Source organism: Geminicoccus harenae, assembly GCF_019800005.1.
In the GTDB taxonomy this organism is placed as follows: domain Bacteria; phylum Pseudomonadota; class Alphaproteobacteria; order Geminicoccales; family Geminicoccaceae; genus Geminicoccus; species Geminicoccus harenae.
In genome coordinates this window covers 1-47,891 of sequence record NZ_JABGCL010000033.1, presented here as the reverse complement: position 1 = coordinate 47,891, position 47,891 = coordinate 1, and the positions used below count along the sequence as shown (strand labels likewise).

General features: G+C 65.7%; 39 protein-coding genes, 2 tRNA genes and 6 pseudogenes. 21 read left to right on the top strand and 26 right to left on the bottom strand.

Annotated elements, in window-relative coordinates; all coding sequences use genetic code 11:
* The 7 genes and pseudogenes from HLA95_RS22675 to HLA95_RS22645 all read left to right on the top strand — a co-directional run.
* Nucleotides 1-111 (top strand): annotated as a pseudogene (locus HLA95_RS22675) (IS5/IS1182 family transposase); the annotation flags it as partial.
* Between the two features lie 574 nt (nucleotides 112-685).
* Nucleotides 686-2,032 (top strand): site-specific integrase, encoded by a 1,347-nt coding sequence (locus HLA95_RS22670; RefSeq protein ID WP_191057874.1) that lies wholly within the window; start codon nucleotides 686-688, stop codon nucleotides 2,030-2,032.
* Entirely contained in the window at nucleotides 2,029-2,652 is a 624-nt protein-coding gene (locus HLA95_RS22665) for a hypothetical protein (protein ID WP_191057875.1), read from the top strand. Before HLA95_RS22670 ends, HLA95_RS22665 begins: the two co-directional genes overlap by 4 nt.
* A 75-nt stretch (nucleotides 2,653-2,727) precedes the next feature.
* On the top strand, nucleotides 2,728-2,976 hold the full coding sequence (locus HLA95_RS22660; protein WP_222184611.1) for a hypothetical protein: 249 nt from the start codon (nucleotides 2,728-2,730) through the stop codon (nucleotides 2,974-2,976).
* A gap of 226 nt (nucleotides 2,977-3,202) precedes the next feature.
* A complete protein-coding gene (locus HLA95_RS22655; protein WP_191057877.1) occupies nucleotides 3,203-5,899 on the top strand; it encodes a DUF3631 domain-containing protein in 2,697 nt (898 codons plus the stop codon).
* A gap of 378 nt (nucleotides 5,900-6,277) precedes the next feature.
* On the top strand, nucleotides 6,278-6,748 hold the full coding sequence (locus tag HLA95_RS22650) for a hypothetical protein (RefSeq protein ID WP_191057878.1): 471 nt from the start codon (nucleotides 6,278-6,280) through the stop codon (nucleotides 6,746-6,748).
* Nucleotides 6,745-7,335: a hypothetical protein gene (locus HLA95_RS22645; protein WP_191057879.1), complete on the top strand. Its 591-nt coding sequence runs from the start codon at nucleotides 6,745-6,747 to the stop codon at nucleotides 7,333-7,335. Before HLA95_RS22650 ends, HLA95_RS22645 begins: the two co-directional genes overlap by 4 nt.
* Before the next feature lie 215 nt (nucleotides 7,336-7,550).
* Here HLA95_RS22645 and HLA95_RS22640 read toward each other — a convergent pair whose 3' ends face one another.
* The 8 genes from HLA95_RS22640 to HLA95_RS22605 all read right to left on the bottom strand — a co-directional run bounded on the left by HLA95_RS22640 (nucleotide 7,551) and on the right by HLA95_RS22605 (nucleotide 16,976).
* Nucleotides 7,551-8,294 (bottom strand): hypothetical protein, encoded by a 744-nt coding sequence (locus tag HLA95_RS22640; RefSeq protein WP_191057880.1) that lies wholly within the window; start codon nucleotides 8,292-8,294, stop codon nucleotides 7,551-7,553.
* The gene (locus tag HLA95_RS22635) at nucleotides 8,209-9,072 is read right to left on the bottom strand and encodes a terminase large subunit domain-containing protein (RefSeq protein WP_191057881.1); all 864 of its coding nucleotides are present in this window, start codon (nucleotides 9,070-9,072) and stop codon (nucleotides 8,209-8,211) included. Before HLA95_RS22635 ends, HLA95_RS22640 begins: the two co-directional genes overlap by 86 nt.
* Nucleotides 9,072-9,650, bottom strand: coding sequence for a hypothetical protein (locus HLA95_RS22630; RefSeq protein ID WP_191057882.1), 579 nt, complete (start codon nucleotides 9,648-9,650; stop codon nucleotides 9,072-9,074). Before HLA95_RS22630 ends, HLA95_RS22635 begins: the two co-directional genes overlap by 1 nt.
* A 315-nt stretch (nucleotides 9,651-9,965) precedes the next feature.
* On the bottom strand, nucleotides 9,966-11,177 hold the full coding sequence (locus tag HLA95_RS22625) for a GIY-YIG nuclease family protein (protein WP_191057883.1): 1,212 nt from the start codon (nucleotides 11,175-11,177) through the stop codon (nucleotides 9,966-9,968).
* Nucleotides 11,170-13,233 (bottom strand): DEAD/DEAH box helicase family protein, encoded by a 2,064-nt coding sequence (locus HLA95_RS22620; protein ID WP_191057884.1) that lies wholly within the window; start codon nucleotides 13,231-13,233, stop codon nucleotides 11,170-11,172. Before HLA95_RS22620 ends, HLA95_RS22625 begins: the two co-directional genes overlap by 8 nt.
* Nucleotides 13,230-15,992, bottom strand: coding sequence for a class I SAM-dependent DNA methyltransferase (locus tag HLA95_RS22615; protein WP_191057885.1), 2,763 nt, complete (start codon nucleotides 15,990-15,992; stop codon nucleotides 13,230-13,232). Before HLA95_RS22615 ends, HLA95_RS22620 begins: the two co-directional genes overlap by 4 nt.
* A gap of 313 nt (nucleotides 15,993-16,305) precedes the next feature.
* Complete coding sequence (locus HLA95_RS22610; RefSeq protein WP_191057886.1) at nucleotides 16,306-16,680, bottom strand: hypothetical protein; 375 nt, start codon at nucleotides 16,678-16,680, stop codon at nucleotides 16,306-16,308.
* A gap of 220 nt (nucleotides 16,681-16,900) precedes the next feature.
* A tRNA-Ala gene (locus HLA95_RS22605) sits at nucleotides 16,901-16,976 on the bottom strand.
* Nucleotides 16,977-17,144: 168 nt separating this feature from the next.
* Here HLA95_RS22605 and HLA95_RS22600 point away from each other — a divergent pair.
* The 5 genes from HLA95_RS22600 to HLA95_RS22580 all read left to right on the top strand — a co-directional run bounded on the left by HLA95_RS22600 (nucleotide 17,145) and on the right by HLA95_RS22580 (nucleotide 20,448).
* Entirely contained in the window at nucleotides 17,145-17,468 is a 324-nt protein-coding gene (locus tag HLA95_RS22600) for a YggT family protein (protein WP_191057887.1), read from the top strand.
* 3 nt (nucleotides 17,469-17,471) lie between these two features.
* A complete protein-coding gene (locus tag HLA95_RS22595; RefSeq protein ID WP_222184609.1) occupies nucleotides 17,472-17,789 on the top strand; it encodes an ACR/YggU family protein in 318 nt (105 codons plus the stop codon).
* A 64-nt stretch (nucleotides 17,790-17,853) separates the two neighbouring features.
* A complete protein-coding gene (locus HLA95_RS22590; RefSeq protein WP_191061182.1) occupies nucleotides 17,854-18,750 on the top strand; it encodes a bifunctional 5,10-methylenetetrahydrofolate dehydrogenase/5,10-methenyltetrahydrofolate cyclohydrolase in 897 nt (298 codons plus the stop codon).
* A 109-nt stretch (nucleotides 18,751-18,859) separates the two neighbouring features.
* A complete protein-coding gene (locus HLA95_RS22585) occupies nucleotides 18,860-19,528 on the top strand; it encodes an MBL fold metallo-hydrolase (protein ID WP_191061183.1) in 669 nt (222 codons plus the stop codon).
* 107 nt (nucleotides 19,529-19,635) lie between these two features.
* On the top strand, nucleotides 19,636-20,448 hold the full coding sequence (locus HLA95_RS22580) for a DUF1194 domain-containing protein (RefSeq protein ID WP_191061184.1): 813 nt from the start codon (nucleotides 19,636-19,638) through the stop codon (nucleotides 20,446-20,448).
* Nucleotides 20,449-20,471: 23 nt separating this feature from the next.
* On the opposite strand, the gene efp is transcribed toward HLA95_RS22580, so the two are convergent.
* The gene (efp, locus tag HLA95_RS22575) at nucleotides 20,472-21,041 is read right to left on the bottom strand and encodes an elongation factor P (RefSeq protein ID WP_159716180.1); all 570 of its coding nucleotides are present in this window, start codon (nucleotides 21,039-21,041) and stop codon (nucleotides 20,472-20,474) included.
* Nucleotides 21,042-21,174: 133 nt separating this feature from the next.
* On the opposite strand from efp, the gene epmA reads away from it, so the two are divergent.
* Complete coding sequence (epmA, locus tag HLA95_RS22570) at nucleotides 21,175-22,257, top strand: EF-P lysine aminoacylase EpmA (RefSeq protein ID WP_222184607.1); 1,083 nt, start codon at nucleotides 21,175-21,177, stop codon at nucleotides 22,255-22,257.
* Here the strand turns inward: epmA and HLA95_RS22565 are convergent.
* Both HLA95_RS22565 and HLA95_RS22560 read right to left on the bottom strand, forming a co-directional pair.
* A complete protein-coding gene (locus HLA95_RS22565) occupies nucleotides 22,243-23,256 on the bottom strand; it encodes a DMT family transporter (protein WP_222184605.1) in 1,014 nt (337 codons plus the stop codon). The two genes, epmA and HLA95_RS22565, sit on opposite strands and share 15 nt — an antisense overlap.
* Before the next feature lie 247 nt (nucleotides 23,257-23,503).
* Entirely contained in the window at nucleotides 23,504-25,390 is a 1,887-nt protein-coding gene (locus HLA95_RS22560; RefSeq protein WP_191061110.1) for an ABCB family ABC transporter ATP-binding protein/permease, read from the bottom strand.
* A gap of 39 nt (nucleotides 25,391-25,429) precedes the next feature.
* Here HLA95_RS22560 and HLA95_RS22555 point away from each other — a divergent pair, with 39 nt between their 5' ends.
* The gene (locus tag HLA95_RS22555; protein ID WP_222184604.1) at nucleotides 25,430-26,638 is read left to right on the top strand and encodes a YbfB/YjiJ family MFS transporter; all 1,209 of its coding nucleotides are present in this window, start codon (nucleotides 25,430-25,432) and stop codon (nucleotides 26,636-26,638) included.
* Between the two features lie 42 nt (nucleotides 26,639-26,680).
* Here the strand turns inward: HLA95_RS22555 and HLA95_RS22550 are convergent, their stop codons facing one another.
* Nucleotides 26,681-26,857 (bottom strand): DUF1328 domain-containing protein, encoded by a 177-nt coding sequence (locus HLA95_RS22550; protein ID WP_159716184.1) that lies wholly within the window; start codon nucleotides 26,855-26,857, stop codon nucleotides 26,681-26,683.
* A gap of 155 nt (nucleotides 26,858-27,012) precedes the next feature.
* On the opposite strand from HLA95_RS22550, the gene HLA95_RS22545 reads away from it, so the two are divergent.
* The gene (locus tag HLA95_RS22545; RefSeq protein WP_191057648.1) at nucleotides 27,013-27,348 is read left to right on the top strand and encodes a Lin0512 family protein; all 336 of its coding nucleotides are present in this window, start codon (nucleotides 27,013-27,015) and stop codon (nucleotides 27,346-27,348) included.
* A 62-nt stretch (nucleotides 27,349-27,410) separates the two neighbouring features.
* On the opposite strand, the gene HLA95_RS22540 is transcribed toward HLA95_RS22545, so the two are convergent.
* The 4 genes from HLA95_RS22540 to HLA95_RS22525 all read right to left on the bottom strand — a co-directional run bounded on the left by HLA95_RS22540 (nucleotide 27,411) and on the right by HLA95_RS22525 (nucleotide 30,359).
* Nucleotides 27,411-28,982 (bottom strand): GMC family oxidoreductase, encoded by a 1,572-nt coding sequence (locus HLA95_RS22540; protein WP_191057647.1) that lies wholly within the window; start codon nucleotides 28,980-28,982, stop codon nucleotides 27,411-27,413.
* 17 nt (nucleotides 28,983-28,999) lie between these two features.
* A complete protein-coding gene (locus tag HLA95_RS22535) occupies nucleotides 29,000-29,566 on the bottom strand; it encodes a gluconate 2-dehydrogenase subunit 3 family protein (RefSeq protein ID WP_191057646.1) in 567 nt (188 codons plus the stop codon).
* A gap of 31 nt (nucleotides 29,567-29,597) precedes the next feature.
* Entirely contained in the window at nucleotides 29,598-29,993 is a 396-nt protein-coding gene (locus tag HLA95_RS22530; protein ID WP_191057645.1) for a VOC family protein, read from the bottom strand.
* Between the two features lie 69 nt (nucleotides 29,994-30,062).
* Entirely contained in the window at nucleotides 30,063-30,359 is a 297-nt protein-coding gene (locus tag HLA95_RS22525; protein ID WP_191057644.1) for a ribbon-helix-helix domain-containing protein, read from the bottom strand.
* Nucleotides 30,360-30,724: 365 nt separating this feature from the next.
* Between HLA95_RS22525 and HLA95_RS22520 the strand changes: the two genes are divergently transcribed.
* Complete coding sequence (locus tag HLA95_RS22520) at nucleotides 30,725-31,141, top strand: response regulator (RefSeq protein ID WP_222184602.1); 417 nt, start codon at nucleotides 30,725-30,727, stop codon at nucleotides 31,139-31,141.
* A 15-nt stretch (nucleotides 31,142-31,156) separates the two neighbouring features.
* Here HLA95_RS22520 and HLA95_RS22515 read toward each other — a convergent pair whose 3' ends face one another.
* Genes HLA95_RS22515 through HLA95_RS22505 form a run of 3 tightly spaced genes read right to left on the bottom strand, consistent with a single transcriptional unit; the run spans nucleotide 31,157 to nucleotide 34,563 of the window.
* The gene (locus tag HLA95_RS22515) at nucleotides 31,157-31,828 is read right to left on the bottom strand and encodes a potassium channel family protein (protein WP_191057643.1); all 672 of its coding nucleotides are present in this window, start codon (nucleotides 31,826-31,828) and stop codon (nucleotides 31,157-31,159) included.
* Nucleotides 31,821-33,152, bottom strand: a complete 1,332-nt coding sequence (locus HLA95_RS22510; protein ID WP_191057642.1) for a TrkH family potassium uptake protein — start codon at nucleotides 33,150-33,152, stop codon at nucleotides 31,821-31,823. Before HLA95_RS22510 ends, HLA95_RS22515 begins: the two co-directional genes overlap by 8 nt.
* A 22-nt stretch (nucleotides 33,153-33,174) precedes the next feature.
* Nucleotides 33,175-34,563, bottom strand: coding sequence for an aldehyde dehydrogenase family protein (locus HLA95_RS22505; protein WP_191057641.1), 1,389 nt, complete (start codon nucleotides 34,561-34,563; stop codon nucleotides 33,175-33,177).
* A 133-nt stretch (nucleotides 34,564-34,696) separates the two neighbouring features.
* On the opposite strand from HLA95_RS22505, the gene HLA95_RS22500 reads away from it, so the two are divergent.
* Nucleotides 34,697-34,772: transfer RNA gene (locus HLA95_RS22500), tRNA-Arg, on the top strand.
* A 74-nt stretch (nucleotides 34,773-34,846) separates the two neighbouring features.
* Here HLA95_RS22500 and HLA95_RS22495 read toward each other — a convergent pair.
* The 4 genes and pseudogenes from HLA95_RS22495 to HLA95_RS29225 all read right to left on the bottom strand — a co-directional run bounded on the left by HLA95_RS22495 (nucleotide 34,847) and on the right by HLA95_RS29225 (nucleotide 37,920).
* Nucleotides 34,847-35,221 (bottom strand): c-type cytochrome, encoded by a 375-nt coding sequence (locus tag HLA95_RS22495; RefSeq protein ID WP_191057640.1) that lies wholly within the window; start codon nucleotides 35,219-35,221, stop codon nucleotides 34,847-34,849.
* Nucleotides 35,214-35,755, bottom strand: a pseudogene (locus tag HLA95_RS28525) (cytochrome c oxidase assembly protein). The gene HLA95_RS22495 and the pseudogene HLA95_RS28525 overlap by 8 nt, the downstream one beginning before the upstream one ends.
* 14 nt (nucleotides 35,756-35,769) lie before the next feature.
* Nucleotides 35,770-36,138 carry a hypothetical protein gene (locus HLA95_RS28520; protein WP_255592173.1) on the bottom strand — a complete coding sequence of 123 codons (369 nt, stop codon included), beginning with the start codon at nucleotides 36,136-36,138 and terminating at the stop codon, nucleotides 35,770-35,772.
* Nucleotides 36,119-37,920, bottom strand: a pseudogene (locus HLA95_RS29225) (methanol/ethanol family PQQ-dependent dehydrogenase). The gene HLA95_RS28520 and the pseudogene HLA95_RS29225 overlap by 20 nt, the downstream one beginning before the upstream one ends.
* A 287-nt stretch (nucleotides 37,921-38,207) precedes the next feature.
* Between HLA95_RS29225 and HLA95_RS22465 the strand changes: the two are divergent.
* The gene (locus HLA95_RS22465; protein ID WP_191057637.1) at nucleotides 38,208-38,729 is read left to right on the top strand and encodes a ferritin-like domain-containing protein; all 522 of its coding nucleotides are present in this window, start codon (nucleotides 38,208-38,210) and stop codon (nucleotides 38,727-38,729) included.
* 86 nt (nucleotides 38,730-38,815) lie between these two features.
* Here the strand turns inward: HLA95_RS22465 and HLA95_RS22460 are convergent, their stop codons facing one another.
* The 3 genes from HLA95_RS22460 to HLA95_RS22450 all read right to left on the bottom strand — a co-directional run bounded on the left by HLA95_RS22460 (nucleotide 38,816) and on the right by HLA95_RS22450 (nucleotide 43,078).
* The gene (locus HLA95_RS22460; protein WP_191057636.1) at nucleotides 38,816-39,208 is read right to left on the bottom strand and encodes a response regulator; all 393 of its coding nucleotides are present in this window, start codon (nucleotides 39,206-39,208) and stop codon (nucleotides 38,816-38,818) included.
* Between the two features lie 187 nt (nucleotides 39,209-39,395).
* A complete protein-coding gene (locus tag HLA95_RS22455; protein ID WP_191057635.1) occupies nucleotides 39,396-42,728 on the bottom strand; it encodes a beta-phosphoglucomutase family hydrolase in 3,333 nt (1,110 codons plus the stop codon).
* A 188-nt stretch (nucleotides 42,729-42,916) separates the two neighbouring features.
* A complete protein-coding gene (locus HLA95_RS22450; protein WP_191057634.1) occupies nucleotides 42,917-43,078 on the bottom strand; it encodes a hypothetical protein in 162 nt (53 codons plus the stop codon).
* 45 nt (nucleotides 43,079-43,123) lie between these two features.
* Between HLA95_RS22450 and HLA95_RS29220 the strand changes: the two are divergent.
* The 3 pseudogenes from HLA95_RS29220 to HLA95_RS22435 all read left to right on the top strand — a co-directional run.
* Nucleotides 43,124-43,965 (top strand): annotated as a pseudogene (locus tag HLA95_RS29220) (HlyD family secretion protein); the annotation flags it as partial.
* Nucleotides 43,962-46,544: pseudogene (gene rbbA / locus HLA95_RS22440) on the top strand (ribosome-associated ATPase/putative transporter RbbA). The pseudogenes HLA95_RS29220 and rbbA, both read left to right, overlap by 4 nt.
* A 3-nt stretch (nucleotides 46,545-46,547) precedes the next feature.
* A pseudogene (locus HLA95_RS22435) lies at nucleotides 46,548-47,668 on the top strand (ABC transporter permease).
* Nucleotides 47,669-47,891: the final 223 nt, after the last annotated feature.

The window sequence follows — 47,891 nt, the reverse complement described above, 5'->3', positions numbered from 1 at the left end:
CTGTTTTGCCGGCTCAAGAACTGGCGGCGCATCGCCACCCGCTACGACCGCCTCGCCCGGAACTACCTGGCCGCCCTCGCACTCGTCGCCGTCGCCTCAGCATGGACCTGAATGGGTTCCCTACCTAGTACGCCTGGAGATGATGAGACTGCGTTGGCGGCTTCTGTCGCTTGCGGCTGAGTGCGGCGGCAGCACCCAACATAACGGAACGGGAAGAAGCCGAGCCAATGCCTTGGCGTGCTGGTGAGCCTAGCTCATGCTGACCGCAGCGATGGGCCTGTGAGCAGACAGAGACAGTCTTGTCTCTTGTTGACGACACAGCCCGTCAGCGCCTCGACCAATGGCTTCAGCACACCTGACTTTCCGCCTGGGGCTGCCTTGGGGCTGCCTTAGAAGTTGAAAGCCCCGCTTAGAGATAAAGGCGGTTCATTAACCTATTGATATCTCAAGAGAAGGTGGTGGAGCCGATCGGGATCGAACCGACGACCTCTAGAGTGCGATTACAGAAGTAGATGTGTCACTCGGCTTTCTCAAACTTGCTTGAGCTTGCGTAAGCTTCTGCACAGACGTGACAAACTGAGTTGGGTAATCTAGGGGTGGCAACAGAAATTGCCTCGTATTGCCGCCTGGGGCTTCCACGGGGCTTCCACGGCTTTGAGTGGGTGGCTCAGAAAGTGAGGAAGCTGTGCCGAAGCTGGGTCAGAAGCTGGTCGAGAATCTTCGGGCTCGGCCGACGGAATATTTTGCCTGGGACGATGATCTGAAAGGGTTGGGGGTTCGGGTCCGGCCGAGCGGTCGCAAGTTCTGGATCTTCCAAGGCCGGCTTCGTGGCCAGCGCGGCGGCGCTACCCGGCGGATCGTCTTAGGCGAAACTGCCGTGATGAAGGCCGAAGAGGCACGTGTCGCGGCGCGGAAGTACATCGCCGCTCTGGATCGAGGAGAGGACCCGGCAGCCGAGCGTGATGCGGCTAAGGCAGACCTTACAGTGGCACAACTGATCGACCGGTGGATCGAGGCTGGTTGCCCACGCGCGAAGCCCGGGCGTATCGGCGGTGCCTTCCTGAAGGAAGCGACGGCCCAGACCTATCGGAGCGGGCTGCGCCACCACGTCGTACCGCTGATCGGGAAGGTGAAGCTCGGTAAGCTGACCAGGGCCGACATCGAGCGGATGCAGCGCATGATCGCCCGTGGCGAGACGGCCGCCGACCCGATAGCGAGCGGCAAGGCGCGCGGGCGCATCGTGCTTTCCGGTGGTGAAGGCATCGCAGGACGAATCACGGCCTACTTCGCGGCTGTACTGACCTGGGGGGTGCGCGAAGGGCTGCTGCCACACAACCCGGCGGAGAAGGTGCACGTCATCCCGGCAAAGCGCCGAGAGCGCTACCTGTCGACGGAGGAAGTCGAGCGGCTGGGCGACGCGCTGGTCGCCGCCGAGGCACAAGGCATGTCGCCGACCTTTGCCCGCGCCATCCGCCTGATCGCACTGACTGGCTGCCGGAAGTCAGAGGCGCTGACGCTGCGGTGGCATGATGTGGATCTGGCGGCTGGCTGCCTGCGTCTGCCGGACAGTAAGACTGGAGCGAAGGTGATCCCGCTCACTACGGCCGCGCGTGCCTTTCTGGCGAGTCTGCCACGGCAGGTAGACGAGCACGACCAGCCGGTGCCGTGGGTATTTCCTGCTGCATGGGGCGGTGGGCATGCGGTGGGGATCACCAAGGCGTTCGACCATGTACGCAAACTGGCGGGCTTCGACACCGACGTGACCTTGCACGTGCTCCGTCATTCGTTCGCCAGCGCGGCGGTGGCGGCCGGAGCGTCGCTGTTCCTGGTCGGGAAGGTGCTAGGGCATAGCAACGCCGCGACCACGGAGCGCTACAGCCATGTGGCACTTGACCCGGTACACGCGGTTGCCGAGCTGGGTGGCCAAAAGATCGCGGCGGCACTCGCTGCTGGGGAAGCCAGGAGGGCCGGGAAGGGCGGGGCTGCCGTGGTCGAATTGGTTGGAGCCAAGCGGCGGCGGCCACATCGATGACCGAAGAAGACTTGTTGGCTTCCTGCTGGGCAGTCCGCGCATTCGACACGCTTCGCGCCATGGCAGCGGCTAGACGCGACCAACGTCATCTAGCGACCCTCAACGAGATCGTGACGAGGTGGAAACAGCGGAAGCCGGGCAGGAACGATCGCGCCGTCATCAACAGGCAGATACGAATGACGGCTCGCTACTGTGACATGATCGAAGCGGAGGAAGAGGCACAGCTGGATCAGTTGCTCGACCGCGTACTCGATCGAGGGGCGGATCCGAAGGCTCGCCTTACCTATGCGTCGAAGGAAGTAGCGGTCGCTATCGTTGATGCTCAGGAGCAGAAGCGGGAGCAGGCGAAGCGACGTGCGGAGATCATCGCTTCGGCGCGGACTGTCGGCGCCGGAAATCGAGCTAATCTTGCCACCCTGGCGACGATCCTGAACTTGACGGACCACAAACTGTTAGCCCCCGGGCCAACGGCTGTGACCGTGGCTGAGGATGGTCGGTTCGTAGAACTGGTCAGTGACGCCCTAGCCGAAATCTCCGGTCGGCAACCGCACCCGCCAACCGTACGTTCTGCAATCAACCGTGCGTTGCAAAAGCGGAAGAATGCACAACCGAAACCCTGAATATCGGACCTCCTTCAGATCAACGGCAAACCACTAACAGTCCTCCCGAGCAATCTCTGGAGAGGACAATCCACTATGCTCAACGAGAACGCATCCGTAGGGGATAGCCGCACCGACAGGCCCCGCTACATGCGCCGCGACGCAGCCTCCGACTACCTGTTCCGGGTGTGGGGCATCCGGCGCGTGCCCACGACGCTCGCCAAGCTCGCCTGCCTTGGTGGCGGACCAAGATTCGTAAAGGCCGGTCGTTGGCCGATGTACCGGGAAGAATGGCTCGATGCGTGGGCGCGGACGCTGCTGGGTGAGAGCGACCGAGCGGCCTGAACCAAGACCAGCCCAAGCGCTGGCTCTCAAACAGAAAGAACACCCGATCCGCTAAGATCGGGCGTCCCGAAAGAACAAAGACAGTGACCATGAGCATAGCTACCTGCATGGGCGCGGGCAATCCCACGCGCTCGCCGTCGTCTTCGGACGGCACCAAAGAGCCCCTGAACCGCATCTCGCTCGTTCCGGTAGGCCGTTCCGGCCGTGGCTGGGCCGGAGGGCGGCCATGACTCGGGACGACGAAGTGAAGTGCAATCGGTTCCTGTCCAGGATTGTTCCCTTGGACAGTCCAGGCAGCGGTTTTGGGTGCGTGCAGCGGGCGGGCGACGACCAGAAGGACTCTCGTAAGATCCGCATGGGGTCGGTTCGCGCGTTCGACACGATTAGCGGCATGTCCGACAGAGCGTCGCGGTGGGAACACGCCACGGGCGACGCCGCCGCTCGGTCGGTCTACTTCGCCCCGGCGACTTTCGACCATGCCGAGCCAGTCACGGACAGCACGGGCAAGCCATACCTGAAAGGTCACCGGGTCCAAGAGCACTTCAAGGCGATCAAGTCGATGTGGCTCGACATCGATCTGAAAGCCCCTGACAAGCCCGCAAACCGTTACGAGACGGCCGAGGAAGCGGTCCAGGCGGTCGATCGGTTCGTGTCGGACACGGACCTGCCGAGCCCGTCCTACATCGTCCACACCGGCAACGGCATCCATGTATATTGGGTCCTGAATGACCCAATCACCGATGCAGCACAGTGGCGGGACATGAATAGCCAACTCCTGGCCGCCGCCGATGCGTCCGACTTGGCCTATGATCCCGCTCCCAGTTCCAACTTGGTCGGCCTAATGCGGGTGCCGTTCACAACCAACCGCAAGGACAAAGGTCAGCCCAAGCCAGTCACTATCGTTCGGGAAGACCCGAACGATATCGTTAACGAGGCTATAACTCAGGCATTGTCGAGGTTTGTGCCCCGCCGCCGTGGGCAGCACACACCGGCCAGTAACAAGCTGGCAGGGTGGGACTTCAACCCGAAGTTGGCCGCGCTGGCGATGAACCAATCGGATGAAGCTCGGGAAGCTTTCAGCGCCGATGACAATCTGGCTGCGGAGATCGAGCCCAGGCCAATCCCGACCGACGCCGCATCTATTTTCGCCGGCTGTTCAGCAATGCGGGACAGCCTGAACACCGCCGGGCGCGCGCGCGGGCGTCGGCGGTGGTTGGCTGAACTGTCAGTGCTGGCTTTCGCCGAGAATGGCCAGGAGTACCTGCACCAAGTCTCCGAGCAGCACCCAGACTATGACCCCGAGGAAGTCGATCGGGTTTGGGCATCCACCCAACAGAAGATCGAAGACAAACGGTTGGGACCAGCAACTTGCGTCACGATCCGGCAGGCGCGCGCGGATGCGGGTCAGCCGGACGTGTGTATAGGCTGCCCACATTGGAACCACAACGGCAAGGATGGCCAAAGTTCTCCTAAGGTACTGGGGCACAAGCCGGTGCCTTTCGCGCCCACAGGTAATGCCAGCGCTGCGGCCACAGCTCACATGCCCACGATTATGCCCGATCCCTTGGCAAGACTATCCGAGGAGCATCGAGCCTTGGTCCTGGCGCACATGGACCTGCCGTACATCGAGCGCGAGCAACAGCGGCATGTGCTCGCAGAGAAGCTCAAGGTTCGTGTGTCGGTCATCGACGAACTATCGAAGCAACTGCAGCCGGTATCGCTCAAGGAAGAACCCGAACCCGCTGGACGAGGTCGGGTTCTCGACCTCCCCGAGCCGGAGCCTTGCCCAGAGCCTGTCGATTTGGCCGAGGTGCTGGCTGAGGTCGTGACGATCCTGCACCGGTTCGTGGACATGCCGAACGATAGCCTAGTCTGCGTGGCCTTGTGGATCATGCACACCTATGTGTTCGAGCATGGGCCGATCACGCCCCGGCTACTGATCCGATCACCTGAGAAGCGGTGTGGCAAGAGCACTCTGCTCGACCTGATCGGCATGCTGGCGCGGAAGGCGCTGACGACCACTAACATCACACCTGCTGCGCTGGCCCGCGTGGTTGAGGCCTGTCGTCCAACCCTTCTATTGGACGAAGGTGACACCTTCATCAAAGGCGACAACGAGGAACTGCGCGGGGTCATCAACTCCGGCCATAAGTTCAATGGCTCGATCACGCGGGTAGTCACAGTCGGCGATGATTTCGAGGTGCGCTGTTTCAGCACCTTCTGCCCGACCGCAATCGCCATGATCGGCAGCCCGCCTGGCACCATCGTCGATCGCTCCGTGATCGTCGACCTGCAGCGGTCTGGCAGGAAGCTCGACCGGCTGCGCGGCGATCGAGAGCGCCAATTCGACACGATACGGCGTAAGCTCGCTCGCGCAGCACTACAGCTCATTCCCACCCTCCGAGACGCGGACCCTCCGATGCCGGCAGAACTTCATGCCCGCGCCTGCGACAACGCCCGCCCGCTCCTGGTGATTGCCGAGGCCATGGGCGATGGCGTCCTGAAATTGGCTTGCGATGCGCTAGTGCAGGCAGCGAAGCGCTCAGGTGAGGAGGACGACAACTCGTTGCGGATCGCGCTGCTGACCGATCTGCATGAGATCTTCGATGAGCATCGCGCGAAGGTGCTGGCAGCCCCGTCCAATAGCAGCAAGGCCCGGACCACTATGGCCAAAGCAGCCAAGGCCAAGGACATCGACGACCCCGACTTCGTGCAGACGTCTGCGATCCTCATGGCGCTGCGAGAGCGCGACGAGCGTCCCTGGGGCGAGGAGAACAGCCGGGACCGCCTAACATCCCACAAGCTGGCACGGATGCTGAAGCACTTCGGCATCCGTGCGACGCGGACGAACTCGTCCCGAGGCTACCGGCGCACAGCGTTCGAGGATGCATGGAAGCGTTATCTGCCGCACGTGCGGGCATGAGCGGCGAGTGATCGCCCCTTTCCCGCGCAGAGAAGCAGAACAGGGTTTCTAAGTGTCACTTCGTCACAAACCCAGTAGTGGTGCAGGTTTCAATGTCTTGCAAGCGTCGCTGAAGATGAGGGTAAGTGGCACTTTGAGAAGACGAGAAACTCAGGGCTGGCGCAAATTTGTGACGGAGTGACGCTTTGAGAGGGGAGCCCCTTTCCGGAGCTGACGAAGGCCCTATCAGTATAGAAGAACAGGTGAAATGAGCGCTTGGCTATCAGTAACCATCACATTCATCGACGTGATTGTGCCCATGGGACCGTTCGGCCGCCTCCCGCTGCTCCTGCCGGGCCGGCAGGCGACACGTGAAAGCCTGTGGCTGCGAGGCTGGTCATGAGCCTGCACGACTTGGCCCGCCTCATCGACCGGCTGCACGAGGCGCGATGCCGCGTGGCCGGCACTGAATACCAAGCGATCGCACGTCGCTACGAACGCGCGATCCACCTCATGCGAGCTGCTGCGGCCGAGGAAGCCGGCCGGATGCATGGTTGGGCCCTGGTGCCTGGGGCCACAGGCCTCCCGGTCGAATCGACTCGTGTGCCACGCGCTGCGCTGGCCGAGGCAGGGATACCGATCGTGGATGTCTATCGTATCGGGCCGAAGGCGATGATCGGCTGGGCGCATCTGCGTAGCCTCGACGAGGGAGCTGCTATCTCCTTGTTCGACAACTTACGGAATCTTGGGCTGGTGATCGCCCCGCCCCTCCTCCCGGGCTGGTACCCGGGTCACCTCCCCTGGCTGATTGGGCAGTCCGAGCTTGTCGGACGGGCGGTCCGGCAGATCATTCATGGAGGCCGCTCATGAAGCGCAGCATGCCACCGCCCGCTGGCCTGCCCTGGCGGATCGATCTGCCGGCCCTCGAAGGTGATCAAGACGGTCATATCCGCTGGGACGGCCGGTGCTGGCGGGGTTGGGACAGTTGTGGGTGCTGGATTATCGAGCCTCCGGGACGCAAGCGCGTTGCGTTTCGCACCCGTCACGATCTTCCGGGCGGGAAGGTGTTCGAGCGAATCTGCTCTACCTTCGAGGAAGCTCTGACGCTGATCCGGCGATACGTCGCCTTCAACGCGTTGACCCTGGACCGCTACGCCTCACATGACCTGGGTGATGCGATCGTGGTCCTGGCGATCTCCAGCAAGCAGGATGCGATCGACCCTATGCAGGACGTGGAGCATGCCCAGCGCGTGATCTTTCCAGCCCACCCAAACGCGCCAATGTGGTTGGAGGCCTTCATCGGCCGTCCGGTACGTTGGGATGATCGCGATCTCAGGGCGGCGCTACGCACCTTCCTAGGCGATCCCACCTACGAAGGAGGCGAGGATTGGAGGCTAACCGAGCGTCGTGAGCTTGTACTGCCTGAATTGCACTTCCATCGAACAGCACCGTGCTGACAGCGCTTAGTAACATGCTGCCATGAACGAGCACCTGCACATCGAGCGCGACCTGACCACAGTCGATCCGCCAAATTTAGAAACTAACACCTGAACCTTGTCCTCGCTCTGGGCTGGCAGCTTGCGGACGGCCTGGCTAGGTTTGCTCTCGACCAGTGCAAACGGCACTTCGTGCTGTCGTTGCCGAGCCGTGTGTACATGAAGCCCGACCGAGGTCAGATCCAGGCCAGCCAGCTCTTAGACGGCTTGAGTAGGCGCCTCGCGTCAAACGGCTCCACTACTGCGCCGAACGTTCGGCCGTGCAGGGTGAGCCAGCAGGCATAGGCAAGCGCCATCGCGAGATCATCGTGCCCGCCACCAACAATTACTTCCTTGCCCGACTGCCTACGCTCGACCGACAGCTCGGTCAGCTCCGCTCGCAGCGCTGCCACCTCGGGCTCGTCCTCTACGGCAGGCAGCACCAGGCGACGCGCTCGTCCCAGAACCCCGATGTCGGCGAGTAAAGGCGTCCGCCCTGCATGCCACACCTTGAACATGGCGCTGCCAATACTGGTCCCAATTGGGACCTCGTGGCGCATCGGGTCATGTGAGGTCGCCGACGTGACCTTCAGGCCGATCAAACCCTCACTCGGCACTACCGAAGTCAGCAGTGCCGCCAGCGAAGCATCGCTCGACACGTCTAGGAGTACCAGTGGGTCACCGCAGCCCGCGCTGCGGTAGGAGCCAGCAAGGCCCGCAGCAAGGTCTAGGATCGCTCCGGGCGCGATCGGCGGCACCAGGGCGCGCACGGCATCCACGACCAGGGCCGGTGCACCGTCCAGGAGCACGAGCCGCGCAGCCACGGCAGCGGCGCGATCTCGCGCAAGCGCTGGATCAATCGCAACCACCGAGCCAAGAAGTGTCGACCAATCGGCGCGCGTGAACGACGTGATCTGATGCAGATCCGAACGGGTCGGCATAGCCGGGCTCCTGACTGAAAAGGCTGTCGATCGTGTTCAGGTCGAACAGGGGCGTGCCCGACTGGCGCGAAAACGTCAGCTCATACTCCCTGGCATAGGCTTCGGACCCGAGGGAGCGGCGTTCGGCAGCCAAGAAATCTGGAGCTAGCACACCCGTGTCATCCGGCCGCAGCCGTACCACCGGCATCGAGCCCATGAGCGGACCCTCGGCAATTTCCCAGAAGAAGCCGGCGGTCATCCACGAGGTCGACAGGAGCACCAGTCGCGAGCGTGGGAAACGGGCCCGCAGCGGCCGGGCCGCTCGATAGAGTTCATCTGAGACGCGCGCCGCTTCGTCGATGATCACCGCGCCATCGACGGAATAGCCACGGATCGAGGCATCGTCAGTGCCCGGTAGACCGACGACCCTGCCGCCACCCTCGATCTCCAAAGAGAAGGCATTGTCCACCGTGATTGTACTGCCCGCCTTCAGGACGTTTTCGCGGGTCCGGCGAATCAGTTCCGCGCTCTGCCGCTGGGTAGGGGCCAGCACAACGCTGGTCGAGCGGCGCTGGACGATCTCGTGGGCAGCAATGATCGCGGCGGTAAAGGTCTTGCCGGCCTGCCGGTGGATCAGCACCGTCAGCTCGCCCCGACGGTCGGCGATGTCCTGCTGCCAGTCCGCCAGATCCAGGTCGAGTACGTCCCTAGCCCAGTCCGACGGCGACAGGCGCCAGAGCAGCGCCTGGGCCGGGTTTCTGGGTTCGGCGGCGACTGCCGCTACAGCACGGCGCCGCATCAGCTACACGTCCTGGGGCGACTGGCGGGCGCGCCAGGGCCGCTTCCGGCCACAGGATCGACGTTGGTTGCCTCCTCGCGCAGCGCTGCTAGAAACGAGGCTCCGGCGCTACCGGTGAGCCGCCCCTCCAGGCGCTCGGCCAGCGCACCGAGGTCCAGGTTCACGCCCACCGCCACGTTCACCTGCGCAGGCTTCGGCGCGCCGACGACACCCGCGATCTTGGCGAGCCGCTCGACGCCATCCGCGAGTTGCTTCAGCGCGCCGAGCTGCAGGTCAAACCGGGGGTTCTCCGCATCCCGCAGGCTATCCAGCACCTCGCGCACCTCGGCCTGAACCTGTCTAAGCTCGCCCACCAACTCGATGCGTGTCGGCAGCTCGATTAGGGCCGCTGCATGGCTGACCGGCTGAGCCGAACCTTTCGCCGCGACCACCACGCCGGCGCCTGGGGCTTGAGGAACGGCTCGGACATCCAGGCGCGGAATTGAGCCATGCGTCATGTGCCGGTGCATCTGGTAGCGGCTGAAGCTGAACTGCTCAGCGACCTTGGCAGGTTTCTGCCCTTCGGCCAGCGCGCGCACGATTTCCGCCAGCCTTGGCGAGTTGCAAACTGCACAGGGTGGACCGCGTCTCATGATCCAATGCTAGCACGTTGATAGCAACTGTGCGAGATGTGCGGATTAATCCACGCGGGTCATGAATACCGCGCAGTACCCCCAATCAGAGGGGGCGGGGCACCCCCGTTGGGCAGATGCCCCCCACCTTCCGTTTTTCAAAGTAGATATCCATCAAGTCCAAGAGCACCGAACTTGGTCCCTCCACCTACTTGGTCAGCCTCTGCGTGTAAGAGCATTGACGACGCAGGATGAGAGGGAAACAAGCTCGTTGCTTTTTAATCATACGTCCGCACGTGCAAGCGAGGCAGTTTTTGTGTCATAGACATAGCTAGTGATTGTACCGTCTCTGATCTTTTCGATAGCTTCGTCAATTACAAAAAGCGGCACGAGAAACCATTCACGCGGAACGATCGGTCGCCCAAAGCGATCCATGATTTTGATATCCAGGCGGGCAGGACCGAAGATCCGGTGAATTAAGTTCTCCAGCCTAGTTCTGTTGATATTGTACAAGTCATAGGTCGCGACGATTTCCACATCTGCCATCAGGAACGTCGGATCAAAGCGGGCATTGCCGATGCGCCGCCTGATATCGCCGCCGGTAACACCGATCTTGTGCAGTAACTCACGATGAGTAGCTACGATGGGATGATCTGATTTGCTTCGAAGTACATAAATGGAACCACTCGTGTCATCGTCTTTCTCGCCCTGATCGGCGAACAGCGGCCCTGCAGAAGGGTCGACTATTCGCCTGCCAGATTCATCTTTGTAGAGGGCACGCTGAAGCGACCGTAAAAGCAAATCACTTTCTGTTCCGTTTGAGTATATTACTCTTAATCGTGCATCATTTTCCCCATTTGGGGCTCGTAACATCTCGCCTACTTCGGCAACATAGACGGTTTGCCCACCGAGTATGAAGAACTGCCCCGCTTTGATTTCTGCTTTGAGAAAACCTGCTTCCTTAACGAACCGTCGGGTTGTGCGCAGGCCGCTCTTGAGGTCGTTCTGCACCTGCTCGAACAGCGACTTGAAGCTGTCGAAATCCTCACATTTCTTGCGGTTGGCGATCTCCTCGGCTGCACGCTTCTCCGCTGCCGACCGGACATGCCGAAGTTCCATGATATCGGCCGGCCCAGCGGCGTCCACTCCCAGCTGCGCCAAGATCTCATCGTCGTCGAGGTCGTCGGGGACGATGGCCGGGACAGGTTCCCGGCCCGTCAGAAGCGCTTGATGGTCGAGCGGCTCCAGTACGTTGCGGCAGTCGGCCAGCGCACGCAGACGATCTAGGCGCACCGCATAAAGGCGCTCGAAAATGTCGCGGTCTTCGCCGTGCTGTGGGGCGCGGCCGTGCAGTTCGACGAAACGCTGAATCTCCTCGAAACCGGCAATGACGCGTTCCTCGCGCGGCGTCTGGGTCGAGTCCTTCTTCGCCTCAACCTCGACGCCAAGCTCTTCAAGAAGCGCGTCATCTTCGTCGGTGAATGCCTTAGCCACGCGCCGCCTCCGCCTTCATGCGTTGAAGGAAGGCCACGCCCTCGGCCATGCGCTTCTCCCAGGCATCGGGCGAGGTGATCGAGGGTAGCCGGCCGCGCTCCTGCTTGAACTTCAAGGCCCGTTTGGCAAGCTCCCGCGCCTCCTCGATCGTGAGATTGACGCGCTTGGCTCCGATCGCGGCAGCGACCTGCTTCAGGCTATCCTCGCTCATGGTCTTGGCGAGGATGGCATAGGCTTCGCCGAACGGATTGATGCGATCGATCAGGTCGATGTCCAACTCGCGTACGTCCATTGCGAACTTGCGGACGCCTTCGACAAAGGCTGTGTTCGCGCTCCTGTCGCTGTCGCCCTCGGCCCCGCTCAAGACAGTTTCCTTGGCCTTCTGCGTGAGGTTCAGCGCAGCGATGGCGTGTTGGCGCACGGCCTCCTGATCTTCCTCGTCCAGCTCGGGAAACTTGTCTTTAACGATCTTGCCCATGCGGAGCTGGGTCAATTCCTCCGGCACTAGCTCGGAGTCGAAAAGCCCGCGCTCGATCGTCGTCTTGTCCTGTACGAAGGCGGCGATGACCTCGTTCAAGTCCTGCTGACAGATGCGCTGCGCCTCCTGGCTCTTTGGCGCAACGAGCCCCTTGATCTCGATCTGGAACTGTCCCGTCTCCTCATTGAAGCCGACATTGGTCTTGTTGGGATCATAGCCGCCTTCGCCGTAATCGAAGCCGGGCGTCGGCCCGCTCTCCAGGTTCTTGGGCTTGAACTCGAAGCGCGGCGCAAGCACCTGCTCCATCAACAGACTCGCCGCGATAGCCTTCAGTGTGTCGTTCACGGCTTCGGTTACGGCTTCCTCCGAGGCATCCGGTTCGGCGATCAGATTAGTGAAACGTGCACGGGTCTTGCCCGGCGCGTCACGCGTAGCGCGCCCGATGATCTGCACGATTTCGGTGAGGCTCGACCGATAACCGATCGTCAGCGCGTGTTCGCACCAAATCCAGTCAAAGCCTTCCTTTGCCATACCGAGCGCGATGATGATGTCCACATGGTCGCGATTGTTCTTTTGTGCCGGGTCTTTCAGTGCGGCGGACACGCGATCGCGCTTGGCGGGGTCGTCGTCCACGAGGTCGGCAATACGAAGGATGCGTCCGTCCCGAGTCTTGATCAGTTGAAAGCCGGTTGCCATGTCGGGGCCCTGCCATTCGCCCAACTCGTGGAGGATGTGCTCCACCTCCTTGATCTTGTCCCCCATGCTTTCGCGGGAATTGACGTTCGGGATGTGGATGATGGTCTTCTCAGCCGGAGAGAGCACCTTCAGGATGTCGTCGGCATACGGGCCGTTGTAGAAAAAATAGCCAATGTCGAGCTGCTTCAGATACTCGTAGCCGTTGAGCTGCTCATAGTAGGTGTAGGTGACGGTATCGAACTTCGACTCGTCCTGCGGAGTCAGCACCGCCTCGGCATCGCCCCGGAAATAGGAGCCTGTCATCGCTACGATATGCACGCGGTCGCGGGCGATGAACTGGCCCAGATGCAGGCCGAGCTTGTTGTCGGGGTTGGCGGAGACGTGGTGGAACTCGTCAACGGCAATCAGCCGGTCGTCGAAGGCTTCCACCCCGAACTTGTCCACCGCGAAGCGGAAGGTGGCATGGGTGCAGACCAGCACCTTGTCGTCGCTTTTCAGGAAAGCCCCGACTGAGCCCACCTTGCCGCCGTTGTCCGCGCCGGGGGCGTTGCAGAGGTTCCATTTCGGCATGACCGTCCAGTCGGCCCAGAAGCCGAACCGGGACAGTGGCTCGTCGTTGAAGCTCGCGCCGATGGATTTTTCTGGCACCACGATGATCGCCTGGCGGAGGCCCTGATTGCGGAGCTTGTCGAGCGCGATGAACATGAGCGCGCGGCTCTTGCCGGAAGCCGGCGGCGACTTGATGAGAAGATACTGCTCGCCTCGCTTTTCATAGGCGCGCTCCTGCATCGGCCTCATGCCGAGAGCATTGGCCTTGGTCGAGCTGCCGTTGCGTGCGTAGGTGACGGAGACGGAGGGGATGGATTTCTTCTCGTTGGTCATGCACGCGCCTCAGTCTTGCGTTTCTTCGCCGCGCCGGGTGAGGCGGCCATTTTGGCGTAAAGCTCGAACAGCTTCTCCAATCGCTCGGTGTCGTTGCGGAACCGACGGCCGATATAGATGCGCTCAAGCACCTCGTCGTTGTGCTCGTGGGCCTCGCGCAAGTCAGCGGGCATGTTATCGGGATCGTACATATCGGCGATGGTTGCCGGAAAATGCGCCTCGCGCGCTAGTAGAATACCCTCGGCACAACGAGTTAGATCAGTCTTGTTCTTCTCGGTGAGCATGGGGACGGGAAAGGTATTCCAACCGAGAGTGTTGGAATAGCGATAGCGGTTTTCCAGCTTGCCGCAGACGGTGGCGATCCAAACGAGATGCAGGCGTGATGCGATCAGCGCCATGTTCCAGAGAGGAGCATTGTAAATGACGGATGCAAGATTGGAGACAACTGTATGATAGCTAGTTATCTCGCAAGGCAAATATCTCCGTCGTTCTGAAGAGACATTTGGAACAGCAATGGCCGCATGGCTGCTATGGGGTGCAAAAACGAAACGATGAGGTGTAGCCGCATTGTTATTGGCCTGCATCCCCTCGCTATCTGCTCGCAACTGGCGAACTTTCTCAAAACGAACGCCGAATTCTTTGATTTTTCTAGCCTCTTCGAGTTCTGAATCCTCTACCCAAATACACCAACGACCTCTGCCGTTGATGAGCTCTCGCGAACCGACATACCGCTTAATAAAACGTGCAGCATTCGGATCTCTGGCCACGAGCCGGCATTTTTCCTCTGTGGATAGCATCAGGTTGCCGCCGTCAGTAGGCTTATTTCCTGAATGCATATGCCCAATATCTGAGAGAGCACGAGCATTCTTCCTGACAATCACTGTATCGGTGGCAACCAAATAAGGGCTGATATTAGGGACGCTTCGTACACTTCCATTATCAAATAGCCTCCTTTCTTTAGTGAAAATTGCCGACAAGCCAATAATGACACAACTAACTGTCGCTTTATTGCTGGCGAGATTGCTCCAAAGGAAAGACGTGTGCGCAAAATAGATGATATTTTTCTCCTTGAATATGAGCGGCCATAGCATTGCGACTTGTTCGCCTTGCGTAACAGAATTGGTTGTCACAAATGCACTTGAGGAGCCCGTTAATCTGTTAAATTGCGCTGCCTTAAGAATAAACGCTGCAACATAATCCAAATCTTTATAGCTTCTAAGAAGAGGGAGAAAAATATGTGCCATATCCTCCTTCTGGAGTTTCGTCTGGTTTACACTGCCCTGATATGGAGGATTGGCGCAGAGGTAAGTCTCGCCCCCCTCGTTCTCAAAATCGATTTGCGCTTGATCTAGTGGTGTATGAAATAGATCATCGGCGTGATACTTCACACCAGTTCCAGCGGGCGGGCAGATGCTCAACCAGTCTAGCCGCAAAGCATTGCCGCAGGTGATCCAGTTTTCAGCATCGAGCGGCAGAAAATCCTGCAGAGCCTCCTTTTGACCGCGATAGAGCACGTCGCACTGGTACTCTGCAATGATAAGGGCCAAGCGCGCGATCTCTGCGGGGAAGTCCCGCAGCTCAATTCCGCGAAAATTAGTTAGGGGAATCTCGCTCCGCCTGTCTCCCTCGCCACGCCGTTTGTTAATCTCGGCCTCGATCTCTCGCATCTGCTTGTAGGCGATGACCAAAAAGTTGCCGGAACCGCAGGCCGGGTCGAAGACTCTGATCCGCGACATGCGCTTGCGCAGATTCAGCAACATGCGGGGATTGTCGTTGGCCTCCTCCAGCCGCGCGCGTAGATCGTCAAGGAAGAGAGGATTGAGCACCTTTAGAATGTTCGGGACGCTCGTGTAGTGCATTCCGAGCGTGCTACGCTCCTCGTCTTCCGCGACAGCCTGGATCATCGACCCAAAAATGTCCGGGTTGATCTTTTTCCAGTCGAGGCCACCAATGTGGATGAGGTAGGCACGCGCCATCTTGCCGAAGCGCGGAACGTCCATATTGCCAGAGAAGAGGCCGCCGTTCACATAGGGAAACTGGTCGGCCCAGCGAGGGATGTTCGCCGCTGTACGCTCGGCGCGCTTCATGTTCATCGCACGGAACAGCGTGCCGATCACCTCGTGGGTGTTGGACGAGTCCTTCGCGCTCATCTGCCCGACGATCGAGGTGAACAGGAGCGGCTTGCTGAAGATGTCGGTGTGTTCGGCGAAGAAGCAGAAGATCAGCCGCGCCATGAAGTGATTCATGTCCGGCCGGCGCTCGGCCGTTCCCCATTCTGGATTGTCCCTCAGAAGCTCGACATAGAGCCGGTTCAGCCGGCTCGTCGCGCGGATGTCGAAGGAGCTCTCACGGACCTGCTTGACGGTGGTGATGTCGGCAAGGGGCAGGAAGAAGCCGAAATGGTCGGGGAAGTCGGAATAGGCACACGCGACCGTCTCGCCCGATGCCAGATCCTCAGCCTCGAACGTATCGCCGTCGGTCGCCAGAACAAATTTTGCTTTCGCCCTGGCTGTTGCCGGGCTGGCCTTCAGCGCTGCAAAAGCCTTCGTGACCTCGCCGGCGGCGGCAACCATGATATGAATGTTATTGGTCTGAAGGACGCCGCCTAGGTCAGATTTGTTCGACTCGCCCTTGCGCAGGCGTTTGAGGGTCGTTTCTTTATTGCCAAAGGCCTGAAGGAAAGCGAACGGGAACTCATCGGGGTCGAACGGGCGCTCGGCAAGAGCGGATATGGCCTCTTCGATTTCAACGGCGTTCATGTGGACCTGACCCAAGATATATCAGCACATCTGCGGAAAAGCCGCATTTCGTCCGGTACATACGCTGTATTATGTTACCCCACTCCAAGCGGCTCGATGATGTCGCTCATGGCCAGCCCGTCGAGATGAGCCTAGTTCTTCTCAGCCCTTGGGCGATCGCCATGACCAATCCCTAGCTGCGATCACGTGATCTCACTAGTCGCACCGCTGTCTCAGGGCTTTCAGGTTCGGCCTTGAAGGCGCGGGACTCAGGCCGGAACAGGAAATGTCCGGTCATGGCCGAGTTTGGAAGCTGCGTTCATGCGCTCCCGACTTAAACCCTCACCCGAGGCGCGACGCTGCGGCAGAAGTTCAGACCGATGGTCTCACGCCAGCCTTCCGGCTTGGTCCGCCACTCCCGCCATGCCTGATCGACCTGCCGATGCCAGCGCGGCGCCAGGTACACCGGCACATATTCGCCGGACCGCTTCTCGCAGAGCCAATGATCACCCCAGCCGATGATCGGCACCCCCATGAGGTGCATGGGGTGGCTCGACACCATATCCTGAAGCCACAGGCCGATGTCGATCCAGACGACACCGCCTTCGCCATCGTCGTAGGCGCATCCCGCCCATCGATCGGCAGGGCCGCCGATGAACAGCGGCCCGACCTTCGACGCCTCGACGATCTGGTGAACGAGCTCAGCCACATACCCCTCCGGCCGGACTGATGGCAGGACGTAAGGCCGTCGAGCCTCGGCAGGTAAAGGGGTACGGGATACCGCCTAATGGATGCAACGGAATGGCTGAGAGCAGACGTCAGGCACCCGCATCTCCCGCCTGGGGCTTCCACGGGGCTTCCACAGCCATCAACGGTCTCATCAGAGAACTATCGACAGGAAGCTAAATCTTTGAATTTGCAGGCTTCGGTGGTGGAGCCGATCGGGATCGAACCGACGACCTCTAGAGTGCGATTCTAGCGCTCTCCCAGCTGAGCTACGGCCCCTCACCGGGCGCGGGGTATCGGGCATGGGCGGCGGGCTGTCAAGCAGTCATGGCGCGGGATCGGCGCCGGCGCGGTGAGCGCGGGGTCTGGTAAGGGCGGGGCGTTCCGATATGATCCGCGCGCACCCGGCTGATGGGTGCAGCGTGGACCCTTGGGCCTGGCAGGACGATGTACGCACTCGCGAACCTGATCGATACCGCGGTCAGCATCTATCTCACCTTGCTGTTCGCCGCGGTGATCCTCACCTGGCTCGTGCAGTTCAACGTCGTCAATCCGCGCCAGCCGCTGGTGCACACGATCGGCACGTTCCTCTACCGGATCACCGAGCCGGCGCTGGCGCCGATCCGGCGGGTCATGCCCAATCTGGGCGGCATCGACATCAGCCCGGTGATCCTGATCCTGCTGATCCATTTCGCCCGCAACCTGATCGTCTACGACCTGCTCCTGCCGATGGCCTATCGCAACGAGATGCAGATCGTCCCGGGCGGCTGAGCCGTGCCGGCCTGGCGTCCGGCCGGTGCCGCGGTCGAGCTGGCGGTGCGGGCCAAGCCGCGCGCCGGGCGCAACGGCATCGACGGGGTCGTGGTGGAGGCGGACGGCTCGGCCTGGCTGGTGGTCCGGGTCACCGCGGTGGCGGCGGACGGCAAGGCCAACCGGGCGGTGATCGCCGAACTGGCCCGGGCCCTGGACATCGCCCCGTCGGCGATCGAACTGCAGGCCGGCCAGAGCAGCCGGCGCAAGCGCCTGCGGATCTCCGGTGACCCGGAACGGCTGGTGGCCGCCCTGGAGAAGCTGGTGCCGGAAACGGAATGAACGGCCGGTGACGCACGCCGGGGCTGGCCGGCACGCAGCCGCAAGCAAGGGGAGGCTCGAAGGCATGACCAGGATCATCGACGGCAAGGAAGCCGCCGGGCGGCTGCGCGACAAGGTCGCCCGGGAGGTCCGTGACCTGGTGGCGGCCGGCGGGCCGGTGCCCGGCTTGGCCGTGGTCCTGGTCGGCCGGCATCCGGCCAGCCTCGCCTATGTCGGCACCAAGACCAGGATGGCCGAGGCCGCCGGCATGGCCGGGCGGCTGGTCGAGCTGCCCGACACGACCAGCACCGAGGAGCTCCTGGCGACGGTCACCGCCCTGAACGAGGACGGGGCCGTGCACGGCATCCTGGTCCAGCTCCCGCTGCCCGACCGGATCGATGCCGCCCGGGTGCTGGGTGCAATCGATCCCGCCAAGGACGTGGACGGCTTCCACCCGCTCAATGTCGGCCGGCTGTTCTCCGCGAGCGGCAAGATCCCGCCGGACCTCCTGCTGCCGTGTACGCCCAAGGGCTGCATGATCCTCCTGGAGGAGACGCTGGGCGATCTCGCCGGCCGCCGTGCGGTGGTGGTCGGCCGCTCCAACATCGTCGGCAAGCCGCTGGCGGCCCTGCTGCTGGCCGCGAACTGTACCGTCACGATCGCCCACTCGCGCAGCCAGGACCTGCCCGGCCTGTGCCGCGCGGCCGAGATTCTGGTGGCGGCGGTGGGCCGGCCGGAACTGGTACGGGGCGACTGGATCGGCCGGGGCGCCACCGTGCTCGATGTCGGGATCAACCGGGTGGCCGGCGAGGGCGGCAAGTCGAAGCTGGTGGGCGATGTCGCCTTTGCCGAGGCGCAGGGCCGGGCCGGCGCCATCACCCCGGTGCCGGGCGGCATCGGGCCGATGACCGTGGCCTGCCTGCTCGACAACACGCTGATCGCCGCGCGCGCACTGCACCGCCGGCAGGGGCACCGGGCGTAGGGTACCGGGTGCCGGTCCTGCGCCGGGTGATCCTGCGCCCTGCAGGCTTGCCGCCGGCCGGCCGAATCATCACCTTGCCGCCAGGCTTTGCCCAGGAGATCGCTTCAACATGTGCGCGCTGAAGGCCGCGGTCGTGCCGGTCACCCCGTTCCGGCAGAACTGCACCATCCTGTTCGACGATGCCAGCGGGGTGGGGACCGTGGTCGATCCCGGCGGCGACGTGCCGATGATCCTGGCCGCCCTGTCGCGCCATGGCGTGAAGGTCGAGCAGATCCTGCTGACCCATGGCCATATCGATCATGCCGCCGGTGCTGCCCTGCTCCAGGAGCAGCTGAACGCCAGCCGCGCCGAGGGCGCCCCCGCCATACCGGTGGTGGGGCCGGACCGGCGCGACGCCTTCCTGCTGGAGGGGCTGGAGCAGCAGGCACTGCAGTTCGGCATCGAGGGTGTCCGCAACCTGGTGCCTGACCGCTGGCTGGCCGAGGGCGAGCGGGTCACGATCGCCGGCCATCCCTTCGACGTCCTCCATTGCCCGGGCCACACGCCCGGGCACCTGGCCTTCGCCGCACCGGAGCTGGGCTTCGCGATCCTGGGCGACGTCCTGTTCCGCGGCTCGGTCGGGCGCACCGACTTCCCTTACGGCGACACCGAGGCCCTGATCCGGTCGATCCGGACCAAGATCCTGCCGCTCGGCGACGACATCGCCTTCATCTGCGGCCACGGGCCCGGCTCCACGATCGGGGCGGAGCGCCTGGGCAACCCGTTCCTGCAGGGCTGAGCCCGCGCCTGCGGCTTCGCCCTGCGGCATCGGTGGGCCCAATCCAGAGTTGACCAAAAGGCGGCTTCGGCCTCAGTCTGACAGAATCAGGCGAGCGAGGTGCCGGCATGCCGCAGGGATCCCCGACCGTTCGATGGCCAGCCTATGGGCTGCTGCTCGGCCTGCTGGCGGCTCCGGCCCTGCCGGCGGCCGGCGCAGACCTGCCGGTGGACCTGGAACTGGTGCTGGCGGTCGACGTCTCGGGCTCGATGGACCTGGACGAGCAGCGCCTCCAGCGCGCCGGCTATCTGGAGGCGATCACCCACGACCAGGTGATGAATGCCATCCTGTCCGGGCCGCTGCAGCGGATCGCCCTGGCCTATGTGGAATGGGCCGGGCCGCGCTCCCAGGCCATGGTGGTGCCCTGGCAGTTGATCGACGGCCCGGACGCCGCAGTGCGCTTTGCCGACCGCCTGGCCGACGCGCCGCTCGGCCGCACCCGCTACACCTCGATCTCGGCAGCACTGCAGTTCGCCGCCGCCCAGTTCGACGGCAACGGCTTTGCCGGCGACCGGCAGATCATCGACATCTCCGGGGACGGCCCGAACAATTCCGGCGCACCGGTCCCGCCGGTGCGGGACGAAATCGCCGACCGCGGGATCGTGGTGAACGGCCTGCCGATCATGATCAAGAGCTCGCAGCTCCCGACCGTGACCGGCTTCGACCTGGACACCTACTACGAGGACTGCGTGATCGCGGGCACCGGCGCCTTCGTCGTGCCGGTGCTGAACATCGCGGATTTCGCCGATGCGATCCGCAAGAAGATGGCGCTGGAGATCGCGGGGTTGCCGCCAGCGCCGATCCTGGTCGCCATGCGCGAGCCGCGGGTCGACTGCGGCATCGGCGAGAAGATGCGCGGCTCCTGGTACCGCGACCCGTGAGCCGCGATCCGTGAGCTGAAGGCTCAGTCCTTGGCGCGCTCGAGATAGGAGCCGTCGTCGGTGGAGATCACCACGCGCGTGCCGGCGCTGATGTGCGGCGGGACCGAGGTCTTCACGCCATTGGACAGGACGGCCGGCTTGTAGGAGGAGGACGCGGTCTGGCCCTTCACCGTGGGCTCGGTCTCGACCACCTCCAGCGTCACCCGGCTCGGCAGCTCGAACGCGATCGGGATGCCCTCGTGGATGCTGAGGTTGACCGTCATGTTCTCCTGCAGGTACGGCGCGCTGTCGCCGATGATGTCCTTGGACACCTGGACCTGCTCGTAATTCTCCGGGTTCATGAAGTGGAACCCGTCACCATCCTCGTAGAGATAGGTGTAGGGCCGGTCCTCGACATAGGCGCGCTCCACCTGCTCGGTGGTCCGGTAGCGCTCGGAGATCTTCACCCCGTCCGAGATGCGCCGGAGATCGAGCTGGGTGACCGGCGTACCCTTGCCCGGATGGATGTTCTGGGCAGTGAGCACCGTGTAGAGCTTGCCGTCGATGTCGACGACCGTGCCCTTGCGCAGGCTGCTCGCCAGGACCTTGACCATGACCTGTCCTAATCAGCTACGTGTCCGCGCCGCCCCGACAGCCATGCCGGGCGGTAAGTTGGGTCGCGCTTAGCCGTAAGCAGGCTTGCGGTCCAGCTTCGCATTGCGCTTCAGCCAAAGGCGGCCTTCCTCCATGTCCTCCCCAGCGCCCTGGTGGCACCCGGATGTCCATGCCGATCGCCGGCCGTTCCTGCTCGGCCGCAACCGCATCCGCGACGCCCTGCGCAGCTGGTTCACGGGGCAGGGCTTCACCGAGGTGGACCCGGCCTGCCTGCAGGTCTCGCCCGGCAACGAGACCCATCTGCACGCCTTTTCGACCGAGGCGCTGGCGACCGACGGCAGCGTGACGAGCCGGCTGCACCTGCACACCTCCCCAGAATTCGCCATGAAGAAGCTGCTGGCAGCAGGGGCCGGCGACATCGTTTCCTTTGCCCATGTGTTCCGCAACCGCGAGCGCGGCGTGCTGCACCATCCCGAGTTCACCATGATCGAGTGGTACCGGGTGGGCGGGAGCTGTGCCGGGCTGATGGACGACTGCGCGGCGATCCTGGCGCTCGCCGCCGAGGCGGCCGGCGCGCGGCGCCTGAGCTGGCGCGGCCGGCTGGCCGACCCGTTCGCGGAGCCGGAGCGGCTGACCTTGGCCGAGGCGTTCGACGCGGAAGGGATCGACTTGCTGGCGACCGTGGCTCCGGACGGCGCCACCGACCGGGACGCCCTTGCCGCCGCAGCGGGGGCCGCCGGCATCCGGGTGGCGGCGGACGATGGCTGGAGCGACGTGTTCTCCCGGGTGCTGGTCGAGCGGATCGAGCCCCGCCTGGGCATGGGCCGGCCGACCATGCTGTGCGACTACCCGATCCCGGAAGCAGCACTCGCCCGCCGCAGCCCGGCCGATCCCCGGGTGGCGGAGCGCTTCGAGCTCTATGCCTGCGGGGTCGAGCTCGCCAACGGCTTCGGCGAGCTGACCGATCCTGCCGAGCAGCGGCGCCGCTTCGAGGCGGACATGGCGGCGATGCAGGCGATCTACGGCTACCATTATCCGCTGGACGAGGAGTTCCTGGCAGCACTGGCGCTCATGCCGGACAGCGCCGGGATCGCGCTGGGCTTCGACCGCCTCGTGATGCTGGCGACCGGCGCGCCCAGCATCGAGCATGTGCTGTGGGTGCCGGTGCCGCATGGGTCCCCGCCCGACGGGAGCGGCCGCTCATCCGGCAGGTGATGATCTCTGCCCTGCCTGCGCCGCTGGCTGGCCATTGCCCGGCCAGAGCAGGCAGAGCGCATTGATCACGATCGCCGAGACGACCAGCGCACCACCGGCAAGTGCCGCTGGTTGTGGGGTTTCACCGATGCCGACCCACACCCACAGAGGCCCCAGCACGGTTTCCAGCAATGCGAGCAGCCCTACTTCCGCGGCCGGAAGGTAGCGGGCGCCGCTGAAGAACAGGACAAAGGCGAGCGGCAGGAGGAGGCCACCCAGGAAGAGCAGGATCGTGAAATCCTGGCCCGTGACCTCGAACGGTATCGCCAGGGGCAGGGTGATCAGGGCCGCGAACAGCGCCGACAGGCATAACGTGACCAGCATGATCTCGGTATCGGTCTGGCGCAGGAAGACGATGTAGAGCGCATAGAGGGCCGCAGTGGCGATGGCGGCCAAGTCTCCGGTGATCGTGCCAAGGCCGATCGAACCGGCGAAGATGATGACGATCCCGCCAAGGGCGAGCGAGATGGCGACCACCATGCGGGGCGGCACCCGCTCGCCCAGGAAGATCCGCCCGAAGATGGCGGCAAAGATCAGGATGGTGGCAAGCAGGACGAGAGTGTTGGCGACCGAAGTCAGGCCGATGGCGATCACGAAGCCCAACTGGTTGCCCGTGAGGCCGATGACGGCGAGCCAGCCCAGCCGGTCCAGCCGCTTGATGGAGTGCAGCAGGCTTCGCCCGAAGAGAAGCCGGGCTGCAAGTGCCAGGCTGATCCCGATGAACAAGGTCCTGAAGAGGATGATCTCCGCCGTGTTGGTCGTGCTCACCAGACGCAGCAGCATGGAGTCGGGGCCCATCAGCAGCATCCCGGATGCCGACAGGATCAGGCCCGAGACATAGGCGGATTTCAGCATGCGGCCTCTATTGATCCAGGACATCCTCGTCGATGCCGTGATGGAGCCAAGTTGTGCCTTCGCAGGAGAATCGCAAGTAAAGTGCTGGCCAGCGGATTCCACCATCATACCTCCCCTGATAGTGCTCACTTATTGTTTGTCATGAGAGCTAATGTAGATAGGGGCAAGTATATGCGTAGGACGTGGGACGGCAAAGCCGCTTCTACTAACATGATCTTGAGAAGATATTGCCGATATTCTGATGTTGATGTGACTTGGCAGGAAGCCTGCATCGAGCGTGGCCTATCGAGCTGTCGCGATGACATCGTCCGGTGAGCAACTGCCGTGCGGGCACGGGACGTGCCCCGAACGCTCACTCGGCCGGCGAGGACGGAGCAGGGGATCTCGGCGCAGGCACACTGTCCTCGCCCGCTGACTGCCGCGCCCAAAGCTCCGCATACATCCCGCCCCTGGCCAGCAGCTCCCCATGCGTGCCCCGCTCGACGATCCGGCCCTCGTCCAGCACCAGGATCTCGTCGGCATCCACCACGGTGGACAGGCGGTGGGCCACCACCAGCGAGGTGACGCCCTGGACCAGCCGGGCGAGGTTGGTCTGGACGGCTTCCTCGGTGGCGGCGTCCAGGGCCGAGGTCGCTTCGTCCAGGATCACGATGCGCGGGCGCTTGAGGATCGCACGGGCGATCGCGACCCGCTGCTTCTCGCCGCCGGACAGCTTCAGGCCGCGCTCGCCGACCAGGGTGGCGTAGCCGTCCGGCAGGATGCGGATGAACGCGTCCAGCTCGGCCGCCTCGGCGGCCGCCTCGATCTCGGTCGGCGTGGCGTCCGGGCGGCCGAAGCCGATATTGTAGGCCAGGGTCTGGTTGAACAGCACCGTGTCCTGCGGCACGACCGCGATCGCCTGGCGCAGGCTGGCCAGGGTGACCGTGCGGATGTCCTGGCCGTCCACCAGGATCCGGCCGGCGCTCGGGTCGTAGAAGCGGAACAGGAGCCGGGTGACGGTCGACTTGCCCGAGCCGGTGGGGCCGACCAGCGCCACCTTGCGCCCGGCCGGGACCGTGAAGTGGAGATCGGTCAGGATCGGGCGCTCCTCGCCATAGCGGAAGCTCACCCCCTCGAAGCGGATCTCGCCCTGGCCCGGGCGCAGCGGGCGGGCGTCCGGCCGGTCGGTGATGTCCGGGGTCTCGGCCATCAGCTCCAGGAGCAGTTCCAGGTCGACCAGCGACTGCTTGATCTGGCGATAAAGCTGGCCCAGCCGCTCCATCGGGCGGATGAGCTGGAGGAGATAGGTGTTGACCAGGACCAGGTCGCCCACGGTCATGCTGCCCGCCTGCACCCGGCCGAGTGCGGTGAACAGGATCGCCGTCATGCCGACCGCCAGGATCGAGACCAGCGCGATGCCGGTCAGGCTGCGGAAGGTCAGGGCCCGGACGGTGAGCGTCTCGACCTCGGCGAGGCTCTCGTCGTAGCGGCGCGCGATCTCCGCCTCGCTGCCGAAATACTTCACCGTCTCGTAGTTGAGCAGGCTGTCGATCGCCTCGCCATGCGCGGCGGCACGGCGGCTGGCGGCCTGCTTCTGGTGCCCGCGCAGCCATTCCGAGCCCACCACCAGCACGACCAGGTAGACCGCCAGGGTGCAGAACAGGACCAGCGCGAAGAACGGGGCGACCCGCACCAGCATCACCGCCGCGACGAACAGGATCTCGATCAGGAGCGGCAGGATCAGGAACACGACGTTGAACAGCACCTCGCGCAGGCCATCGAGGCCATTGCCGAGGATGTTCGCGATCTGGCCGGTGCGCCGGTCCAGGTGGAAGCGCAGGGACAGGCCGTGCAGATGCTCCAGGGCCTTCAGGCCGACCTGGCGGCGCAGCCGCTGCTCGAGCGGGCCGTAGAGCATCCAGCGCAGCTCGTTGCCCAGGCGCGAGCACCATTGCAGGAGGACATAGCCTGCGAGGATGGCAGCAGGTGCCACGGCGACCGCCTCGGCTCCGGTCAGCCGGTCGACCAGGGCGGCGAACAGGAGCGGCACCAGGGCGTTGATCGCCGCAGCGCTGGCGAGCAGGGCGATGGTGCCGCCGAAGCGGAGGCGGAGTCCCGGCAGGTCGCGGGGCCAGAAGACCTTGAGCAGCGCACGGAAGGAAGGAAGCTGGCCGGCCGGCGCCGGCATGTCGCGGATCAAGCCATTCTCCAGGAGGCGCGCTCTGGCCAGGATCGTGGTACCCCGCTCCCCGGTCGGCAAGGTGCCGGCCTCCGCCCGCCCTTGGGATTCGATTTCCGGATGACGTCCTTTCGCTCCTTGCGGCTGGCGACGCCGCTCCTGGTGCTGGTCCTCGCCGGGTTCGCCGCCCTGCTCGCCGGCATCGGCCTCGGCCGGTTCGCCTACGCGGCACTGGTGCCCGGCATGGTCGGGGAGGGCTGGCTGAACCCGGTGGAGGCCGGCTACCTCGCCGGCGCCAACGTGATCGGCTATCTGGTCGGCGCGGCCAGTGGCGGCACCGTGGCCAGGCGGCTCACCCTGCAACCTGCCCTGCGGGTCGCCATGATCGGAACGACGCTGTCGCTCGCCGCCTGCGCCCTGCCGGTCTCGTTCGCCTGGCTGGCGCTGGCCCGCTTCGTCTCGGGCGTGACCGGCGGCAACCTGATGGTGCTGGCAGCACCCGCCGTGCTGGCAGCGCTCCCGCCGGAACAGCGTGCCCGTGCCGGCGGCCTGGTCTTCACCGGCATCGGCGTCGGGATCACCTTCTCGGGCGTCGTCGTGCCGCTTTTGGCCGAGCTCGGCTCGGCCGTCGCCTGGCTGACGCTGGCCGGCCTTGCCGCCTTCCTGACCGTGGCCACCTGGCAGGTCTGGCCTGGCTCGCTGGCGGGTCCGGCCGGACCGGCGGGGCAGGGGGAGCCGGTCGCCGCCCGGCCATGGCTGCCGCTCCTGGCGATGGCCTATGGCTGCGACGCGGTCGGGTTCGTGCCGCACACGGTCTACTGGGTCGATTTCGTGGCGCGCGAGCTGGGTGAGGGGATCGCCGCTGGCGGGCTGCAATGGAGCCTGTTCGGGATAGGCGCAGCGCTCGGGCCCGCGACCATGGGGCTGGTCGCAGCACGCCTGGGCTTCGGCCGCAGCTTCACCCTGGCCCTGGCGGTGAAGGCAGCGGCGGTGCTGCTGCCGGTCCTGACGCCCACCCTGCCGGCCTTGATCGTCTCTTCCGTTCTGGTCGGCGCGCTCACGCCGGCCACCGCTTCGCTGGCGTCAGGCCGGATCACCGAGCTGCTGGAGCCGCGGCTGCGCCAGCGTGCCTGGGCGCGGCTGACCATGATGTTCGCCCTGCTCCAGGCACTGGGTGCTGTGCTGATGGCCGAGCTGCTGTCGCTGAGCGGCGAGATGAGCGTGCTGTTCCTGACCGGCGGCGCCATGCTGGCGCTGGGGACGGTCCTGGTCGAGTGTCACCGGCGCCTGGTGGCCCGAGGGGCCAATGCAGACGGGCCCGCATCCTGACGCGGATGCGGACCCGTGGAGGCGAAACTGGCTACGCCCGAGCTATACGCGCGTGCCGCGACCACGCACGAAGTACATGATCAGGCTGACGACCAGCAGAACGAGGAAAATGAAGAACAGGATCTGCGCAATGCCTGCCGATGCTGAGGCGATACCGCCGAAGCCGAACAGGCCCGCGATCAGCGCGATGACGAGAAAGATCAGCGCCCAGTAGAGCATGGCTCGCACCTCACAGCTTGTTTTCCAGCCAAGTTGAGGCCGATTGGGGCCTGCTTGGTTCGTAAGGTAACAAGTGCTGGCCTGGCGTGTGGTTCCCGGTAGCCGCCGTGCTGCCTGCGTGCCAAGATTGCCCAAGGCAACCAGGGGGGAGATGCATGGACCGTCTGATGTTCATCGAGCTCGGCATGGGCGCGGACCTGCAGGGCCAGGACCCGACCAAGGCGTCGGTGAAGGCGATCAAGGACGCGATCGGTCACAATTATCTGCCGGCCATGCGGGCCCTGACCAATGAAGGCCACACGATGAAGGTGCATGTGCGCCTGGGCGTGCCGGCCGGTGCCGGCGAGGTCGACCTGGACAAGGTGAAGGCGGCGCTCCCCCATGGCGAGGTGACGCTGGAAGTGGTCGACGGCGGCATGCTGACCCCGTCCGGCACACCGGAATTCGGGCAGATCTGCATGGTGGTGGCGGCGGTCGAGGTCGGCATCTGACCAAGCCGGCATGAAGGAAGGGCGCGCGCCGCGGGAACCGCACGCGCCCGGGCCGAGGACCGTCAGATCTCGTTCTTCGCCATGCCGTCCCGGATGAACTCCGCCTGGCGGATCGCCAGCGCCACGATGGTGAGCGTCGGATTTTCCGTGGCGCCGGTCGTGAACTGGCTGCCGTCCGAGACGAACAGGTTCTTCACGTCCCAGCTCTGGCCGTGGCGGTTGACCACCCCGTCCTTCGCCTCGGCCGACATCCGGTTGCTGCCGAGATTATGGGTGCTCGGGTAGGGCGGCACCTCGTAGACCTCGAGCGCACCCGCGGCGCGATAGACCTCGCTGCCCTGGCGGAAGGCGTGGCTGCGCATCCGCTCGTCATTCTCGTGGTCGTCGAAATGGACATTGGCGACCGGCAGGCCGAACTGGTCCTTCACCTCGGTGTTGAGCGTCACCCGGTTGGTTTCCCGCGGCATGTCCTCGCCGACGATCCACATGCCTGCCATGTGGGCATACTGGTCCATCTTACGGGTGAACTCGCGGCCCCAGGCTCCCGGGTCCAGGAAGGCCGCCATGAACGGCAGGCCCAGCGACAGCGTTTCCAGCTCGTAGCCGCCGGCAAAGCCGCGCCTGGGGTCGTGGTGCGCCTCGTCCTGGATGATCCCGGCCATGGTGGTGCCGCGGAACATGAATACCGGCTTCTCGAAGGTCGCATAGATCGAGCCCGTGGTATGGCGCATGTAGTTGCGCCCGACCTGCCCGGACGAGTTGCCGAGCCCGTCCGGGAACATCGACGAGGCGGAGTTCAGGAGCAGGCGCGGGCTCTCGATCGAGTTGCCGGCCACGCACACCACCCGCGCCTTCTGCAGGTGCTGGTCGCCCTTCTCGTCGGCGTAGAGGACGCCCGTCACCTTGCCGCTGGCGTCGTGCTCGATCCTCAGCGCCTGGGCGCCCGCACGCAGGTCCAGCCGGCCGGTTTCCTCGGCCGCCGGGATCTCCGTGTACAGGGTCGACCATTTCGCGCCGAACTTGCAGCCCTGGAAACAGAAGCCGGCCTGCTGGCAGGAGGCGCGGCCATCGTCCGACGGCGTGGAATTGATCGCCATCCGCCCGGTATGGACGGTCTTGTAACCCAGGCGCTTGGCACCGGTGTACATCACCCGGAAATTGTTGTTCCCGGGCAAGCCGGGGTAGCCGTTGGTGCGGGTGACCCGCATCTTCTGCTCGGCCCGGTCGTAGTACGGCTCCATCTCGGCCAGCGTGATCGGCCAGTCGAGCAGGTTGGCGCCGTCGATCGCGCCATAGGTGGTGCGTGCCTTGAACTCGTGTTCCTGGAAGCGCAGCGAGGCGCCCGCCCAGTGGGTGGTGGAGCCGCCCACCGTCTTGCAGATCCAGGCCGGCAGGTTCGGGAAGTCCCGCGCCACCCGCCAACTGCCCGAGGTGGTGCGCTTGTCCAGCCAGGCGAGCTGGGAGAAGGACGCCCATTCGTCGTTGACGAACGTGTCCGGCCCCTGGCGCTGGCCCGCCTCCAGGAGCACCACGTCGATGCCCTTCTGGCAAAGCTCGTTGGCCAGCGTGCCGCCGCCGGCGCCGCTGCCGACGATCACCACCACATGGTCGTCGTTCAGGTCGTACTTGGCCATCGCCGCTTCCTCCCCCTTCAGCCCCGGTACGCTTCTGGGCTGGCGTCCTCGTCGGGGGTCTCGCCCCAGGCGAGGTCGTCGAAGCCGCGGTCGAGATAGCCGCCATATTCGGCGGAACTGCCCTGGTAGGCGAACACCGGCCAGAGGGTCGGGTTGTTGTAGAGCGAGACCACGGTGGCCGCCCGGACCTTCTGGAAGAACGGGTCCGCCGAGATCTTCTCCATCACCTGGAGCTGGTAGCCCTCGGACAGCTCGATCCAGGGCTGGTCGTACGCCTCGTCCAGCACTGCGACACCGTTCTTCAGGAGCCTGGCGGCATCCGAGGAGCCGGTCGCCTCGCCGTCCAGGTCCTCGACCACCTTGGCGTAATAGAAGTCGCCGAGCTGGTCGTGCGGATACATCAGCCGGGCCATGCGCAGCAGCGTCTTCGCGCCGTGTGCGTCGATGCTCTGCATGGACATGGCCCAGGCCCCGTCCACGCCCACGATCGAGACCGTGCCGCCTGCGATGGCCACGGTCGCGGTGCCCTGCACCAGCTTGCGCAGGAAGGCCCGCCGGTTCTCATAGATTCGCTGGGTGCCCATCCTCAGCCTCCCTCACTGCTTGCTTTTGGACTCACTGGTAGCGGCCCTGCCGTTGCAGCACCTCGATCTTGTACCCGTCCGGGTCCTGGACGAAGAAGAAGCGGGCCAGCGGCCGGCCCCCTTGCGACAGCTCCCTGGTCGGCGTGGGCGCCGCACCGGCTTGTGCCATGCGATCGTGTTGGGCCTGCAGGTCGTCCACGGCGAACGCCAGATGACCGTAGCCATCGCCCAGGTCGTAGGGCTCGGTGCGGCCCTTGTTCAGGGTGAGCTCCAGCTCGAAATCCGCATCCGCATTGCGCAGATAGACCAGCGTGAAGCTGTCGAAATCGAACCGGTCGGCGACCTTCAGGCCGAAGGCGCGCTCGTAGAAGCCGACCGAGCGCTCCAGGTCCAGGACCCGCAGCATCGAATGGATGGCCTTGGCCATCACCACCTCCCTGTCCTTCTTTCAAGCCAATCTAAAGGGCTTTGAAGGAAAGGTGGTAGTACGGCCCTACTACGCCGCGACGGCCGCCACCGGCTGGGCGGCCGGCTTCACCTGGTCCAGATAGATCGTGCAGACCACCCGCAGGAGCGAGGCGAAGTTGCGTACCTCGCCTTCGCGATCGAGCACCTCGTCATGGAGCTTGGTGACGAAGCGCGGCGTGGTGATGCCCTCGCGCTGCGCGATCTCGTCCAGGATCGTCCAGAACCGCGCCTCGAGCCGGATGCTGGTTACCGCACCATGAAGCCGGACCGACCTGGTGACCTGCTCGTACAGCTTCGGATCGGTGGCGCTGTAGATCCGGCACATGGGGGCTCTCCCTGAACGTCCCAGTGGGAGGATAGGCTCGCCCCGAAGGAGAGCAAGCGCCCTGCTCCTGCGCCGCGCGGCAGGTGGAGGCAGCCCTCATGCTCTTCAGCCGGGGTTTGCCGGTAATGGTATGATCGAGTGTCCAGAAATTGCATTTAGGATGATGATTTTGCTGGAGAGTTGATCAATAGTGATCCGGCGATTTGAACGGCTCCGACCGTGGAGAAATCCCCGGCCGACAGAAGACGAGCGCCGTCATTCGCCTCGACGTGCGACTGCATCTGCCGCCGGAACAGCCGGCGGCCGGTTCGGTGCACCATCGGCGCCTGGCTTTGCGAATCTCGTCGACGGACGAAGGAGGGATCGTGGCCGCAAGCAGGCCGGAACAGGGCGGCGCCGGCCATGCCGACGATGACCGGCGCGTGCTGATCGTCGAGGACAACTGGCTCGTGGCGATCGAGATGGAGGCCGCCCTGTCGGAGGCGGGCTACGAGGTGGTGGGCCTCGCCATGAGCGCCGACCAGGCGGTGCGGCTGTGCGGCAGCGAGCGGCCGGCCGTGGTGCTGATGGACATCCGGCTCCAGGGCCGGCTGGACGGCGTCAGCGCCGCGGTCGAGATCCTGCAGCGCTACGGGATCCACTCCATCTTCGTCACCGCCTACGGTGATCCGGAAACCCGTGCCCGGGCCGAGGCGGCCCAGCCGCTCGGCTGGATCCTGAAGCCGATGGTGTGGAGCGAGCTCGGCCGGCGGCTGGAGCAGATCCGCGCCGGCCAGGCCTGAAGCCGCCCGCCCTGTTCAGGTCAGTGCGGCGAAGGCCTCGGTCTTCCGGGTAGGGCCCGACACGATCAGGAGGTCGCCGCGCTCGACCAGCGTTTCCGGGCGGGCATAGGTGAAGTCCTCGCGCGGCCGCTTCACCCCCACCACCGTGATCCCGTATTTCTGGCGCACCCCGGATTCGGCCAGGGTACGGCCGACTAGCGCACGGGGTGCCCGAGTCTTCACGATCGCGAACCCGTCGTCGAACTCGATGAAGTCGATCATCTTGCCGGTCACCAGATGGGCGACCCGCTCGCCCATCTCCGCCTCGGGATAGACCACGTGATGGGCGCCGGTCCGTTCCAGGATCCGGCCATGGTTGCGGCTGACCGCCTTGGCCCAGATGTCGCCCACGCCCAGCTCGCTCAGCGCCAGCACGGTCAGCACGCTCGCCTCGATATGGGTGCCGATGCCGACCACCACGTGGTGGAACTCGTGGACCCCTAAGCGGCGCAGCACGTCGACGCTGGTGCAGTCGGCCTCCACCACATGAGTCAGCCGCTCCGCCCAGCGCTGCACCAGCTCGCCATTGGCGTCGATCGCCAGCACGTCATGGCCCAGCCGGACCAGGGATTCGGCCACCGCACTGCCGAACCGGCCGAGGCCGATCACCGCCACGCCGTCGCCTTCGGGAATGATGGGGTCAGCCAATGATCGGGCGCTCCTCGGGATAGCGGAAGGGAACCTTGTGCTCGCGCAGGGCCAAAGCCGTCGCCAGCGTGACGGTGCCGACCCGGCCGGTGAACATCAGGGCGGTGATGAGCAGCTGGCCAGACGGCGTCAGCTCCGCCGTGACCCCGGTGGAAAGGCCGACCGTGGCGGCAGCCGAGATCACCTCGAACAGCGCGTCGCGCAGCGGCAGTTCGGTCGCCGAGAGCAGGAGGAGGGTGCCGATGCCCACGGCCAGCAGGGCGAACAGCGCCACCGTCACCGCCTGGCGCTGGGCATGAGCCGAGATGCGGCGGTTGAAGGCGGTGGTATCGGTCTGGCCGCGAATCTCCGCGCGCGCCATCAGGCAGAGCAGCACGAAGGTGGTGACCTTGATGCCGCCGGCGGTGCTGGCGCTGCCGCCGCCGATCAGCATCAGGCCATAGCTCGCCAGCAGCGATTCCGGCTGCAGCATCCCGATCTCGACGCTGTTGAAGCCGGTGCTGCGCGTCATCACCGAGAGAAGCAGCGCGTTCACCAGGCGGTCGAGCGGCTCCAGCCGGCCGAGCGTGGCCGGGTTGCCCCACTCGTAGAGCGCCATGAGCACCGTGCCGCCCACCAGGAGGGTGGCGGTGCCGGCCAGCGTGATTTTGGTGTGGATCGACCAGCTCGCCGGATGGCGCAGTTCGTGGCGCAGCTCGAACAGGACCGGGAAGCCCAGCCCGCCGATCACCGCCGCCAGCATGATCGACAGGAGCATCACCGGGTCGGCGACAAAGCCCATCAGGCTGTCGCGATAGGTCGAGAAGCCGGCATTGTTGAAGGCCGAGATCGCGTGGAACAGGCCGTGCCAGGCGGCCTCGCCCCACCGTTCGCCATGGTTGAGATGCAGGTGGAGGATCAGGATGGCGGCCGTCACCGCCTCGACCACCAGCGTCGCCCGCAGGATCAGGCGCAGGATGCCGGTGACATCGCCCAGCGCCAGGCTGCGGGTCTCGGCCTGGGCGATCAGCCGGCGGCGAAACCGCATCCGCCGCGAGATCAGCATGCCCAGCAGGGTGGCGCTGGTCATGATCCCGAACCCGCCCAGCTGGAACAGGAACAGGATCACGACCTGGCCGAACGGCGACCAGTAGCTGCCGGTGTCGACCACGATCAGCCCGGTCACGCAGGCGGCCGAGGTGGCGGTGAACAGGGCCGTCAGCAGGGGCGCGCTGCCGGGGCCGGCCCGGGCCACCGGCAGCATCAGGAGCAGCGTGCCGACCAGCACCACGGCCAAAAAGGCGAGGGGCACCAACCGGGTCGGATCCTGGATGCCCCGCATCATCGCGGGTCGCCCGCTCGCTCCGTCAGGTCCGGGTGCGCAGGTGGAACGACTTCGGCCGGGTCAGGTGGTCATAGGCCAGCTTGGACAAGGACACGCCGCGGCCGGTGTCCTTGACCCCGGTCCAGGCGAGTGCCGGGTCGAGATAGTCGCAGCGGTTCATGAACACGGTGCCGGTCTCGATCTGGTCGCCGATCCGCTCGGCCGCCTCCGGGTCCGAGGTCCAGATCGCCGCGGTGAGCCCATAGGGGCTGTCGTTCATCAGCGCGACGGCCTCCTCGTCGCTCCTGACCTTCATCACCCCCACCACCGGGCCGAAGCTCTCGTCACGCATCACGCTCATGTCGTGGTCGACCCCGGTCAGGACCTGCGGCGCGATATAGGCCGAGCCGCGCTCGTCCATCGGGAACGAGCCGGCATCCACCAGCGCGCGGGCGCCCTTGGCGACCGCGTCGGCGACCTGATCACGGACGAAGTCCGCGGAGCGGGCCTTGGCCATCGGCCCGATATTGACCTCGGGCGAGGTCGGGTCGCCCAGGCGGTAGCCGGCGGCGAAGCTGACCAGCCCGTCGACGAAGGCGTCATAGACGGCCTCGTGCACATAGAGCCGCTCGATGCCGCAGCAGCACTGGCCGGAGTTGAAGAAGGCGCCGTCGCCGAGATTCTCGACCGCGTGCTGGATGTCCGCATCGGGGCGGACATAGGCCGGGTCCTTGCCGCCCAGCTCCAGCGTCGTGGAGATGAAGGTCTCCCCCGCCGCCCGTGCGATCTCATGCCCGCCGGCGACCGAGCCCGTGAAGCTGACATGGTTGACCTGGCCGGCGCGGATGATGCCCAGCGCGTCGGCATGGCTGGTATGCAGATACTGGAAGACCCCCTCGGGCAGGCCGGCCTCCTTGAACGCCTGCGCGAACCGCTCCGCGGTGAGCGGCGTCTGCGCGCTGTGCTTCAGGATCACGGCGTTGCCGGCCAGGATCGAGGGCACCACCGCGTTGACTGCAGTGAGATAGGGGTAGTTCCAGGGTGCTATCACGAACACCACGCCCACCGGCAGCTTGCGGATGAAGCGGGTGAAGCCCGGCTTGTCGTCGAAGCGCAGGTCGGCCAGCGCCTCGGGCGCCACGCCCATCATGTAGCGCGCCCGCTCGGCAAAGCCGCCGAGCTCGCCCGGCGCCTGGGCGATCGGCCGGCCCATCTGCCAGGTGATCTCCTCCGCGATCTCCGGCTTGTGCGCCAGCACCGCGTCGACGAACCGCCCGACCACCGCGATCCGCTCCTCCAGCGGGACCGCACGCCAGGCCGCCTGGGCCGCACGCGCCCGGTCCAGGACCGCCTGGATCGTGGCACCGTCCGCGAGCGGGCGCTCGACATAGACGGACTGGTCGACGGGGGAGATGGTGCGCTGGATGGTCATGCTGGCCCGGAATCGATCTTGAGGGGCGGAACAGGCGCCATCCTAGCCGCCGGCCCCGGTCCGCGCACCCCCGGCTGTGCTTTGCGAGCAGGCTTGCCCTTCCCGACAAGGGGCGCTAACAACGCGGCCTGACGCGCCCGTAGCTCAGCGGATAGAGCGCTTGCCTCCGGAGCAAGAGGTCAGAGGTTCGATCCCTCTCGGGCGCGCCATTCCGGATCAGAAGTGAGAACCGAAGGTGCGGTGGCGCCGGGCTGGACCCAGGCTGCTGCTGACCGATCCCGCCTCATCGATGGAGATAGTCGGCGATCTCCTGCGCCTCCTGGCGGCTGATGCCCGTGTTGGGCATCGCCGTGTGCGGAGCGAGCGCGCGCGGGTCGACGATCCAGTTCACGAGGCCTTCGCGCGTGTTCCGCACGACCCTGCCCAGATAGATTCGCTGTGACAGGCCCTCGAGGGAGGGGCCCACCAGTCCGCGTGCGGCCGCCACGCCCGGGATCTTGTGGCAGCCGGCGCAGCCATAGCGGCGCATCAGCTCGTGGGCCCGTGGCGTTTGCCCCAACAGCTCGTCCAGCGGGGGATCGGCGGTCAGGGCGACCGCTGCGCCTGCCAGAAGCAGGACCAGGACCGCGGCCGAGCCGATGAGGCGGCGGTCAGGCATAGGTCTGCCGCCGGCGCGCCTCGGTGCCGGCATGCCTGATCCAGGCGGCGGCCAGGGCGAGCGCCACACCGACATAGACCATGCCGCCCGGCACCCACATGACGAAGCCGGCCAGGAGGTCGGTCTGGCGGGGGATCCAGGGCCTGGGCGAGAGCGCCAGGAGGATGCCCAGGAACGCGCTCTGCAGGATGGTCACGAACAGCCAGAACAGGGCCGGCCATAGCTCCGCGCCCGGCCGTCGATGATCGACCACCAGAACAGGAGGGCGGTGACGAGGAAGCTGGCGTGCTGCAGCCAGTGCACCCAGTCCCGTTCCAGCGCGGCGGCGAACAGGTCCGGCTGGTGCCATGCCCAAAGGGCCGCCGCGTGCAGAATGGTGGCGACGCCGGCACTGGTCAGCCAGCGCCATGATGCCGCCAGGAACCGCCATCGGCCCATCCGGCCCAGACCGCGCCGCCAGACGATCGGCAGCGCCCAGGCAAAGGCGCCGAGCGGGCGGGAGACCACCAGGAGGGGGGCGGCCGCGATCACCATGAGCTCGTGCTCGATCATGTGCGCGAGGTGATCTCCGGCCGATCCGGTCGGGTCACGAAGACATAGGAGGAGCGGTAATAGGGCGGGGTGACCTTCACCATCTCGGCGGCACTGGGCAGGCCGGCCACCAGATCGCATGCGCGCGCCAGCAGGGTGTTGCGCAGGAAGCTGCGCCGCTGTGCCCACCAGGTGTAGGAGACGGTGGCGCCCAGATCCTTCGCCAGCAGGTCGACGATCCGGTTCTCGAAGCCTTCCTCCCGCTCGTTGGAGAACGGCAGATTGTTCGGGTCGCTGCATACCCTGAGCTCGCGGGCCTGCGCGGTGGCGGAGGCCAACAGCATCAGCAGGCCGGCCAGGGCCAGCCTAAGGGAGCTTGAACACATAGAGCGTCCCTCCCTTGGTGGTGACGTCGGGGAGGTCGCGCATCGCGTTGACGAAGCCCTTGGCGGCGGTGCCGTCGCGCACGGTTCAGGTCGGCAGCGGCGACCGAACCGGCCCAGCCGCCGACCCCGGACAGGATCGCGACATACTGGTGGCCGTCCGGACCGCGATAGGTGTGGGCTGGCCGATGATCTCCGAGGCTGTCTTGAACTGCCAGAGGACCTTGCCGGCCTTGCATCCACCGCCTTGAACCAGCCATCCATGGTCCCGTAGAAGACCAGCCTGCCCGCAGTGGTGATCGCCCCGCTCCAGAGCGGGAAGTCCTCCGGGATCTCCCAGACCTTCTTCGCCTGGAGCACGTCCCACGCGGTCAGCACGCCGCAATGGCCGCCCGGGCCGGGATACATCCGGACCTCGGCGCCGACAGGGCGTGCCGGCGATGCAGCTGACGCTCTCGACCTGCCAGTCCATGCACAGGTTATTGTGCGGGATGTAGAGCAGGCCGGTCTGGTGCGAGAAGGAGGACGGGTTCCAGTCCTTCGCACCGGGTGCGGTCGGGCAGATGTCACGGACCACCCGGTTCATCTGCGGCGCCTTCTCCGGCACGTAACGCAGCCGGCCGGTCTTCAGGTCGACGCCCTGTGTGGCGGTCAGGTGATGGAACGGCTCGGCGGACAGGACCTCGCCGGTGGTACGGTCGAGCACGTAGACATGGCCGTTGCGCTCGGGGCGGACTAGCACCTTGCGCGGCTGCCCCTGCCAAGTCAGGTCCAGCAGGATGTTCTCGTTGATCCCGTCCCAGTCGAAGAGGTCGTGCGGGCTGAACTGGTAGAACCAGCGTGCGGCCCCGCTGTCGGCATCCCGGGTGAAGATGCCCGCCGTCCACTTGTTGTCGCCCGGCCGCAGCTCGGCGTTCTACGGGCCGGGCTTGCCGGTGCCGTGGTAGAGCAGGTTGAGGTCCGGGTCGAAGGACAGCCAGCCCCAGACATTGCCGCCGCCCTGCTGTCAGGCATCGGGGGGCCAGGTGCTGACGCCCAGGTCTACCCCCTGGTCCATCGCGTAGAACGGCCTGAATTCCGGGCCGATCAGCACGTCCTTGTCCGGCCGGTATTGTAGGCCTTCCAGACCGTGCTGCCGTCCTCGACGCTCAGCGCCTGGATCCAGCCGCGCACGCCATACTCGCCGCCGGAATTGCCGACATAGACCTTACCCTTGGCGACCAGCGGCGCCATGGTGAGGGTTTCGCCGGTGTTGATGTCGCCGACCCGGACCTTCCAGACCTCGCCGCCGGTCGCCGCATCCACCGCCACCACATGGCCGTCCAGCGTGGTGTAGAAGACCTTGCCGTCGGCATAGGTCGGCCCGCGATTGACCACATCGCAGCAGGCGACCCCCTGTGCCGCAGCGGCGGGCTTGGGCTCGTAGCGCCACTTCATCGGGGCACCGGGCTTGGTCAGGTCGAGTGCGTAGAGAATGTTCGGGTAGGGCGTGACCAGCTACATGGTGCCACCCACCACCAGCGGCGCCGATTCCTGCCCGCGGTTCACGCCCGTGGAGAAGGTGAACGCCACGGTCAGCCGGGCGACGTTGCCGGTGTCGATCTCATCCAGTTCGCTGTAGCGCGTGTTGGCGTGGTTCTTCGCGGGTGCTGTCCACTGGCCATCGTCCGGCGGCGCTGCCGGGGCCGGTGGCACGGGCAGGGCAGGGCAGGGCTTCCTGCGCTGCAACCGGCGGAGCCGTGCCCAGAACGACGGCCACCTCAACAGTGCGAGCCAGAACGGCATGCGCAGGCGCCATCCGACCCGAGGATCTTCCACCTTAGCATCCATGCCGGCCAAGTGTTCCCGGTACCTGCCATCCTCCCCATCGCGACCGCGAGCGCGGCAGGGCAGCCCTGTTGAGTGCTTGCACGCCTCATGATCGAGCCGTGGAAGCTCATCAGGATGTGGTTGATGTGGGCTGAACTACATAAGTCGAGCTGAAATTATCGGCGCCACTGCGCCAGGAACCTCACGGGGCTCCAGGCTATTTCTCGGGCAGTCGAAGCTCTGCGAGCATGAAGGAGACAATCATGGTGGTTCTGAGCCCGGAGGCCGTCCGCTCGATCTTCGTCGACGGCCTGCGCAATGCCCATGCGCTGGAGAACCAGGCCCTGTCGATCATGAACCGGCAGCTGGACCGGCTCGAGAAATATCCGGAGGTGGCGCAGCGGCTGCGCACCCATGTCGAGGAAACCAATGGCCAGATCGGCCGGCTGGAGCAGATCCTCCAATCCCTGAACGAGTCCCATTCGGCCATGAAGGACCTGGGCGCCTCGTTCATGGGCAACATGGCCGCACTGGGCCATACGGTGGCCGGCGACGAGATCCTGAAGAACTCGTTCGCGAACTTCGCCTTCGAGAACTACGAGATCGCCGCCTACAAGTCGCTGATCGAGATCGCCCAGCGCGGCGGCTTCCAGAACGCCATCCCGCTGCTGGAGGCGTCCCTGAAGGAGGAGCAGGCCATGGCGGCCTGGGTGGACCAGAACCTGCCCGCCGTCACCGACCGCTACCTGCAGCTCAGCGTCGCCGGCGCGGACGCCAGCCACTGACCGCTGCTGAGGATGGAGGTCGCTGGCGATCCATCGCCGGCGGCCTGCCATCCCTGCACACGCCGGCAGGCAGGACGCCTGTTTCCCTAGTACGCTGCCTGAACCGGCCGGGCTGCCGCCATCGCCGCGACGATGGCGCGGGCTGCCAGCGGCTTGGTGAAGCAGGGCACGTCCCGATAGGCATAGGGGACGATGGCCGGGTCGTACCCAGTCGCGAACATGAAGGGCACGCCATGCTCGGTAAGCGTGTCCGCCACCGGGAAGCTGAGCTGCCCCATCAGGTTCACGTCCAGGATCGCGGCATCGATCGCGCCGGAGCGGGCGATCTGGTTCGCCTGGCGCAGATCGGCGGCCGGGCCGACGATCTGGGCGCCGGCGCGCTCCAGCACCTGGACGAGTTCGTCCGCCACGAAATAGTCGTCTTCCGCGACCAGGATGCGCCAACCCCGCAAGGGGGCGCTGCGTCGTTCGATACCCATGATCCACCCGGACTCCCGCTAGCCAGAGCTGCAACGTGCGGGCGGTGCGAAGGTTCCCTGGACATGGTTCCAGCCGGCAAGTGCACGAAAAAACCGTGTCTTTCCAGCCGTGACGTGAATGCCGGGCCGGACAGGCGCCAGTTCGTGGGCCCGAGGTCGACGGACCCCCAGGCGCAGGAGCGACATTCTAGCGCAAGGCCGCGGTCGCCGGCGCGTTTGGCTTGCCGGCTGTTGGCGCCGTATCGAATCGCACCGTGCTTCCGGGTGCCAGCGAGCGGGTCTCGCGCCCCACCCTGATCGTGATCGGCGGGCTCGCCACCGGGTCGCTCACGATCTCCAGGCAGTCCTCGGTGATGTCGACCCGCAGCGAGTGGCCGCGATAGCGGAGCTGGAAGCGGAGCCGGTCCAGTTCGTCGGGAAGCCTGGGCTCGAACCAGAGCTCGTCGCCGCGCAGGTCCAGGCCCGAATAGCAGCGCTGCAGGAGGTCGACCGTGCCGGCCATGGCGCCGAGATGGACGCCCTCGGCCGTGGTGCCGCCCTGGACGTCCTCGATGTCGCTGCGCAGCGCCTCGCGGAACAGCGCCCAGGAATCGCGCCGCGACGAGCGGGCCAGCACCCAGGCATGGACGACGCTGCTGAGGGTCGATCCATGCGAGGTCCGCTGGAGGTAGTAGTCGATGTTCCTCCGGATGATCGAACCGTTGAACGCATAACCGAGCCTGGCGAAGGTCGCGGCCAGCGAGTCGTGGGAAAACAGGTAGAACAGCATCAGCACGTCGGCCTGCTTCGACAGCTTGTACCGGTTCGGCGTGTCGTTCTCGGCCTCCAGGACGAGGTCGAGGCGCATGATGTTGCCGTAGCGCTGGCGGTAGCCCTCCCAGTCGAACTCCTCGAGCTGCTCATAGGCTTCGAACTGGCTGATGATGCCGTCATCGTGGAAGGGCACGAACATCTTGCGGCTGATCTCGTCCCAGCGGGCCAGCTCCGCCCCGTCCAGGCGGAGGGTGTCGCAGAGCACGCGGCAGCGCTCGTCGGGGAGGATGTCGAACAGGCGCAGGGCGCATTCCAGGCACCAGGCGGCCATGACGTTGGTATAGGCGTTGTTGTCCAGGCCGGGCGCATCCCTGTCGGGATAGGCGTCGTGGAACTCGTCCGGCCCCACCACGCCGCGGATCTCGTAGCGGCCGCGTTCCGGGTTCCACTCGGCGATGCTGCTCCAGAACCGCGCGATCTCGAGCATCAGCTCGGCACCGGAGATGTAGAGGAACTCGAGGTCGGCGGTCGCTTGGTAATAGTGCCAGATATTATAGACGATGGCTGCATTGACGTGCCGCTGCAGATGCGAGTTGTCGCGGATCCAGCCGCCGGAGCGGGGGTTGAAGTACATCGTGTCGGTCTCTTCCCGGCCGTTGCTGCCGCTCTGCCAGGGGAACATGGCGCCGCGATAGCCGGCCTCCCGTGCGGCCCAGCGCGCTTCCGGCAGGCGGCGCCAGCGATACATCAGCAGCGACCGCGTCAGCCTCGGCAGGCGCAGGATGAGGTAGGGGAAGATGAAGAGCTCGTCCCAGAAGATGTGGCCGCGATAGCCTTCCCCGGTCCATCCGCGCGCCGGGACGCCCACGTCGAGCTCGAAGGCATGCGGCGAGGCGGTCTGCAGGATGTGGAACAGATGCAACCGGACGATCCGGTGCGTGCTGTCGTCCGGTTCGCCCTCCACCTGGAGGAAGTCCAGGTCGCAGAACCGCCAGATCTGCACCCAGGCGAAGGCGTGCTGGCGGAGCAGGACGGCGAAGCGGTCGGCGCGCGTGACGGCGGTCACCGCGTCCGTCCGGGGCTCGGTGATGGCGCGGTCGCGCGAGGTGTAGATCGCGACGATCTTCTCCACCTCCACGCTGTGCGCCTGGTCGAGATGGAAGGTCAGCTCCTGGCCGATCCAGCCCGGCTTCCGGATCACCCGCCGCTCGGGCTCGAAGGCTTGGCCGTTCCGGTAGAGCCGGGTGCGGGCGGCCTGCACCATGCGGATCCGCGACTGCCTGGTCTGCGCGTCCAGGGCGATCACGTCCGCGGCGGGAGTAGCGGTGTCCAGGACCTCGACATGCCGGCCGTCATAGGGCCGGTAGCGCAGCACGCCCGCATTGGTGACGCGGCCATCCAGCGCGGAGCATACCGTCACCAGGCCCGACCAGTTCTCGGCGGTGACGCGGAGCTGGATGCCGGCCAGGTGCTTCTCGCGCATATGGACGAAGCGGCGTTCCTCCAGCCGGGTCACCCGGCCATGGCGGTCGCGGAAGCGCACGATCCGGCGGTAGAGGCCGCGCCGCAAGTCCAGGTCCTGCCGGTACTGGACGATCTCGGCACCGCCCTTGGTGTCGAGCCAGCCGGATGCCCCGTTGGGGCGGACGGTGATCGGCAGCCAGTTCGGCCAGTTGACCAGATCCTCGTGCTCGACCGGGCGGCCGGAGATCCGGGAGACCTGCCGGTTATAGCCGCCGGCCAGATAGGTGCCGGGATAATGCACGCTGTCGGCGACCGATTCCACCGCGGCACCCCGGGTCCCGACATAGCCGTTGCCCAGGGCGAAGAGCGCTTCCCGCTGCCCCTCGAGGGCCGGGTCGAAGCTCTCATAGGAAAGGACCCAGGGGCCGGCCTCGATCTCGTCCAGCAGGCCGTCGCAGGGCAGGGGCGTTCCCGACGCGATGGCCGGGAGCCGAGGCAGGGCCGGTGCCTGCGATCGTCCGTGCGCACCGTCCGCGCCCGGCACCCGGATCTGCCCGAGGTCCGAGATCACCACATCGGCCCCGTGCGCCGCCAGTGCCTGCGAATCCCCGTCCCGGTTCACGCCGACGACCAGGCCGAACCCGCCGGCCCGCCCGGCCGCCACGCCGGCGAGCGCGTCCTCCAGGACCATGACCCGGGCAGGGTCGCAGCCGAGCTGCCGGGCGGCTTCGAGGAACGTGTCCGGCGCGGGCTTGCCGCGCAGGTGCATCGCTTCCCGGGTGAGCCCGTCGACCCGGACATCGAAGAGCTCGGCGATGCCTGCAGCCTGCAGGACGGCCGCGCAGTTCTTGCTGGCGGACACGACGGCGGTGCGGATGCCGGCCGCGCGCAGCCGGTGGAGGAGTTCTGCCGCGTGCGGATAGGCCTCGACGCCGTCCCGCTCCAGGAGCTCGGTGAACAAGGCGTTCTTCCGGCGGCCCAGTCCCTGGACCGTGTCCTGGTCCGGGCCGTCATCGGCGCTGCCCTCGGCGAGGAGATGGCCCCGGGACTCCAGGAACGCCCTGATCCCGTCGTCACGCGGCCGGCCGTCGACATGGCGGCGATAGTCGTCCCCGTCGAAGGGAACGAAGGCCCGCCCGTCGCGGGCTGCGCGTCGCTCGAGAAAGCCGTCGAACACCTGCTTCCAGGCAGCCTCGTGCACCAGGGCCGTCTTGGTGAGCACGCCGTCCAGATCGAACGCGACGGCATCGAAGCGTCCGGGCGTGACCTCTATCTCGGCGGGACCGGCCGGGCCGCTGGACATTGGCTGTCTCCGATGGATGGCAGGCGGGAAGGGCGATCTTCCCCTGGCCCGGCGGCCCGAGAACCGCCCTGCACTCGATCCGGGTCTACCGGCCGGTATTGCCCCCGTCGATCATCCGTTCCGGAATTGGGCAGGGTATCCGTCCGCCCGCCCGGGGTCGGCCGCGGGGCAACTCCTCCGCGTCGCACTCATGCGGCCGCACGGCAGAACCAGGGCGTCATCGACCCAAGGCGGGGGATGCGGTACCGGCCCCGCATCGAGATCCGGCAGACCCGCCGGGGGCAGTGCTCGCCATGGAGCAAGCCGGCCAGCGCCACGAACAGGATCGGGATCACGACCGGCCGGCTCATGCCCAGGGGGGCATCCCATCGCACCTGCTGGGAAGATGACGATGTCAGGGCGATTTCGTCACGGCCGGTCAGGTGCTGCCCGCATGGATACGGCGGTGCTGCGTGCTCAGCTTCGCGAGGCCGAGGCCCAGCTCCAGCAGGCGGTCATCGGCGTCGGCACGGCGCAGGCTCTGGTGGCGCAGCGCAAGGCCGAGCATGAGGCGGCGGTGGCCACCGTGGCGCAGCGCGAGGCGGAAACGGAAGGGGCCAGGCGCGGCACCGCCGCCATCCAGGTGCTGGACGATGACCGGGCCAGCTTTGAGGCCGCACGGGCGGGTGCCAGCGCGGCGCAAGCCCAGGTCGCGGCGGCGGAGGTCGCCATCAAGGTGGCCTAGGCCGGGATCGTGGACGCCGAGGCGGCGGTCGATGCGGTGAGGGCGACGATCGAGCGGATCCAGGCGGACATCGACGACAGCGAGCTGAAGTCGCCGCGCGACGGCCGCGTGCAGTATCGGGTGGCGCAGCCGGGCGAGGTGCTGCCGGCCGGCGGCACCGTGCTCAACCTGGTCGACCTCGGCGACGTCTACATGACCTTCTTCCTGCCCACCGAGGCGGCCGGCCGCGTCACGCTCGGCACCGAGGTCCATCTGGTGCTGGATGCGGCTCCCCAATATGTCGCCCCGGCCAACGCCACCTTCGTGGCCGACGTCGCCCAGTCCACGCCCAAGACCGTGGAAACGGCCGACGAGCGCCAGAAGCTGATGTTCCGGGTCAAAGCGCGGATCCCGCCGGAGCTCCTGCAGAAATACATCCAGGACGTGAAGACCGGCCTGCCGGGCATGGCATATATCAGGCTCGACCCCGAGACCGAGTGGCCGGACGGACTGCAGGTCAACGTGCCGCTATGAGCCCTCCGGACGGGCCGGTCGCCATGGCCGGGCGCGACGCGGCCCCGGTCGTGCGCCTGACCGGCGTCAGCCAGCGCTACCGGAAGACCATCGCCCTGGACGCCGTCAGCCTCGACATCCCGTCCGGCTGCATGGTCGGCCTGATCGGCCCGGATGGCGTCGGCAAGTCCAGCCTGCTCTCGCTGGTCGCCGGCGCGCGTGCGGTGCAGGCCGGCAAGGTGGAAGCGCTGGGCGGCGACATGGCCGAGCCCGAGCACCGCCGGGCCGTCTGCACGCGCATCGCCTACATGCCGCAGGGCCTGGGCAGGAATCTCTACGCGACGCTGTCCGTGGCGGAGAACCTCCATTTCTTCGGCCGGCTGTTCGGGCCGGGCCGGGCCGAGCGGCAGCGCCGGATCGCCGATTTGACCGAGAGCACCGGGCTCGGGCCGTTCCTGGACCGGCCGGCCGGCAAACTGTCCAGCGGGATGAAGCAGAAGCTGGGCTTGTGCTGCGCACTGATCCATGACCCGGACCTGCTGATCCTGGACGAGCCGACCACCGGCGTCGATCCGCTGTCCCGCCGCCAGTTCTGGGAGCTGATCGACCGTATCCGGCAGGCGCGGCCGGGCATGAGCGTGGTGGTGGCCACGGCCTATATGGACGAGGCGGCGGGGGTCGCCATCGAGGCCCAGGGCCTGACCATGCGCTTTGGCGACTTCACCGCGGTCGACGATGTGAGCTTCCGCATCGAGTGGGGCGAGATCTTCGGCTTTCCCGGCTCCAACGTCTGCGGCAAGTCGACCACCATGAAGATGCTGACCGGCCTCCTCCAGCCGACCGAGGGGCAGGCCTGGCTGTTCGGCCATGAGGTCGACGCGAACGACCTCGAGACGCGCCGGCGGGTCGGCTACATGAGCCAGGCCTTCTCGCTCTATCGCGAGCTGACGGTGCGGCAGAACCTGGAGCTGCACGCCCGCCTCTTCCAGATGCCGGAGCCGGAGATCCCCGGGCGCATCGCCGAGAGTGCCGCGCGCTTCGGCCTCGAGGACGTCATCGATACGCTGCCGGCGGCCCTGCCGCTCGGCCAGCGCCAGCGCCTGTCATTGGCCGTGGCGATGATCCACCAGCCGGCGATGCTGATCCTGGACGAGCCCACTTCCGGCGTCGATCCGGTGGCGCGGGCCGGCTTCTGGCGGATCATGATCGACCTAGCGCGCCACGACCGGGTCACGATCTTCATCTCAACCCATTTCATGAACGAGGCCGAGCACTGCGACCGCATCTCCCTGATGCATGCCGGCCGGGTGCTGGTCAGCGACACGCCACAGGCCCTGGTCGAGCAGCGCGGGGCAGCCTCGCTCGAGGATGCGTTCGTCGGCTAGCTGGAAGATGCCGTCCAGGAGCGCGCTGGGGAAAGCCCGGGGCAGGCCGTGCTCGGCCCTGCTGCCGCGCTGCCGGCGCCCCAGGAAGAGGCGCCCCGCCGGCAGCGCTTCTTCGACCCGCGGCGCATGTTCAGCTACAGCCGGCGCGAGGCGCTGGAGCTGCGCCGCGATCCTATCCGCCTGACGCTGGCGGTGCTGGACAGCGTCATCCTGATGTTCGTGATGGGCTATGGCATCAGCATGGACGTGGAGGACCTGACCTTCGCCGTGCTGGACCGCGACCAGACCACGACCAGCCGCGACTATACGCTGGAACACTCAGGCTCCCGCTATTTCATCGAGCAGCCGCCCATCACCGACTACGCGGACCTGGACCGGCGCATGCGCGCCGGTGAGATCAGCCTGGCCATCGAGATCCCGCCGGGCTTCGCCCGCGACATCGCCCGTGGCCGCCCGGTCCAGATCGGTGCCTGGATCGATGGCGCCATGCCGGCGCGCGCCGAGACGGTGCGGGGCTATGTGCAGGGGATGCATGCCTTGTGGCTGTCCGGCCGGACCAAAGCACGAGCCCCGGTCAATATCGAGACCCGGTTCCGCTACAATCCCGACCTCGAGAGCCTGGTGGCGATGGTGCCGGCGGTGATCCCGATCCTGCTCCTGCTGCTGCCGGCGATGCTGACAGCTCTCAGCGTGGTGCGCGAGAAGGAGCTGGGCTCAATCGTCAACCTCTATGCCACGCCGACCACAAAGCTGGAGTTCCTCCTGGGCAAGCAGCTGCCCTACGTGGTGCTCGCCATGCTCAACTTCCTGCTGCTGACGCTGATCGCCGTCACCCTGTTCGGCGTTCCCCTGACCGGCAGCTTCTGGACCCTGGCCCTGGGCGCGCTGTTCTACTGCTTCGCCGCGACCGCCATGGGCCTGCTGATCTCGTCCTTCATGCGCAGCCAGATCGCCGCGATCTTCGGCACGGCCATCGTGACGATGATGCCGGCACTCCAGTTCTCCGGCCTGCTCGACCCGGTCTCCTCGCTGGAGGGTGCCGGCGCGGTGGTGGGCCAGGTCTTCCCCACCACCCACTTCCTGACCATCTCGCGCGGGGTCTTCTCCAAGGCCCTTCAGTTCGGCGACCTGTCGGGGGCGTTCATCCCGCTGCTGATCGCCGTGCCGGTCCTGACGGGTTTGTGCGTGCTGCTCCTGAAGAAGCAGGATGGCTGAGTCATGCGCCTGGCCAACATCCTGCATCTGGGCATCAAGGAGCTTTGGAGCCTCGCCCGCGACCCGATGATGCTGCTGCTGATCGTCTATGCGTTCAGCTATGTGATCTATTCGGGGGTTCGGCGGTGCCGGAGACGCTCAACAAGGCGGCGATCGCCATTGTCGACGAGGACCGCTCGCCTTTGTCCGCCCGCATCACGAGCGCCTTCTACCCGCCCTACTTCCTCCAGCCGGAACTGATCACCACCGCAGAGATGGACGCGCGGATGGATGCGGGCCTGGACACGTTCGCCCTGGACATCCCGCCGGACTTCCAGCGCGATCTCCTGGACGGGCGCCGGCCGACCCTCCAGCTCAATGTGGACGCCACCCGCATGAGGCAGGCCTTCACCGGCAGCGGCTATATCCATACGATCGTGCTGGACGAAGTGACGACGTTCCTCCAGCGCTATCGCGCCAGCTCGACGCCGCCGGTCGAGCTAGCGCTGCGGGCCAGATTCAACCCCACTTTGGACAAGTCCTCGTTCGGCGGGGTGATTCAGGTGATCAACAACGTCACCATGCTCTCGATCGTGCTCACCGGCGCTGCCCTGATCCGCGAGCGCGAGCACGGCACGATCGAGCATCTCCTGGTGATGCCGGTCACACCCTTCGAGATCATGACGAGCAAGATCTGGTCGATGGCGCTGGTCGTGCTGGGAGCCTGCGCCTTCGCCCTCCTCTTCATCGTGCAGGGCCTGCTGGCCGTGCAGATCGAAGGCTCGATCACCCTGTTCCTGGCCGGGGCCACGCTGCACCTGCTGGCGACGACCTCGCTCGGCATCTATCTGGGCACGATCGCGCGCTCGATGCCGCAGTTCGGCCTCCTGCTGATCCTGGTGATGCTGCCGCTGCAGATGCTCTCCGGCGGCTCCACGCCCCGGGAAAGCATGCCCGAGCTCGTCCAGTACGTGATGCTGGCCGCACCCACGACCCATTTCGTCATGTTCGCCCAGGCGATCCTGTACCGTGGCGCCGGGCTGGCGGTGGTCTGGCCGCAATTCCTGGCGCTGATCCTGATCGGCTCGGTCCTGTTCGCCCTGGCACTCCGCCGCTTCCGTACCACCCTGAACGGTGCCGGCTGACGCCGCCCCACTGTTCGAGGCCCGGCTGCCACCGGCGGCGCCGTGTCGCCGGCCGGGATGGCCGCCATCGACCACCGGCACCGTTGGAAACGGGCGCGTGCGACCGGGACGGAAAGTAGCTAGCCTGCCTCTGGCGCCTCGGAGCCGGCTCTCGATCAGGAAAGGTGGCAGGCATGAACCTGGAAGACCTCTATCGCCTGCTGCGCACCGGGCATGTCCAGGC

Bases quoted from the DNA above. Each gene is read 5' to 3' on its own strand.
- HLA95_RS22665 (WP_191057875.1), top strand. From the start codon at position 2,029: ATGACCGAAGAAGACTTGTTGGCTTCCTGCTGGGCAGTCCGCGCATTC.
- HLA95_RS22660 (WP_222184611.1), top strand. From the start codon at position 2,728: ATGCTCAACGAGAACGCATCCGTAGGGGATAGCCGCACCGACAGGCCC.
- HLA95_RS22655 (WP_191057877.1), top strand. From the start codon at position 3,203: ATGACTCGGGACGACGAAGTGAAGTGCAATCGGTTCCTGTCCAGGATT.
- HLA95_RS22650 (WP_191057878.1), top strand. From the start codon at position 6,278: ATGAGCCTGCACGACTTGGCCCGCCTCATCGACCGGCTGCACGAGGCG.
- HLA95_RS22645 (WP_191057879.1), top strand. From the start codon at position 6,745: ATGAAGCGCAGCATGCCACCGCCCGCTGGCCTGCCCTGGCGGATCGAT.
- HLA95_RS22640 (WP_191057880.1), bottom strand. From the start codon at position 8,294: ATGCCGACCCGTTCGGATCTGCATCAGATCACGTCGTTCACGCGCGCC.
- HLA95_RS22635 (WP_191057881.1), bottom strand. From the start codon at position 9,072: ATGCGGCGCCGTGCTGTAGCGGCAGTCGCCGCCGAACCCAGAAACCCG.
- HLA95_RS22620 (WP_191057884.1), bottom strand. From the start codon at position 13,233: ATGACCAACGAGAAGAAATCCATCCCCTCCGTCTCCGTCACCTACGCA.
- HLA95_RS22615 (WP_191057885.1), bottom strand. From the start codon at position 15,992: ATGAACGCCGTTGAAATCGAAGAGGCCATATCCGCTCTTGCCGAGCGC.
- HLA95_RS22600 (WP_191057887.1), top strand. From the start codon at position 17,145: ATGTACGCACTCGCGAACCTGATCGATACCGCGGTCAGCATCTATCTC.
- HLA95_RS22590 (WP_191061182.1), top strand. From the start codon at position 17,854: ATGACCAGGATCATCGACGGCAAGGAAGCCGCCGGGCGGCTGCGCGAC.
- HLA95_RS22585 (WP_191061183.1), top strand. From the start codon at position 18,860: ATGTGCGCGCTGAAGGCCGCGGTCGTGCCGGTCACCCCGTTCCGGCAG.
- HLA95_RS22580 (WP_191061184.1), top strand. From the start codon at position 19,636: ATGCCGCAGGGATCCCCGACCGTTCGATGGCCAGCCTATGGGCTGCTG.
- efp (WP_159716180.1), bottom strand. From the start codon at position 21,041: ATGGTCAAGGTCCTGGCGAGCAGCCTGCGCAAGGGCACGGTCGTCGAC.
- epmA (WP_222184607.1), top strand. From the start codon at position 21,175: ATGTCCTCCCCAGCGCCCTGGTGGCACCCGGATGTCCATGCCGATCGC.
- HLA95_RS22565 (WP_222184605.1), bottom strand. From the start codon at position 23,256: ATGGTGGAATCCGCTGGCCAGCACTTTACTTGCGATTCTCCTGCGAAG.
- HLA95_RS22555 (WP_222184604.1), top strand. From the start codon at position 25,430: ATGACGTCCTTTCGCTCCTTGCGGCTGGCGACGCCGCTCCTGGTGCTG.
- HLA95_RS22550 (WP_159716184.1), bottom strand. From the start codon at position 26,857: ATGCTCTACTGGGCGCTGATCTTTCTCGTCATCGCGCTGATCGCGGGC.
- HLA95_RS22545 (WP_191057648.1), top strand. From the start codon at position 27,013: ATGGACCGTCTGATGTTCATCGAGCTCGGCATGGGCGCGGACCTGCAG.
- HLA95_RS22540 (WP_191057647.1), bottom strand. From the start codon at position 28,982: ATGGCCAAGTACGACCTGAACGACGACCATGTGGTGGTGATCGTCGGC.
- HLA95_RS22535 (WP_191057646.1), bottom strand. From the start codon at position 29,566: ATGGGCACCCAGCGAATCTATGAGAACCGGCGGGCCTTCCTGCGCAAG.
- HLA95_RS22530 (WP_191057645.1), bottom strand. From the start codon at position 29,993: ATGGCCAAGGCCATCCATTCGATGCTGCGGGTCCTGGACCTGGAGCGC.
- HLA95_RS22525 (WP_191057644.1), bottom strand. From the start codon at position 30,359: ATGTGCCGGATCTACAGCGCCACCGATCCGAAGCTGTACGAGCAGGTC.
- HLA95_RS22510 (WP_191057642.1), bottom strand. From the start codon at position 33,152: ATGATGCGGGGCATCCAGGATCCGACCCGGTTGGTGCCCCTCGCCTTT.
- HLA95_RS22505 (WP_191057641.1), bottom strand. From the start codon at position 34,563: ATGACCATCCAGCGCACCATCTCCCCCGTCGACCAGTCCGTCTATGTC.
- HLA95_RS22495 (WP_191057640.1), bottom strand. From the start codon at position 35,221: ATGCCTGACCGCCGCCTCATCGGCTCGGCCGCGGTCCTGGTCCTGCTT.
- HLA95_RS28520 (WP_255592173.1), bottom strand. From the start codon at position 36,138: ATGTGTTCAAGCTCCCTTAGGCTGGCCCTGGCCGGCCTGCTGATGCTG.
- HLA95_RS22465 (WP_191057637.1), top strand. From the start codon at position 38,208: ATGGTGGTTCTGAGCCCGGAGGCCGTCCGCTCGATCTTCGTCGACGGC.
- HLA95_RS22460 (WP_191057636.1), bottom strand. From the start codon at position 39,208: ATGGGTATCGAACGACGCAGCGCCCCCTTGCGGGGTTGGCGCATCCTG.
- HLA95_RS22455 (WP_191057635.1), bottom strand. From the start codon at position 42,728: ATGTCCAGCGGCCCGGCCGGTCCCGCCGAGATAGAGGTCACGCCCGGA.
- HLA95_RS22450 (WP_191057634.1), bottom strand. From the start codon at position 43,078: ATGAGCCGGCCGGTCGTGATCCCGATCCTGTTCGTGGCGCTGGCCGGC.